Raw genomic sequence first — 55,933 nt, forward strand, 5'->3', positions numbered from 1 at the left:
CGGCCTCCGCGCCCCCCCCCCCTAACGACTCAGTTCAGCGGGGCCCCCCCCCCCCCGGGGGGGCCCCCCCCCGCCGCCGTTCATCGTCCTGCCGGGTCAGCCCGCGGACGCCCGGTCGGGTTCGGCCGGCTGCCCGGCCAACTGCCGTACGTCGGGCCGCGGGCGGGGCCTCGACGAGGCCAGCAGCGAGACCAGCGCCGTCAGGGCCGCCAGTGCGGCGAGCACGGCCACGAGACCGGCGAGCCACTGCGGCGCGAGGGTCAGGTCCAGGGCCCGGGACAGACCCGCCGACCGGACACGGCCCTCCAGGAGCTGGGCGACGGCGAGCGCCGCGGGAACGACGATCCCCAGGGCGAGCACGGGCACCACACTGCGGCGGAGCAGTGCCAGCCCCAGCAGGACGCACAGAACACTGCCGCCGATGACGAACCCGTAGGCGGCGAGGGAAGCGCCGTCGCGGTGCGGCGGGAAGTGGACCAGCCCGCACACCACGAGCATCAGGGCCGCGGCCAGGCGCGGCCAGGCGGGGGAGTCGACGGTCTTCGCGGGCCGGTTCCGGCGCGTCCGGGCCGTCCGGCCGATGGCGACGGTGCCGCCCTCGGCGAGCAGCCGGTCCCCGGAGGGGGGCCCGTCCTTCGAGGCCGCGCGTGCCGCCTCGGCCGCCTTCTTCTCCTCGCGCGTCGGCGGCTTGACCAGCTGACGGCCCTCGCGCACGCCCTGCTCCTGGGCCATGCGGCCGATCAGCTCGACCAGTTCGTCGACCGGCCGGCTGGTGGCGGCGGCCCGCACCGCGGCCTCGCCGCAGTGGGGTTCCAGCGGCGGCCGGTGCAGCAGCGCCATGAGCCTGGTGACGTCCTCCACGGGCCGGCCCTCGGCCGCCGCGCGGATCGCCTCGTCGGCGCTGTCGGCGTTCCTCGGCGGCCGGGTCAGCAGGGCCACCAGCCGGCTCACGTCCTCCACGGACCGGTCGGTGCCGACCGCCCGCAGCGCGTCGACCGTGGCCCTCGCGTACTCCGGTGACTGCTCCAGCAGCTCGATGAGCTCGATCACCTCTTCCAGCGGCCGGTCGGCCACCGCGGCGTGCACCAGTCCGTCGACCGGGTTGATGTACGCGGGATCGGACTCGATCTCACCCTGGTCGGGGTATTTCCTGTCGAACTCGGCGGCCGAGTCGGTGGCCCGCGGGCCGACCTTGGCCACCGGGGCGGGTGTGGCTGCGGGTGCGCCTGCGGAGGCAGCGGCGGGGTACGCGCGACGGGCCTCGTCGGCCGGTTCCGCGTGACGGCGCTCGTCGCGCTCGTTGCGCTCGGCCCGATGATCGCGCTCGTCCCGATGGTCCCGGGCGTCCCTGTCGTCCCGACCGTCCCTGTCACTGCGGTCGTTCCGGTCGGCGTTCCGGTCGGCAGGGGCGTCGGCGTAGCGGCGGGGCGCCCTGCCGGCCGCGGCGGGATACCGCTGGGCGACCTCGTCGACCGGCTCGGGGTACCGGCGGCCGATCTCGTCGGCCGGGTCGGCGTACCGGTGCTCGGGGGCGTCGGCCGGGTCCGCGTACCGCCGCTCGACCTCGTCGAGCGGGTCGGGACAGCGGTGGTCGGTCTCGTCGGCGGGGTCGGCGTACCGGTGCTCGTCGGCATCGGCCGGGTCGGCGTACCGCTGCTCGTCGGCATCGGCCGGGTCGGCGTACCGCTGCTCGACCGCGTCGGCCGGTCCGGCGTACCGGGGGTCGGGCGCGTCGGTGTACCGGCGCTCGGACCTGCGTGCCGGCCTGTCCGGCGGCTCCTCCGGCACGGTGTGCCAGGGGGCGGTGGCCGGTAGCGGCGGGATGGTGGCGTCGACCACGCTCTCGGGTGATATGCCAGGTCGATCGGCGTCGAAAGGCGAACGGGTTGTCATACTCGGCTCCCTACGAAGGGTGCAGTCGCTTCGTGGCCCGGACGTGCGGCCCGAGAGTTGCTGTGCAGCCTTTCTAAGCGCCCCCGTCAAACGCCGCCAACGGGATGAGGCGTACGTGTGACGCGGACCGGAACCGGACCGCTCACGGCGTCAGTCGTCGGGTGTGCCGTACAGCCACAACCGCAGCACCCGGCTGAGCCCCGGCATGATCAGATAGGTGAGCACCGGAAGCAGTACGAGGGGGAAGACGGCGGCGCGCAGCGGCAGGGGCCACGCGGCCGTACCGGGTGCCACCAGCCACTGGATGAGGAACGTCATCGGATAGGCGCCGAGGAACGTCGTCAGGACCATCTTCCAGCGCGGCGGGGCCTTCACGGTGGTGCCGGGGAGCCGGAACCAGCTCTCCATCCCGGTGGTCGACTGGCGTTCGTCACGGACCTCGGTGGCGATGCCCTCGATCCGTGCGTGCCACTCCGCGCGCTCGGGCGAGATCAGCCAGTCGGTGAGCCGCTGCGGATCGGCGAAGCGCAGCACCGCGTGGAACCGGTGCCCGGGTTCGGGGCGCAGCCAGGACACCCCCTGGCTGCCGGGGAACCGCGAGACGCAGTCGGCGACGCCCCGGGTCCACTCCTCGAATTCGGCCTCACGGCCTGGACGTACCTGCCAGGTGAGGACCGTGGTGACGGGTTCGGCGCATGGGACCTGCGGGGTGCTCATGGCCATCTCGGGTTCCATGCGCCGGGCGGGTCATGCACGGACCGGCGAAACGGACCTGCCGGCAAACCGGACCGGTACCGGTGATGCGTACGAGTACCGGTGATGTGGGCTGCCGGGGTTCAGCCGTCCGTGTCGTGCACGCCCGGGGTGACTATCTCGTCCAGCGCCTTGCGTACGGCCTCATACGTGTGTCCGCGCAGCTCGGCGTCGCGTGAGCTGTCCGGATCGGCGGTCCTGAGTTCCTCGCTCCGTGCCTTCCATGTCTGCTCCTCCCGGCCGGCCCAGGAGCGGGCCCGCTGGATACGGCGCAGGAGTTCGTCGGAGTCCACCACGTCAGTCATGAGATATGGGTACCCACGCACGCCCTTTCGACCCGGGCGCCCGGGGACTGCCCGCAGACGCGCGACGGTCAGGGCTCCAGGAGGTCCAGCAGGTCCGCGAGCGGCAGCGGTTTCGCCAGGTGGGCGTCGAATCCGGCATCCCGGGCCAGCGTACGGTCGGTGCCGCGGCTGAAGCCGGAGACCGCGATGAGACGCAGCGAGGCACCCTGCGGGCGCGAGCGCACGGCACGGGCCACCTCGTAGCCGTCCATGTCGGGCAGCCCGAGATCGCACACGACGACGTCGAAGAGGTGACCCTCGGTCGCGGTGACGGCGTCCGCGCCGGTGTGGACGACCGTGACGTGATGGCCGTGACGGTCGAGCAGAGTCCGGTAGGTCGCGGCGAGATCCGTGTTGTCCTCGACGATCAGGACCGCCAGCTGCTTCCGCCCGCGACGGGCCGTCACGGGCCGGGCCGGCGGCGGGGCGCCGTCGGACGCGGCGAGCGGCAGCACGGCGGTGAACGAGGCGCCGGTACCGGGACCGTCACTGTGCGCGGAGATCCGGCCGCCGTGCAGATCGAGGATGGTGCGGACCACCGACAGGCCTAGGCCGAGGCCCTCGGGGGTCTGCGGACCGGCCGGCGCGGCCCGCATGAACACACCGAACAGCTCCTCGGCCTGCCCGGGGTCGAAGCCGATCCCGTCGTCCTGGACGGTGAGCCGCGCCAGGTCCTCCCCGGCCGACAGGTGTATGGCCGTACGGCCGCCCGGCAGCGTGTACTTGAGCGCGTTGGACAGCAGGTTGGTCAGCACCTGGGCCAGCCGCAGCCGGTCGCCGTCGACGAGCACCGGGTGGTCGGGCAGCTGGATCTCCAGCACGCGCCCCTCGTGCCCGAACAGGCCACGGATGTCGGCGCAGGCACTCTCGACGGCCGAGCGCAGGTCCATCCGCTCGGGCACCAGCTCCAGGCGTCCGGTCACCGCGCGGGTGCCGTCCAGCAGGTCGTTGCTCATCCGGGCCAGGATGCCGAGCTGCCGTTCCAGGACGGACAGCGCGGGATGGCCGCCGGGCATGTCGAGCCCCAGCAACTCGGTCGCCGCGGTGGCGGCGGCCAGCGGATTGCGCAGCTCGTGCGAGAGCGTCGCGATGAACCGGTCCTTGGCGCGCTGCTCCTCCCGCAGCCGGTGTCCCACCGCGTCGAGGTCGCCGTTGAGCCGCCGCAGCTGCTCGTTGACCTCGCGGATCTCCCGCGCGCGGACGAACAGGTCGATCTCCATGCCCTCCGCGCGCGTCTGCGCCTCCTCGGCGGCCCGGTCCTTCTCGTGTCCGGCTTGTCGCACCAGTACGAACTCGGTGACGTCCTCGACCCGGTGGATGATGTGCGTCACCCGGCCCTCGGCGTCCAGGACCGGTGTGTTGACCGGGCTCCACCAGCGCTCGACGAACCCGGTCCCGTCGTCGGTGTCCTCGCCCGCCGGGATGTCGTACCGCTGCAGCGCCATGGTGTCGGTCCGTGCCGTGCCCACCACCGTCTCCAGCGACCGGCGCAGATTGGCGACGCCGTCGGCCGCGGGATCGGCCGGGTTGTCGGGGAACATGTCGAAGATGAGGCGCCCGACGATGTCCCGCTCTCTGCCGGTGGCCGAGAGATAGGCGCGGTTGACCTCGACGATGACGAAGTCGGGCGCCAGGATGAGCACCGGGGAGAGCGCGAACTCGAAGAGCTGCCGGAAATCCGGCACAGTGTGGGGGGTGCCCGATGGGTTGCTCGACGGACTGGTCGTGGACACGGCGGCTCTCAGGGGTCGAGGCGGTACCCGTAGCCGCGCACCGTGGTGATCCTCGGGGCGGGCACGGGGAGTCGGGCGAGTTTTCCGCGCAGCCGGTACACGTGCTCGATCACGGTGGCGGACTGCTGCCAGGACGCGCCCCAGATCTGCTCCAGCAACTGCTCGGCGGAGAAGACACGGCCGGGGGAGCGCGCGAGGAGTTCCAGCAGGGCGTACTCCTTGGGGCGGAGGGTCAGCGCGACGCCGGTACCGCTCGCCAGGCACGCGGCCGTGTCGACGCGCAGCGAGCCGACGTCGAGGACGGCGGGGACCTCCGGCGGCCGGCTCCTGCGCAGTACGGCCCCGATCCGCGCCACCAACTCCCGTTGCGAGAACGGCTTGACGAGATAGTCGTCCGCGCCGATCTCCAGCCCGGCCACCCGGTCCGTCTCGTGGCCGCGTCCGCTGACGACGATCACCGGCAGCCGGCTGGTGGCGCGCAGGGCCCGCAGCAGTTCGAGTCCGCTGCCGTCGGGAAGTCCCAGGTCGAGGACGACCAGATCCACACCGCCGTGGTGCATGACGGCCTTGCCGGCCCGGGCGTCCATGGCCCAGGTGACCGTGAAGCCCTCACGCTCCAGATAGGAACGGCACATCAGTGCGAAGTCGGTGTCGTCGTCGATCAGCGCGAGATGTGGACGCAACTGTCACCACCCGGTCCCACTGCCGCCCGCTCGTTGTGTCGCTGGTGAGCGGGCGTTGATGCCCCGACCATGTGGCGAAGGTAGAACAGGAGGCACCCGCGGTTCAAGGGGGAGCCGACACGGGGGGAGTTCCGGCACGGGCTGGTGCGGCGCGGGGAGCGCGCACACCGCCGCACAAGTCCGGGCCGGGACAGGGCCGTCGACGGGGGACGCCGTACGGCCGCCCCCGCGCGGGAATGCAGGAGGCGCGGACGGGAACGGGGCGGAACGGCTTGCACACGGACGACCTGTTGCCCGTCGTCACGGCCTCGTGGCCACCACCCGCCGAACACTCCGGGATGTACGACGGGACCGGTCTTGTCGTCGTGGAACTGCACGGTGACATCGACCTGGCCTGCGCGGCCCGGCTACGCACCTGGCTGGACTCGGTGGTCGCCCTGCGCGCGTCGGCGTACGTCATCGACCTGCGTGCCGTCTCCTTCATGGACAGCACCGGCCTGAACATGGTCGTACGTTTCCGTCGGCGGGCCCTGACCCGGAAGGCGACCGTGGGCGTACTCTGCCGGCCCGACACCCTGCGGCTGGTCCGCGCGCACGGCACGCACGACGTCCTGTGCCCCGTCACCACGTTCTACGAGGCGATGGCCCGGGCCACCGGAACAAGCGTCGGGGAACGGTCGTGACGACCGTTCCCCGAACGACGGCACTACGGCGCGTCAGCGCCCGAAGTGGTGACGGCCACCGTACTGGGAGCCGTGGTTCTCACCCTCCCAGTGGGACGCCGCGCAGCCGTTGCCGTAGGAGGCGTGGCCGTCACCGGCGCCCGCGAACACGCCGCACGCGCGGAAGTCGCCCTCGTAGCGGCTGTCGTTGCGGCCATCGTTGTGGCGCTCGTCGTGGTCGTCGGCGATCGCCGCGCCGGCACTGCCCAGGATCGCGGTGGCGGCGAAGACGCCGGCGGCAAGGATGGTACGCACACGCATGGTTGCTCCCTGATGGAGAAGTGATGGACGGACGAGCGGGAGATCCGGCCACGCGATCGCGTACCCTCGCCGCTCTTAGGCCCATGCTCAGGGCCGCACGTGCCGTCCGCGAGCGTTCATCCACCAAACGTGGGCGGGTTAGGGTCGTGACCTTGATCGACGGCACGCACGCAGGGAGAAGAACATGACGGTGGACGTGAGGGACGCGCCCGGGACGCGGCGCTACGAGGCCCGGCTCGACGGAGCGCCCGAGGTCGTGGGACACGCGGAGTACATCCGCACGACGGAGCTGATCGCGTTCGTGCACACCGAGGTGAGCCCGGAGTGCGAGGGCAAGGGCGTCGGCTCCGCGCTGGTCCGGGTCTCCCTGGACGAGGCCCGCGCCGCAGGCCTGCGGGTGCTTGCCACCTGCCCGTTCTACGCCGGCTGGATCGCCCGCCACCCCGAGTACGGCGACCTGCTGTACCAGGCGCGCAGCAAGGTCAGCGACTGACGCGGGCCGGAGTGAGGACCTGCTACGCCTGGGCCGACGGCTGCCAGCCCAGTGCCGGACCGAGGCCGGTGGCGATGTCGGTGAGGATCTGTACGTAGTCCGCGTGCTCGAAGGTGAACGGCAGCGCGAACGCGACCTCGTCGATCTCCCTGAACGCGGCCTGGGCGTACAGCCGTTCGGCGATCTCGGCGGAGGTCCCGACGAGGTCGGGCGCGAACATCAGGCGTGCGGGACCGTGGGTCGTCGCCGTGCGCGGAGTGCGCTTCTCGACGTACGCCTCGTACTTCGCGCGCTGCTCGGCGGTGGCACTGTCGGTGGGGATGACGACGAGCCCCTGGGAGACGCGGGCGCGCTCACCGTCGGGGTGACGGGCGCGGAAGGCCCGTACGTGGGACAGCTGGATCTCGGCGAAGTCCTCGGACTCCTCCGCCTTCACGACACTGCTGGTCAGGAAGTTCATGCCGTGCTCACCCGCCCACTGCGCCGACCGCAGGCTGCCGCCGCCGTACCAGAGCCGGCCGCCCAGCCCGGCGGCATGCGGCTGGACGCGGTCCGAGAACACCTCGAACCCCTCGACGCCGCTGAAGTCGGTGGCCGGTTTGCCGCGTACGAAGTCCAGCAGCCGGGACACCCGGTCGTAGCCGAAGTCCTCGGTGTCGGCCGTGTCCGGATACAGCGCGTCCTTGACCTGGTCGAAGTGCATCGGCGGGCCGACACTGACCCCCGGATTGAGGCGGCCCCCGGACAGGAGGTCGACCGTCGCCAGGTCCTCGGCGAGCCGCAGCGGGTTCTCCCAGCCCAGCGGGATGACCGCTGTGCCCAGCTCGATCCGGCTGGTGCGCTGCGAGGCCGCCGCGAGGACGGCGACGGGGGAGGAGATCCCGTACTGGAGGTGCCGGTGGCGCAGCCACGCGCTGTCGAAGCCCAGCCGCTCACCCAGTTCGATGATCTCCAGCGTGGACTCGTGGCCCGCGCGGGGATCGGCCCCGTCGAACAGGCCGATGGTCAGGAAGCCCAGCTTCCGCAACGGTTGTGTGGGCAGCGGCACGGGGCTCCTCCGGCGTCCGGCACGAGTTCTACGGGTACTGCACTGCTACGGCCCGGCTGCTACCCCTCGGCCTTCTTGTCCTTGAGGTCCTTGATGCGTGCCGTCTCCTTGCGGACCTCGGCCTGCGTGGCGCGCTCCTTCCGGAGCCACTCCGGGGAGTCCGCCTTCAACGCCTCGATCTCGTCCGTGGTGAGGGCGTCCGTCACCCCGCCGCGGGCGAGCCCGGAGATGGAGACGCCGAGCTTGGCGGCGACCACCGGCCGGGGGTGCGGCCCGGTGCGCCGCAGCTCCTGCAGCCACTCGGGCGGATCGGCCTGGAGCGCGGTGAGCTCGGAGCGCGAGACGACACCTTCCTGGAAGTCGGCGGGTGTGGCCTCTAGGTACACACCCAGCTTCTTCGCCGCGGTCGCGGGCTTCATCGTCTGGGTGTTCTCGTGCGACGTCATAACCGCAAGGGTATCGAGCATGTGAACCAGCGCCGACCACGACGGGTAACCTGGCCAGGTGACACGCTCGGAAGAATCCCCTTCGTTCCGGCTCGCGTATGTCCCGGGAGTGACGCCCAGCAAGTGGGTGCGGATCTGGAACGAGCGGCTGCCCGACGTCCCCCTGACGCTCCACGCGATGTCCGTCGGCGAGGCCTTCGGCGCGCTGCGCGGCGGCGACGCCGACGCGGGCCTGGTCCGGTTGCCGGTCGACGGTACGGACCTCAGCGCGATCCCCCTCTACGCCGAGACGACCGTGGTCGTCGTCCCCAAGGACCACGTCGTGGCCGCGGTGGACGAGGTGAGCGCCGAGGACCTGGCGGACGACATCGTGCTGCACCCCCTCGACGACACCCTCGACTGGGAGCGCCTGCCGGGCCGCCCCGCGATCGAGCGCCCCGCCACGACGGCCGACGCGGTCGACCTGGTGGCGGCGGGAGTGGGGCTCCTCGTCGTCCCGCAGTCGATCGCCCGCCTCCACCACCGCAAGGACCTCACGTACCGGCCGGTGACGGACGCCCCGGAGTCACGGGTCGCCCTGTCGTGGCCGGAGGACCGGACCACCGACCTGGTCGAGGACTTCATCGGCATCGTCCGGGGCCGTACCGTCAACAGCTCCCGAGGCCGCACGCAGCCCGCAGCCGAGCCGAAGGCAGCTCGCACCCCGGCCAAGCCCACCCCCCGACGCAAACCGGCCACGGGCAAAACCAAGGGTGCCAAGACCACGAAGAACACGAAGAGCGCCAAGCGAGGCAAACCCCGAGGCCGCTGAGCCCCGTAAGGGGCGCGGGGAACTGCGCGACCAGCCCCCACCGGCCCGCAGGTTCATACAACCTCGTCGGTGTCTCGTACGAGCCCGGCCACATGGTCGGTGATCGTGTCGAGGATGTCCGCCCACGCCGAATCGTCCCCGAGCACCAGGAAGTTGAGCGTCAGCCCGTCGGTCATGGCCGCCAGATAACGGGCCAGCACCGGCACGGGCACCCGCAGCACGAAGTCCATGTCACGGCTGAGCTGCTCGACCAGCTCCGCATAGGTGTCGGAGTACAGCTCGTACTGCCGCCGCGCCAGATGCTCGAACCCCGGCTGACGCAGGGCGTACTGCGTCAGCTCGTACGTGAGCATGTGCTCGCCCGGGTGCGCGGACACATGGTCCCAGTAGGCCCGGAAGCCGGCCGCGACGGTCTCCCGCAGGGTCGCTCGGGGCCGGATCGCCTCGCGCACCACCGCGACGGAGTGACCGGTGATCGTCTCGATGACGGACTCGATCAGCGCCTGCTTGGAGTCGAAGCAGTAGTGGAAGACGCTCAGTGACACGCCCGCCTCGGCCGCGATGGACCGGGTCGTCGTCCTGGGGACGCCGTCCCGGGTCATCGCGCGGATGGCCGCCTCGGTGAGCTGACGGCGCCGCTCGGCCGACGGCATCCGTGCCATGGAGTTCCTTCCACGCCTGCTCGTTCCAGGTGGGTCACCGGCGGGCGTCAGCTGCTGTGGACACCCACCTCGTACAGGGAGTAACCCCAGTCCGTACCGCGGTCCAGACCGTGGATCCGCACATAGCGGGCCGGTACGCCGGAGAACCTGGCCGTGTCCAGGCCGCCGTCCCCGGCCGTGGTGGACCACACGGACTGCCAGTCCGTGCCGTTGGTGGAGACCTCCACGCGGTACGACTTCGCGTAGGCGCGCTCCCAGTCGAGGGTGACGCGCTTGACCGTGCCGGTGGAGCCGAGGTCGATGCGCAGCCACTGGTCGTCGCTCCAGTCGCTGGCCCAGCGGGTGCCCGTGTCGCCGTCCACGGCCCGGCCCGGCGCGTAACTGGTGAAGACGCTCGACTCCGACGAACTGGCCGACGCGGGCGCGCCCTTGGCGAGGTTCACCCCCGCCTTGTGCTGCTCCGCCGCGCCCCAGGTGTCGAGGTAGGACTCCGCGCCCCGGAACAGATCGTCCACGACTCCCTGCCCAGCGACCAGCCGGATGTCCTCGATCCAGTCCGGTACGAGACCGTAGTGGGCGGCCCCGTCGGTGTTGATGTCCCAGGTGCGCTGCCCGGTGGTCTGCCGGTCGATCACGGCGGTGCCGTCGGTGCTGCGGAACGGGTACGTGACGGGGTTCGGGGCGTCCGCGCCGCGCGGGGCGGGCCAGCCGCCGACACCGTTCATGTCGGTGCCGTAGCCGTAGCCCACGCCGTACTTGTCGCGCAGGGCCTTCGTCCGCGCGGCCTCCGCGCCGAACTGCTCCGAGCCGTGCATGTACTGGGCGATGAACCCGCCGAGCCGGTAGACCCGCTCGGTCCAGTTCAGGTCCATCCAGCTGTGCGAGGAGATCACGCCGGGGTACGACTCGGCCTCGAAGATGTCGAGGGCGCGGCCGGTGGCCTTGACGCCCATGTGGTCGATCTCCAGCATCATCTTGCGCTTCATCAGCCCGCGCACGGCGTACTCGCCGAGATCCGTGAGCCCCCGCTTGTTGCATTGGGCGTCCTCGTCGTACGACGGTACGTCGACGCCCGCGGGCAGTTCCTTCTCGGCGCCCGGCGCCGCCGCGCCCCCGATGGGGTTGTCGTGCTGCGGGCCCGTGCACTTCTCCGTCTGCCAGAAGGTGCCCGTCGACAGGAACTGGCCGACGTTGATCGCCGTACCGAGGCCGCCCTCGTCGAACCTGACTCCGCACAGGGCGTTGTCGAACTTGTGGCACAGGAACATGCTGCGCACGCCGAGGTCGTACAGCTCGTCGAGGCCTGCGTCGATGTCGGCCTTGTCGCACTGCGCGATGTCCAGGATCTGCTTGCAGCCGAACGGCTCGGACGTCTCCACGCCCAGGACGACGGCGAGTTTGCCCTGCTGGGCGACCTCACGGGCCTGCGCGCTGTCGGTGACGATCCTGAACCAGCCCTTGCCCGGGCCGCCGTACATGGCGTCGATGTGGTCCTGCATGTCGTACGTCAGCTTCGCCTGCAGCCGGATCGAGGTCATCTCGTCGCAGCTGCGGTCCTTGAAGGGGTAGACCGAGCAGATCACGCCGTTGGTGACGAGGTCGTTGACGAGTACGCGCTGGCCGCCGCGCCAGGCCCGCTCGACCCAGGCGTAGTAGTTCTGCTGGTGGGTCAGCGAGTCATGGGCGGGCCAGTCCTTGAACGTGGGCCAGCCGTCCGGGTCGTGCTTGCCGTCACCGCCATTGGTGATGAAGTCGAAGATGGCCAGCGAGCCGTCGGGGTAGTGCTCGGGACAGTCCTTGAGGGCGTCGGCGACCCCCGCCTTCGAGAAGGGCTTGCCGCAGATGAGCCGCCCGCCGAAGGCCTCGTTGGCCATGATGTGGTTGTGCGCGTCGACGAACCCGCGTACCTCGCCCTGGGAGTTCGTGCCCTTGAAGGGCTCCCCGGTGACGTTGATCTGGGAGTCGGGCGCGGGCCGCGCGGTCGGGTTCCACCAGTCCGTCCCGGCGGCGGAACTGGGCGTGGGCCCGAGTGCCATGGCCATCACGACGAACAGCAGCGACAGGACCGTGAGAGGCCGGCGCCGGTGGAGAGGCTGTCGGGTCATGAACATCACCCACGTCTTCGGTCGACGGCACGCTGCTTGTCATGACTCCTGCAAACGCGTGGGACGAGAATCCCGACTGCGCCGAGGAGAGTCAAGGGTCCGGGACGCTTGACCTGATGGACGGCAGGGCGGCGACCCGAAAGGGGCGCGGGGAACTTCGCGACCAGCCCCCACCGACCCGCACGTACGGACCTCTTGACGACTCCTTGGTCTAGTCCTACCTTCCCAACCAGCCGTTCAAAAACATGCCCATTGTTCATGTGAGTGAATGTGAGCGGCTGGTGAACCCCCCACCCGAGGAGCCGACATGCTCACGCGCATCAGAGCGCTCACCGTGACAGGCGCGGTATGCGCCTCCCTCCTGGCCGCCACCCCCACCGCCTTCGCCGAAGTGGAGCCGGGCGGCTGGACATCCGTCTCTCCCACCTACACCGTCCAGGAACGCGGCTGCGGACAGGTCGACGGCCTGACCTTCCAGCTCACCTGCTCCACGGCCAGTGGGGACCAGCGGGCCGAGCGGCGGTACGCCACCTACACCGGCGGCACCCGCCAGTTCGAGGGCTACTTCCGGATCAGCAGCCTCAGCGGCACCCGCATCAGCCTCAAGCAGACCTTCAACGAGTCGGCGGCAGGCCCGTACTTCATGCTCGCCGCCGAACGCGGCGGACGCCTGTACGCGGTCCACGGCGGCGACACCCTCTCCAACGCCGGCACGGTCGGCGCCACCGTCCGGGTCAACACCGTCCACCAGGTGGGCACTTCGCACCGCACCTACATCAACGGCTCGCTCAAGCACACCTACGCGAGCCCCGGTGGCAGCTTCTACGACAAGTTCGGCGCCTACCGCACCAGCAGCGGCAACGGCCCGGCCACCGTCGTGTGGAGCAACGTCCACTTCTGGCGCAAGTAGCAGCGAGCACATGAGAGTTCCCGTACGCGGCGCGGCGCCGGCAGCCCTGGTCCTGGGCCTCGCCCTTGCCCTCGGCCCGGCGCTGTCGGCCTGCGACACACCCCGCACACCCCGCACGGCGGCCGCAGGCCCGGACGTCGTGCTCCGCGCCGAACGCGCCTCGCCCACGGACATCGACCTGCACTGGCGGGGCGGCGGTCCGGGTACGTCGGGCCACCTCCTCGAATTCGCGACGGACGCGGCAGGCCCGTACACCGTGCTGCAGTATCTGCCGCCCCGGGTGACGAGCTACCGGCACCCCGATCTGATGCCCCGCACCACCTTCCACTACCGGCTGCGGGCCTTCGCCGGCCCCGCCTCGAAGCCGGTCGGCGTCACCCTGCCCCCGGGCGAGTTGACGGCGGCGGACGAGGATTCCGGCCACGACTGGCTGCCCGCCCGCAAGGACCCGGAGCGCACTGCCCCGGGTCGGCCACTACGGTCCACGGGTGCCGGAGCGCCCACCGGGTTCAAGGCCGTGGTCAAGCACGCGAACGGCATTCTGTTCACATGGATGGACAACGCGTCGGACGAGGAGGGGTTCCTGCTGGAGTCCCGTATCCCCAGGAGCTCCGGCGGGGACTCCGACGAGGACTCCGGCGGGCACTCCGGGTTCGCGCCCGTCGCCGTCTTCGAACCCGACGTCAATTCCGCGGGACTGATCACCCTGCCCAGCGAGAAACAGGGGTCCTACCGGGTCCGGGCGTTCACGCTCGGCGCGCCGTCGAACGTGGTCCGGCTGACCACCGGCGCCTCCGCTGATCATTGACACGCCTGACAGGGGCGGGAGCGGGATGGTAGAAGCAGGACATGACCACTTGTTCCACCCGTACTTCCTCCCTCCGTACAACTTCCCCGGTCGGTGCGCGATGACCGCGGGCATCGACACCCCGGACCGCAGGGGCCGTACCGGACTCGACCGGGTCGGCCTCGGCCTGACGGGCAACCCACGGGTCAAGGTGCGGGACGTGACCCTGCTGTCCTGCCACTGGTACGTGGAACGCACCACGACGTTCGACCTCCAGCTCGCCGACGGCACCTGGTCCACCCAGGAACGCGAGACGCACGACCGCGGCAACGGCGCCACGATCCTGCTGTACGACACAGAACGCGAGACCGTGCTGCTGACCCGGCAGTTCCGCTATCCCGTCTACGTCAACGGACACCCCGACGGCATGCTCGTCGAGACACCGGGCGGTCTGCTCGACGATGACGACGAGCACCCCGAGGTCGCCGTACGACGCGAGGTCATCGAGGAGACCGGACACACGGTCGGCGAGGTCGAGCGGGTCTTCGACGTCTATATGAGCCCGGGCTCGGTCACCGAACGCGTCACCTTCTACGCCGCCTCCTACGGGCCGTCCACCCGCACCCACGAGGGCGGCGGACTGGACGAGGAGGGCGAGGACATCGAGACCGTCGAACTGCCCTTCAGGGAGGCCCTGGGCATGATCCGTACGGGCGGGATCGCCGACGCCAAGACCATCATGCTGTTGCAGTGGGCGGCGCTGGAGGGACCGTTCAGCAAGTGAGTCCCGCCGTATCGCAGGCGCACGCGGCGGTCAGCGCAGCAGCAGTTGGACGAGGGCGACCGTGCCGACCGTCACGATGAGGACGCGCAGGACCAACGGGCTGAAGCGGCGGCCGACCGCGGCGCCGAGCTGGCCGCCGATCGCCGAGCCGACGGCGATCAGCGCGACGGCCGTCCAGTCGAAGTCCGCGACGAAGAGGAAGAAGGTCGCGGCGACGGTGTTGACGACGGCTACGAGGACGTTCTTGACGGCGGTGAGGCGTTGCATCGTCTCGTCCAGGAGCACCCCCATCAGAGACATGTAGATGATCCCCTGCGCCGCCGCGAAGTACCCGCCGTAGACGCTCGCGAGAGTCAGCCCGACGAACAGCAGCGGCCCGCCGTCACGGTGGACCGGCCCGTCCTTGAGGGGCGCGGGGAACCGCGCGTCCGGCCCCGGCGCACCCGCGGACGACGAACGATCCCTCGCGCGGCGGCGCAGCCGCTTGGTGATCAGCGGTTGAAAGGCGACCAGGACGAGGGCAAGACCCACCACGACCGGCACGATCTTCTCGAACGCCGTCGCGGGCAGGGCCAGCAGCAGCACGGCCCCCGTGAAGCCGCCCAGCAGCGCACCGACGCTCAGCCGCAGGATGCGCCGCCGCTGACCGCGCAGCTCCTTGCGGTAGCCGAACGCTCCGCTGATCGCGCCGGGGACCAGGCCGAGCGCGTTCGAGACGGTCGCGGTGACAGGCGGCAGACCGGTGGCGAGCAGCACGGGAAAGGTGATCAGGGTCCCGGAACCGACCACCGTGTTGACCCCGCCGGCAGCCACGCCCGCCGCGAACACCGCGACGGCCTCCCACGGCGTCACGCGACGCCCCGTCGCTCACTGATGGTCATGGAGCCGACCGTAGACGGCCGACGGTTCGGCGGGCGCCGCACCATGGTCGGCGGCGCCGTTCCGCTGCCGGGGAGCGGGTCACTCGAACCGTGAGACGTCGCCGGCTCCCTTGCGGACGATCTCGGCCTCGCCGCTGGAGAAGTCGATGACCGTGGTCGGCTCTGTGCCGCAGTCGCCGGAGTCGATCACCGCGTCTACGGAGTGGTCGAGGCGCTCCTTGATCTCCCAGCCCTGGGTCATCGGCTCCTCCTCGTCGGGCAGGAGGAGGGTGCTGGACAGCAGCGGCTCACCGAGCTCGGCGAGCAGCGCCTGAGCCACCACGTGGTCGGGGATGCGGACCCCGACGGTCTTCTTCTTCGGGTGCAGCAGCTTGCGCGGGACCTCCCTGGTCGCGGGGAGGATGAAGGTGTAACTGCCGGGCGTCGAAGCCTTGATGGCACGGAACACGTCGTTGTCGACCTGCACGAACTGGCCGAGCTGCGCGAAGTTCTGGCACACCAGCGTGAAGTGGTGACGGTCGTCGAGCCGGCGGATGGAGCGGATCCGGTCGATACCGTCACGACTGCCCAGCTGGCACCCCAGCGCGAAGCAGGAGTCCGTGGGATAGACGACGAGCGCACCCGCACGAATGGAGTCGGCGACCTGGGTGATGGTGCGCGCCTGAGGATTCTCGGGATGAACATCGAAGTACTTTGCCACGCTGAGAGCTTATGCCCCTCGGGCCTCCGGCCCGTCAGGGGCGCGGGGCTGTGACACCTGCGGCTGCGCCGCGGGGCGCGGGTGACCCCCACCGGCCGGCACCGGGCATCGAACCGCACCCGGCGCCGGCGAGGGGCGCCTGATCAGTCCCGCAGCCGGTCGAGCTGCCGGATCTTGTTCGTCGCGTCGAGCGCAGCGACCTTGTAGGACTCGGCGAGCGTCGGATAGTTGAAGACCGCGTCGACCAGATAGTCGACCGTCCCGCCGCACCCCATCACCGACTGCCCGATGTGGATCAGCTCCGTCGCACCCGTACCGAAGCAGTGCACGCCCAGCAGTTTCCGGTCGTCGGGGGAGACGAGCAGCTTGAGCATGCCGTGCGAGTCGCCGATGATCTGGCCCCGGGCCAGTTCGCGGTAGCGGGAGATGCCGACCTCGAACGGCACGCGTTCCTCGGTGAGCTGGTCCTCGGTCTTCCCGATGAAACTGATCTCCGGGATCGTGTAGATGCCGATCGGCTGGAGGTCGTGCATCCGGGCCACCGGCTCGCCGCACGCGTGGTACGCCGCCGTACGCCCCTGTTCCATCGAGGTCGCGGCCAGAGCCGGGAAGCCGATGACGTCACCGACCGCGTAGATGTGCGGCACCTCGGTGCGGTAGTGCTCGTCCACCTTGATCCGGCCGCGCTTGTCGGCCGACAGGCCGGCCTTGTCGAGGTCGAGGTCGTCGGTGAGGCCCTGCCGGCCCGCGGAGTACATCACCGCGTCCGCGGGGATCTTCTTGCCGCTCTCCAGGACGGTGAGCGTGCCCCGCGCGTGGCGCTCGACCGCGGCGACGGTCTCGCCGAAGCGGAAGGTGACGGCCAGGTCCCTGAGGTGGTACTTCAGCGACTCGATCACCTCGACGTCGCAGAAGTCGAGCATCCCGGGGCGCTGTTCGACCACGGTGATCTTGCTGCCGAGGGCGGCGAACATGGAGGCGTACTCCATGCCGATCACGCCGGCCCCGACGATGACCATGGAACGGGGTACCCGCTCCAGGTTGAGAACGTTGTCGGAGTCCAGGACCGTCAGCTCGTCGAACTCGACGGTCGCGGGCCTGGCCGGCCTGGTGCCGGTCGCGATGACGATGTTGTCCGCGGTCAGCAGCTTCTCGTTGCCGTTCACTTCGCGCAGGGCGACGGTGTGGTCGTCCACGAAGCGGCCGGTGCCGGCGAACAGGGAGACGTGGTTGCGGGACAGCTGGCTGCGGATGACGTCGACCTCGCGGCCCACCACGTGCTGGGTGCGCGCGGTCAGGTCGGCGACGGTGATGTCCTCCTTCAGCCGGTAGCTCTGGCCGTACAGGTCGCGTTGGGTGAGACCGGTGAGATAGAGGACCGCCTCGCGCAAGGTCTTCGAGGGGATGGTTCCGGTGTGGATGGAGACCCCTCCGACCATGTCGGGGCGGTCTACGACGGCGACCCGGCGGCCGAGCTTTGCCGCGGCGATGGCGGCCTTCTGGCCGCCCGGGCCGGATCCGATGACGAGGAAGTCGAAGTCGCGCACCACCAGAGTCTGTCAGCCGCGGCTGTCCCCCGAAAGGGTGAGTTGCCCTCCGGGCGGGGGAGGGGGTGTGCGGTTGTGTCTGTACCGCGGGCCGGTGGGGGTTGCTCGCGCCGTTCCCCGCGCCCCTTAGGGGATGGGGAGGGGTGCGGTTGTGTGGTGGGGTGCGAGCCGGTGGGGGTGGTCCGCGCAGTTCCCCGCGCCCCTAAAGGGGCAGGGTGGTGCGGTGGGGTGTGCGCTGCGGGCCGGTGGGGGTGGTCCGCGCAGTTCCCCGCGCCCCTAGCGGGACAGGGGCGCGGGGAACGGCGCGAGCAACCCCCACCGGCCCGCAGCAAACGCACAACCCTGCCCCACTAGGGGCGCGGGGAACGGCGCGGCCGGCCCCCACCGGCCCGCACCCGACACACCACCCCCACCCGCCGGACGGCTCAGCGTACGGATCGGGCGACCCGGAAGCCCACGTCGTCGACCTGGTAGCCCGGATGGCTGCGGCGCCGCGCGCCGGCGCGGACACTCCAGTGTTCGTCGAACCATCCGCCCCCGCGCAACACCCGGTACCCCCCGTACACCTCCGCGTCGTAGACGTCCCAGCACCAGTCCCACACGTTGCCCAGCATGTCGTGCAGACCCCACTGGTTGGGCCGCTTGCCGCCCACGTCGTGGACGCGTTCCTGGGAGTTGTCGCGGTACCAGGCGATCTCGTCGAGCGGCCCGTACCGCGGCCCGGGCGTACCCGCACGGCAGCCGTGCTCCCACTCCGCCTCCGTGGGCAGCCGGTAGCCGTCCGCGGCCCTGTCCCAGTCGATCTCCGACTCGACGCCCCCGCCGTCCGAACGGATGGCGTAGGCCGGTGTCAGCCCCTCCCGCAGCGACAGGGCGTTGCAGAAGCGGACCGCGTCCCACCACGAGACCCCCTCGACGGGTAACTGCTCCCCGTCGGCGCTGCTCGGCCACATGCCCGCGACCCGCGCGTACAGCGCCTGCGTGACCGGGAAGGCCCCGAGCCGGTAGGGCGCGAGCTCGACCGACCAACTGCGCCGTGTCCGCCGGTCCGACAGTGTGACCTGTCCCGGCGGGACAGCGATCATCTCGTTCACCTGGCGTGTGTCCATGAGCAGGCAATCCTACTGATGATCCGGTGGCCCCACGGCGCGTGTCGGCACGTACCGCGGGACTATGCCAGACTCAGTTCCCCGGACTCACCCAGGTGCCGTGCTCGGCGGAACGGGCCATGGCGTCCAGGGCAGTTGCGCTGTGCACGGCGTCCTCCAGCGTGGCCCCGTACGGCGTGCCCTCGGTGATGGAGCGCAGGAAGTTGTGCGCCTCGATGACCTTCAGGTCGTCGTAGCCCATGCTGTTGGCCGAGCCCGGCTGGAACGCCGCGTACTCGCCGTGTCCCGGGCCGACGTACAGCGTGCTGACCGGCTGGTCCTGGAACGACGTGCCGCGGCTGACACCCAGTTCACCCATACGACGGAAGTCCCACGAGACCGCGCCCTTGGTGCCGTGGATCTCGAAGCCGTAGTTGTTCTGCTCGCCGACCGAGACCCGGCAGGCCTCCAGGACACCACGGGCGCCGGAGGCGAAGCGCAGCAGACAGGACACGTAGTCCTCGTTCTCCACCGGCCCCAACTCGCCGCCGGTGGACCGGATGTGGCCGGCGGTGGCACCCGTGGGCCGGGCCCGCTCGGGGACGAAGACGGCCGTGTCGGCGGTCAGCGACGCGATCTCGCCCAGCAGGAAGCGGGCCAGGTCCACGCCGTGCGAAGCGAGGTCGCCGAGGACTCCGCTGCCGCCGCGCTCACGCTCGTAACGCCAGGTCAGGGCGCCCTCGGGATGGGCCGCGTAGTCGCTGAAGAGGCGGATGCGGACGTGCGTGACGGTGCCGATCTCGCCCGCGGCGACGAGTTCGCGGGCGGCGGCGACGGCGGGCGCGTTGCGGTAGTTGAAGCCGACCGTGCCCTGGACGCCCGTCTTGGCGACGGCGCCCGCGACGGCCCGCGCGTCGTCGGCGGTGAGACCGACCGGCTTCTCGATCCAGAGGTGCTTGCCCGCCTCGGCCATGGCGACGCCGATCTCGCGGTGCAGGAAGTTCGGCGCGGCGACGCTCACCGCCTGGACCCGGGGATCGGCGGCGATCTCACGCCAGTCCCGGGCCGCCGTGGCGAAGCCGTACTGGGCGGCGGCCTCCTCGGCCCGGCCGGGCACCTCGTCGGCGACCGCGATCAGTTCCGGTCGTACGGACAGTCCCGGGAAGTGGTGCGGCACGCGCGCGTACGCCTGGGTGTGCACCCGCCCCATCCAGCCGAACCCCACGACGGCGACGCCGAGCGTACTCCCCATGACTGTTCCTCTTCGGATCGGTTGTGCACTGCCTGCTGTGCACTGTTTTGGGTGTGGACTGCTTTTGGATCGGTCCAGGACCGTTTCCGATCACACTGGAGTTCGTCACAGCAGGTGTCAACCCCTTTGACTTTCCGGCGGTGCCTGTGGAACGGTCCAATTCATGAGACCGCCGACGATCCGTGATGTGGCCGAACGGGCCGGAGTGTCGAAGTCCCTGGTCTCCCTCGTGCTGCGCGGCTCCGACCGGGTGCGCCCCGAGAAGCGGACGGCCGTCCTGGCCGCCGTGGAGGAGCTCGGCTACCGGCCCAACGCCGCCGCGCGCAGCCTCAGCGAGCGGCGCGCCCGTCCGCAGGCCCTCGACCATGCCCGGTCAGGGGGCACCCCCATGGTGGGCGTGCTCCTGAACGACATGCGCAACCCCTGGTTCGTGGAACTGCTGGACGGCCTCAACTCCCTGCTGGACGCCCACGGCCTGCACATGCTGCTGGCCGACGGCCATCTGAACCGGCGGCTCGGCGAGGACCTCACCCGGATGTTCACCGACCTGCGGGTCGACGGACTCATCGCCGTCGGCACACTGCCCGGCCCGGAGATGCTGCGTGCGGCGGCCGGGCGGCTGCCGACCGTCGTCGCGGGCGCACGTGAGCCGGTGCTGCCCCGCGCGGACATCGTCGCCAACGACGACGAGTACGGCGCCCGCCTCGCCACCGAACACCTCATCGGGCTCGGCCACCGGCACATCGCCCACATCGCCGGGCAGGGGATGGTCGGTGAACTGCGCCGCCGCAGCTTCGAAGCCGTCATGCGCGAACACGGGCTGGGCGACACGGCCGTCGTGGCACAGGGCGACCTCACCGAGGAGGGCGGCTACCGGGCCACGGTCCGGCTGCTCAGCGCGGAACGGCGGCCGACCGCCGTGTTCGCCTTCAACGACATCGCCTGCGTCGGCGCGCTGTCCGCCGCCGAGGAACTGGGCCTCCAGGTGCCCCGCGACCTCTCGCTCGTGGGGTACGACAACACCTACCTCGCCCGGCTGCGCCACCTCTGGCTCACCACCGTGGACAGCGCGGGCCACGACGTCGGCCGCCGCGCCGCGCAGTGCCTGCTCGACCGGATCGCCGACCCGGCCCGCCCGGGCCAGGTCGTCCTCAGCCCGCCCGTCCTCGAAGTGCGGGGCACGACCGCGGCGCCCTCCTGAGGTCCGCGCCGACCCGCCGGGGTGGACGAGCGGCGGGTCGTCAGCCGGCAGGTGTGTCGCACTGCGTGCCCGGCGGGCAGAACCAGCGCAGCGCCGTGTCCACGAGTTCCCGCTCGTCGTCCGGCCCGTCGGCGTCCGAGCCGTACGCGACCAACGCGTACCGTTCGCCGTCCGCGGCCTCGAAGCGGTGGTCGATCACGTGCCGGGTTCCGCCGCCCTGCTCGCCCGCGATCTCGTCCGCCCGGTACTCGTGCTCGGCGGCCTGTCCCTCACCGCCGGGTACCTCTTCGAGGGAGACCGCCTCGTACCCGTCGAGCTTCTGCGCCTCCACCTGCGCGACCTGCAAGGACTCGTACGGGGAGGTCTCCATCAGCTGGAACACCTGGAGCCGCCGGGTGCCGTCCGGGCTGCGGTAGTCGACCACGTCGATGCCGAACTGCGACGACCTGCTGTCGCGCTCCCAGCCCGTCGGAAGCGCCACCCGGAACCCCTCGTCGTCCTGCCAGGGCTCATAGCCCGCGGGCAGGGCGGCGGAGGGCTGTGCCGACGGCGAGCCGCCCCCGGAGCCGTTCTCGGACCCGTCGCCGGACCCGTCCGAGGAGCCCTTCTTGGTGTCCGACCGGGCGGCGGTGAAGTTCCGGTAGGGCTCCGGCTCGTCCTTCCAGGCCAGGGCCCAGACGCCGAAGGTGAGACCGGCCACCGCGAGGACGATCGCCGTCTTCCGCCGGACGACCTTCTGCCGTCGTACGTCGAGGTACTGGTCGGGGTGGAAGAGGCGTTCGCGCCGGGACCCGCCCCACTCCTGCCGCTCGGTGTCGAACACCCGCATGCCGCGGGTCCTGCCTGTCACCGTCGGGCCCGTCATCCGAGCAACTGGGCGATGCCCTGGACGACGGCGGTGGCCGAGGCGACCGCCCCCGCGGCCGCGGCCTGCGAGCCGAGCCAGCCCCGTACGCTCACCAGCAGCCGGGTGAGGCGCTCCGGGGGAGCCGCTCCGGAGCGGACGATCTCGCTCTCCGCGTCCGCCAGTTCGCCGTCGAGGGACATGTCCTCGGCGCTGCGCTCCCGGACGGGCAGGGCCGCGCGGAGGGCGCGAACCGCCTGCAGCAGTTCCTCGTGCGGCAGGACGGCCTCGGCCGCGGTGTGGTTGACGGACGTCGCGTGCCCGTGGCTGCCGGTGGCGATCGAACCGCCGCTCATGGAGCCGATGTTCACACCGCCGGATCCGCTGTCCTGCGCGGGCCGGCCGCCGGTGGGCTGTCCTGTGTCGTTCATGTGCTGGTTCCTCGGGGCCGGTGTACGGGTTCGGGATTCGGTGGCTAGGCGCCGGTGCGCGGCGGTGTGCCGTTCGCCGCAGCGGTGGTGTTGCTGTGCGCGGTCGCGTGGCCGTGCCGGCCCGTGGCGACGGCGCCGCCGGACATCTCCTGGACGAAGACGCTTCCGCCACTGAGCTGGTAGACGTGCTGCTCGAACTGGTCGGTGCGGTAGCCGTGGGACTGCAGCGCCTCGCGCATGCCGTTCACGATGCGTTCCTGGACCGTCTTGATGTACCGGGTGACGTCCATCTCCTGATACGGCGAAAGGCCGTTCGTGCTGGCCAGTTGGCGCAGCGAGACACGCGGCACGTCGGGGTCCGTCTCCCGGTCGGACCAACCGGTGCCGATCTCCCTGGTGAGGGTCCGCAGCGCGCCGAGAGCGGTGCTCACACCGGTCGCGGGCCCGTGTCCGAGGGCGCGTACGGCACCGGCCGCCCAGGTCTCGGGCAGCCGGTCCACGAGGGTGTCCACGCTCCTGAAGTCCTTGCGGACCGGCCCGAGCACGTACGGGACGACCTCCATAACGAGCATGCCGCCCTGGGTGTGCACCCGGACCAGGACGGTCACCACGACCTGCTCGTGCCAGGCGCCGATGCGGACGCGGAGGAAGACGCGCCGCCCCTCGCCGCCCTCGTCCACGGCCTCCGCGAGATGGGCGGCGACCTGGGCGGGGTCGTAGACGGTCCGGCCGTCACCGTCGCGCTGTCCGTCCGCCTGTACGGCGTGCACGTCGTCGCTGCCGCCGAGGCGCAGCAGTTCGTCGCGGCCGACACCGCCCGGCACATAGACGAAGCGGTCGACCTCCAGCTCGCGCAGCCGGTCCTTCCCGGTGAGCGCGGCGGCCTCGCGCAGCCGCACCAGCTGCGGCTCGATCATGGCGAGCGCGCCCTCGGCGGTGAGCGGGCCGTGGTTCTGGTGCGGAATGAGCGGGCCGTCGGGGGAGGGGGAGCCGGTGTCCGGTGCGTCGGACCCGTTCGGCGGAGCGGAGCGCTTGCGCAGTTCCATCGCGAAGGACCAGTCCTGGCGGCGCGCGCCCATCCCGACGAAGGGACTGTCCGGCTCGTACAGGGTCAGTGCGGCCGTCTGCTCGCGGCGGATGCTGCCGACCAGGTCCTCGTACAACGGGCCCGCGGGCAGCTCCGGTTGAGGCGTCGTCCGGAAGGTCCAGCGGGACAGCCAGCGGCACAGGGCCCTGCGCTGGGTGGTCTCGTGCCACCAGGCGATCAGGGCGATGAGCAGCGGGAAGAGCAGCGGGTAGGGCGTCTGTACGTCACCGTCCAGGACCCCGGCCACGAACCAGCACCAGTAGAAGGCGGCGAACAGCGCGGCGCACAGGGTCACCGCGACGCCGAACCCGGCGGCGGCCTTCGCCACCGGAGCGGGGAGGCCCGCCTGGCGGCCGTCGGCGCCCTGCGCGCGCACGGAGTGGGCGAACCAGAGGCCGAGGGCGACGAGTGCGTAGAACTGCGACCACGGCATGGGCATTCCGGCGGTCAGCCTGTCGTCGCCCGCGTAGAACGCGGTGAACACGTCACCGATGCCGACCTCGGCCCCGATGCCCCAGCGGTCGGAGACGCTGTCCCAGAACATCACCACGTCGGACAGCAGGAAACCCAGCCAGGCGGCCAGCATCAGCCCCGCGGTACGGGACTCCTGCCGTGTGATCCGCACGGCGTGCGCCAGCACGGGAAGCACGTCGACCCCCAGCGGCGGGGCCACGGGACGCTCCTGGTGGACCACCAGTTCGTCGATGACCCGCCGTCGGAAGGCGGCGTCCTGATACGTGCCGGCGCACAGCAGCCGGGTCGCCTCCGTGCGGTCGTACGGATGTTCCGGGAGGCTCACTCCGGCCACGTCGCTCCTCTGTCCCTGACGCGCCCTGATGTGCGGGCGCATGCGCAGGGAAGGGAAGTTAGTGGACGCGGAGCCCGGCTCGTGCGGTCCGTCCGGATGTGCCCTTCGTTAGGATGAAAGGCATCTTTTCGGCTGGACAGGGCGCGCCGGGCGTGCGGCAGGCAGGGTCAGAGCACGGCGGCGACCTCGAAGCCGGCTCCCGCGATGGCCGCGCAGACCTTCGAGCCGTCGAACGCCTCACCCGTCACGGTCACCGACCCGGTGTCGAGGTCGACGTGCACGCCGTTCACCCCGAGTACTCCGCCGACCTCGGACCCGAGCTTGTCGGCGCAGCGGCCGCAGGTCATCCCCATGACGTGGTAACGCTGTTCGGTCATCGATCCCTCGTCTCTTCCCGGTGTGCACGCACCTGCCGCCCCTGCTGTGGGAGCGGTTCCGGGAAGTCATACGCGCCCGCCGACAGGGGCGTTCAGCATGATCCCCGCCCGGCGCCGGCGTGCTCGCGCCTAACCCAGTGCGGCGGTGTCGGGCAGGGCACGGTCGAGGATCGCGGTCAGGTCCGAACCGGTGGGAAGGGTGCCGAAGGAGTGTCCCCAGTCGCCGCCGAGCCGGGTCGCGCAGAAGGCGTCGGCGACCGCTGCCGGTGCGTGCCGGACCAGGAGGGAGCCCTGCAGTGCCAGCGCCATCAGCTCCACCAGCCGGCGGGCGCCCGTCTCGGGGTCGCGCAGGTCGCGCAGTCGGTCCTTGAGCCGGACGACGGCCGCGTCCAGCCGGGCGTCGGCGCCGCGTGCCAGGGCCAGCTCCGCGAACAGCGCCTCGCCGGTCTCGGGCGCCCGGCCGAGGGCCCGCAGCACATCGAGGGCGTTGACGTTCCCCGACCCCTCCCAGATGGAGAGCAGCGGGGCCTCGCGGTAGTGGCGGGGCATGCCCGACTCCTCCACATAGCCGTTGCCGCCCAGGCACTCCAGCGCCTCGGCCGTGAACGCCGGGCCGCGCTTGGTCACCCAGTACTTGCCGACGGCGGTCGCGATCCGGCGGAAGGCCGCCTCCTGGGCGTCGCCGCGGATCGCCCGGTCGGCGGCGCCGGCGAGCCGCAGTGTGAGTGTCGTGGCGGCCTCCGACTCCAGCGCGAGGTCGGCCAGTACGTTGCGCATGAGCGGCTGGTCGATCAGCGGCGCACCGAACGCACTCCGGTGCCTGGTGTGGTGGCCGGCCTCCACGAGGGTCTTGCGCATCAGCGTCGCGCTCATCATCACGCAGTCGAGCCGGGTGCAGTTGACCATCTCGATGATCGTCTTGACGCCCTGCCCCTCGGGGCCGACGAGCCAGGCGACGGTGTTGTCGAACTCCGGTTCCGAGGACGCGTTCGAGCGGTTGCCCAGCTTGTCCTTGAGCCGCTGGATGCGGAAGGTGTTGCGGCTGCCGTCGGGCAGGATCCGCGGCACGAGGAAACAGGACAGACCGCCCGGTGCCTGGGCGAGGACCAGGAACACGTCGCACATCGGGGCGGACGTGAACCACTTGTGGCCGCGCAGGGTGTGGACACCGGGCTCCGCGGTCGGCGTGGCGGCCGTCGTATTGGTGCGGACGTCCGAGCCGCCCTGCTTCTCGGTCATGCCCATGCCCGCCAGCAGTCCGCGCTTCTCCGCCGGGACACGCAGCCCCGGTTCGTAGACGCGGCTCACCAGCAGGGGCTCGTACACCGCGGCCAGTTCGGGCTGTTTGCGCAGGGCGGGTACGGCCGCGTAGGTCATCGAGGTGGGGCAGCCGTGTCCCGCGTCGGTGTGCCCCCATGCCAGTCCGCCGGCCGTGCGGACCACATGGGCGCCGGGCCGGTCGTCGGCCCAGGGCGCGGCGGCCAGTCCCTCGGCCACCGCGGTGCCCAGCAGCCGGTGCCAGGCGGGATGGAACTCGACCTCGTCGATCCGGTTGCCGAAACGGTCGTGCGTACGCAGTTCCGGCTCATGGCGGTCGGCCGACTCGCCCCACTCCTGGGCCTCCTCGCCGCCCGCCATACGGCCCAGCCTGCGGATGTCCTCCTCGGCCCAGCCCGCACCCTCGCGGCGGAGCCCTTCCAGCAGGGCCGCGTCGTCGGCCGCGTCGTACGGAGCCAGCGAGGGGGCCTGGTTGGTGACGTCGTGCGTGGCGGACTGTTCCGGCGCGAGTATCGGGACCATGTTCGCAGTGTTGCACTATGTCTGCGGTCGCAGCAATGGTGTAACACCCTCGCTGCCCGGCCGCCGTCGCGACCAGGTTCACCCCACCGGGCACAATGCCGTCCATGCGGATGAACGAGCCCCGGTCACCGGCCGACCCCGGACTGCGCCCGCTGTCCGCACGATCGGTCGTCCTGAGCCTCCTGCTGGGCGTCCACCCTCCCGAGCTTCCGGTGCGGGACCTGATCCGCAGCGTGGAGCCCTTCGGTATCGCGGACTCCACACTGCGGGCCGCCCTCAGCCGGATGGTGACGGCGGGCGACCTGCGGCGCGCCGACGGCGTCTACCGGCTCAGCGAACGGCTGCTGGAACGGCAGCGCCGCCAGGACGAGGCCGTGCACCCCAGGACCCGGGACTGGGACGGTACGTGGGAGACGGTCGTCGTCACCGCCACCGGCCGTGGTCCGGCCGAACGGGCCGAACTGCGCGCCGAGTTGTCCGGCCTGCGCCTGGCGGAACTGCGGGAGGGGGTGTGGCTGCGGCCGGCCAACCTCCGGCGGGCGTGGCCCGAAAGCCTGACCGACCTCACCGAGCGGTTCACCGCCCGGCCGGAGCGGCCTTCGCTCACGCTGGCCGCGAGTCTCTGGCCGCTCGACGGCTGGGCCGACACCGCCGACTCCCTGCTGGCGCACGTGGCCCGTACCGCAGCCCCGGCCGACCGGTTCGCCGCGTTCGCCGCCGTCGTACGGCATCTGGTCACCGACCCCGTACTGCCCGGCGAACTCCTCCCGGCGAACTGGCCGGCCCCCGCCCTGCGCGCGGTCTACACCGACTACCGCGCGGAGGTGCTGGCGGCGCTGTGAGGCGACGGGGCACGTGGCCGTTCACCGGGTGAGGTGCCTGCCGGAGCGTCTGGCTCGACGTCCGCCGGGACGTCTCCCGCGTTCACGGCTCCGATTCCCGGGACGCCGAGCGGCGTGCGGCGAGTTCGGCGACCGCCGCGGACAACTGCTGCCGCAGGGCCTCGGGCAGTGGCTCGCCCGTGACGGCGGCCACCGTGCCCTCGGCGAGGTGGAACAGCTTGATGTTGGCGTTCTGGGAGACCGTGACGAGTACGCTCCACGCCTCCTCGGGATCCAGCCCGAAGGACGCCATCAGGATCCCGCGGGCCAGGTCGATGACCGGCCGTGTCCGCATGGCCCGTCTCAGCTGGAGAACCTCGACGCGCAGACTCTGCTCGGCGTCGGTGGCGTCGATGATGTCGACGGTCTCCGTGGCGTCACCGGACAACGAACTCTCCTCCCGTGTGCTGTGCTTCGTGCCACAGCGCCGGGCAGGCGTCCCTGTCGATCTCGCCGGCCGCCACGCCGGCCGTCCGCTCACCCGCGCGGTGCGTCTCGCTCTTCACGGGTGTGGGGGTGTGCTCGCGCGCGTGGCCGGACGGTCCTCCGTGGGAGGCCGTGTACGAACCGCCGACCTGGGCATGAAGCGTTGGTTCCGACATGGCAGCCGCTCCCGGGGCATCCACCGTCACTATCTCCTCCAGATTCCGCCCCCAAACCTTCACACGTCAAGTGATGCATGAAAATTCTTTCACCCTTTGGTTTGCGTGAATGGCAGGTCGTATGCTGGCGGCCATGGGTGAAGTACCTGAGACACATATCGGCTGGACGTTCCTCACCAACCACGCCCGGGTGCTGGCCGCGATCGCCGAGAACCAGAGCACCCGCATCCGGGACATCGCGGCGCGCTGCCGGCTGACCGAGCGTGCCGTCCAGAAGATCATTTCCGATCTGGAGCAGGGTGGCTATCTCACCCACACCCGGCAGGGGCGCAGCAACGAATACCGCATCGAGCCGGGGACGATCCTGCGCCACCCGGCCGACGCCGGCCTGTCGGTCGCGGACCTGCTGTCGCTGCTGGACCAGCACGACGCCGAGCGCGACGCGAGACCCCCGTCGCTGCCGGCGGACCCGGCCCACGAGCAGGACCCCCGAACCGGCCACTGACGCCGGTTCCACCCGTACGGGGGACCGGCGGGCGCGGCGGGGACGCGACCCGGACACCGCCCGGACGCGGCCGGGTTTCCGGGTACCGCTGCTGGGGACCCGGCACCGGTGGACGACAAACGGCAGCAACATGACGCAGACCCGGCCCTCAGGGGGACCGGGGTGCGGAAGGAATGTGAGGGGTCGTGACCGCGTACGGCAGCACACAGGACATCGTCCGTCGCCCGGAGACCGGGTGGGCGCAGGCCCGCCGCCGCCGGGTGGGAGGCGTGCGCTTCTGCCTTCCGGCGACAGCGGACAGGGACACCCGCCGCACTTCCGCGGAGCCGGAGGGGAACATCGTCAGGGGCGAGGACTGAGCGGGGCGAGTGCCGGACCCAGCGGGGCAGGGCACCACGCACCACCTGAGAGCCCGCGTTCCGGCGGCCGTCCCGGGCGCCGCCCGGGGGCCTGGTGATCGACTGGTGAGGTCGGGAGCCCGGGGCTAACGTCGGTACAGCGGTCGTCCGGAACCGGACATCGCCAGAACACAGGCCGATCCCATGACGGGCTCACACGCGACACCTTCCGACACTGCCAAGTCCCCGGAGCGGGGCCACGGCAGCGGAATCGCACTCCTCGTCATCGCCTCGTGCCAGTTGATGGTGGTCCTCGACATCACCATCGTGAACATCGCCCTCCCGCACATCCAGAGTTCGCTCGGCTTCTCGACCGAGAACCTGTCGTGGGTGGTGAACGCCTACACGCTGACGTTCGGCGGGCTGCTCCTGCTCGGCGGCCGGCTCGGCGACATCCTCGGCCGCCGCAGGGTCTTCGTCTTCGGCGTACTGCTCTTCGTGCTCGCCTCCCTGCTCGGCGGACTGTCCCAGGAGTCCTGGCAGTTGCTCGCGGCACGCTCCCTGCAGGGCGTCGGCGGCGCCATCGCCTCCCCGACGGCCCTCTCGCTGATCACCACCACGTTCCGCGAAGGCCCCGAGCGCAACAGGGCGTTCGGAGTGTTCGCCGCGGTCTCGGCCGGCGGCAGCGCGATCGGCCTGCTCGCGGGCGGCCTGCTCGTGGAGTGGCTGGACTGGCGTTGGGTCCTGTTCGTCAACATCCCCATCGGCCTGCTCATCGCGCTCGCGACGCCCCGCTACATCCGGGAGTCCGAACGGATGCCGGGCCACTTCGACGTCCTCGGCGCGCTCACCTCCACCGTGGGCATGGTGCTGCTCGTCTACGGCTTCATCCGCGCCTCGGAGGAGGGCTGGAGCGACGGCCTGACCGTGGGGGCCTTCGTCGCGGCCGTGGTGTTCCTCGCCGCGTTCATCTTCGTCGAGAGCCGGTCCAGGCAGCCCATCACGCCGCTGTGGATGTTCCGCGACCGCAACCGCGCCGGTGTCTACGCGATCATGCTGAGCCTGGCCGCGGCGATGTTCGGCATGTTCTTCTTCCTGACGCTCTTCGTGCAGAACGTCCTCGGCTTCAGCCCGCTGCGGGCCGGCCTCGCCTTCCTGCCGGTCAGCGCCGTCATCGCGGTGGGCGCCGCGATCGCCTCGCAGCTGCTGCCCAGATGGGGTCCCAAGCCGTTCATGACCGTGGGCTCCGTCCTGTCGGCCGTCGGCCTCGCCTGGCTGACCCTGACCGAGGTCGACAGCACCTACGCGGGCAGCATCCTCGGGCCCATGCTGGTCTTCGGCTTCGGCATGGGGCTGAACTTCGTGTCGCTGACGCTCATGGCGGTGTCGGGCGTGGCGCCGCAGGAGGCCGGAGCGGCCTCCGGAATCCTCAACGCCACCCAGCAGGTGGGCGGTTCGCTCGGCCTGTCCGTCCTGGTCACTGTCTTCGGCACGGCCAGTCGCAACGAGGCCGCCGACCAGGTCCGCGCGTTCATGGCCCAGGCGACCCCCGCCCAGCGCCTGCGGTTCCGCAGGACCGGCGAACTCCCGTCGCCGTGGGGCGACCAGGTGCTGACGTCCGGCATCTCGCACGCCTTCGTCATCGCCGCGATCTTCGCCCTCTTCGCGGCCCTGGTCGCGCTGTTCGTCATCCAGGTACGCCCCGACGACCTGGCGCGCCTCCAGGGAAACGGCAAGCCGTGAGCGGTCGTTCGGCACACCGCTCGGTGGACGGTTCCGCACGGGAGAGGGCTCGTCTCAGGAGAGCGGCTGTTCCGTCCAGATGACCTTGCCCGCGGGGGTGTAGCGGGTGCCCCAGCGCTCGGTGAGCTGGGCGACGAGGAACAGGCCCCGGCCGCCCTCGTCCGTCGAGGCCGCGTACCGCAGATGCGGTGAGGTGTTGCTGCCGTCGAAGACCTCGCAGATCAGGCTGCGGTCGAGCAGCATACGGACCTCGATGGGGCCGTTGCCGTACCGGATCGCGTTGGTGACCAGTTCGCTGAGGATCAGCTCCGTCGTGAACGCCAGGTCGTCCAGGTCCCACTCCGTCAGCTGCCGGGTGACCGAGGCGCGTATCTCGCCGACGGCCGCCGGGTCGGACGGCACCCGCCACTCGGCGATGCGGTCGGCACCGAGCGCGCGGGTGCCCGCGACGATCAGCGCGATGTCGTCGCTGGGGCGGGGCGGCAGCAGGGCGTCCAGGACGGCCTGGCAGGTGTCCTCGGGGGAGCGTTCTGCCCCGGTCAGGGCGGTCCGCAGGAGTTCGAGACCGACGTCGATGTCCCGTTCCCGGTCCTCGACGAGCCCGTCCGTGTAGAGGACGAGCCTGCTGCCCTCCTCCAGTTTCAGTTCGGCCGTCTCGAAGGGGAGACCGCCGAGACCGAGCGGCGGCCCGGCGGGCACCTCGGGGAAGTCGACACTGCCGTCCGGGCGGACCACCGCGGGCGGCGGGTGGCCGGCCCGGGCCACGATGCACTGCCGGGTGGTCGGGTCGTAGACGGCGTACAGGCAGGTGGCACCGGTGATCGCGGCGCTGCCGTCCTCCGTCGCCTCGTCCTGGTCGATCCGGCCGACGAGTTCGTCGAGGAGCCCCAGCAGCTCGTCGGGCGGCAGATCGAGCGCGGAGAAGTTGTGCACCGCCGTGCGGAGCCGCCCCATGGTGGCCGCAGCGTGCAGGCCGTGGCCCACCACGTCGCCGACGACCAGCGCGACCCGGGCCCCCGACAGCGGCAGCACGTCGAACCAGTCGCCGCCCACCCCCGCCTGCGCGGGAAGGTAGCGGTAGGAGATGTCCAGGGCGCTCTGCTCGGGCAGATTGCGGGGCAGCAGGCTGCGCTGGAGGGTCTCGGCCATGGTGTGCTCGCGGGTGTAGCGGCGCGCGTTGTCGATGGAGACCGCGGCCCGCGCGACCAGCTCCTCGGCGAGGGCCAGCTCCTCCTCGTCGAACGGCTCGGGCTTCTCGGAGCGCCAGAAGTTCGCGACCCCCATCACCAGGTTCCCCGCCCGCAGGGGGACCGTGATCAGCGAGTGGATCCCGTACTCCACGATCTGCGCGGTGCGCTCCTGGTCCTGGGCGAGCCAGCCGTGCGCCTCCTTCAGCGCGGGCGCGACCACGGCCTCCCCGGTGCCGAGGCTCTGCGCCTGCGGGGTGGAGGCGATGAACCCGATCCGCTCGCCCACCGCGTACAGGGGAGCGTCCTTGCGGATACCGCTCAGCGCCGTACGGCGCAGTGAGGTGCCCGCGTCCGGTTCCTCGCCGCTCAGTACCGCCGCGGCCAGATCCACCGTGACGAAGTCCGCGAACCGTGGGACGGCGACCTCGGCCAGTTCCTCGGCGGTCCGGGTCACGTCCAGGGTCGTACCGATGCCCACCCCGGCGTCGTACAGGAGCTTGAGGTGTTCCCGGGCCACCTCGGCCCTGCCGGACAGGGCGCGCAGCTCGGTCGAGTCGCGGAGCGTGGCGACACTGCCCGCCGGGCCGCCCTTGAGGTCCGTGGGCCGCTGGTTGATGGCCAGCAGCCGGTCTCCGACCAGGCGCACCTCGTCGGTGACGACGTGTCCCGAGGCCAGCAGGGCGCCGGTGCCGGCGTCCAGGCCGAGTTCGAGGACATGGCGGCCCTCGGCGTCCTCCGGGAGGTCCAGCAGGCGGTGTGCCTCGTCGTTGGCGAGCAGCAGCGTGCCCTCGCCGCCGACGATGAGCACTCCCTCCCGGACGGCGTGCAGCACCGCGTCGTGGTGCTCGTACATCCGGGTCATCTCGAACGGTCCGAGGCCGTGGGTCTGGCGCAGCAGCCGTCTGCTCACCAGCGCCGTGCCGCCCAGGGCCAGTGCCAGGGCCGCCGCCGCGGCGGTCAGCAGCAGGGGCATCTGGCGGTCCCCGACCCCTCCCACGTTCTCGGTCGTGATGCCCGCCGAGACCAGGCCCACGACCGTGCCGTCGTCGGCCTTGATCGGCACCACGGCCTGCACCAGCGGCCCGAGGGTGCCGGTGATCTCCTCGGTGAAGGATGTGCCCGCCAGCGCGGGAGCGAGGGTTCCGACGAACTTCTTGCCGATCCGGTCCGGCTTGGGGTGGGTGTAGCGGATGCCGTCGGTGTTCATCACCACGACGAAGTCGACCTTGGACCCCACGCGGGCCGCCTCGGCGCGCGGCTGGAGCACGGCCGTGGGATCGGGGGCGCTCAGCGCCTCGCGGGTGCCCGGAGCGTTGGCGAACGTCTCGGCGACGGCCAGGGAGCGGTTCCGCGCCTCGGTCGTGCTGTCGTGGCGCACCTGCAGGACCAGGGCGCCGGCCGCGGCCACGACCAGCAGCAGCACGATCGCCACCTGCAGCAGGAAGACCTGGCTTGCGACGCTGCGTCCGCCCAGCCCCGACCGCGCGCCCGCGGATCCGGGCGGGTGCCCGGCGTCCTGCGCTCCCTGCCGACCGGCCGGCCGGTGGGGTACCTGTGGTGTCCGCCGCCCGTGTGTTCGGCCGGGGCGGTCACGCCTGCGTCGCGCGCGCAGGCCGCTGGGGCGGGAGGTCGACCGGGCCCAGGATCGACCCAAGAATCGGACCATATGCTCATGTCTACACTGCCGGGGGCCAGGAGGCGAGGGGCGCCCCTGGTGTGGCGCGTGAAGGTCCGGCCCAGGTGGCCCAGACCTCTGGCGCAAACGGGGCACTCAGGGCAGCGGCTCGGCGGAGGGTGCGAGCGGTGACTGATGGCCGCCGCTGGCGAGCATCCGCACCTCTCCCGTCCGGCTGATCTCGGCGCGCAGGATGCCGGTGGGGTCGCAGTAGACCGGGTTGCCGCCCGGCCCGAGGGAGGTGGTCCGTTCCACGACCACCTCGTCCGTGACGGCCTCGCCGCCCGATCGCCCATGGGTGAAGGTCAGCCGGTAGCGGTCCGGGGTTTGCATGACGGCCTCCGTGCACGCGCTAGCCGCAAATCGGGGTAAATGCGTCCACTTCCATCATGCGTCCGGACGCCGCCGACGGCAGAGTGCCCGCGACCCGGGCTGCTCGCCCCCGTTCGCAGGGGTGCGAGGAGCCGCGCGATCAGCCCCCGCCGGGCCGCAGGCGAAAGGCTTCGCCGAGCCGTTCCGCGTCGGGCGGCGATCGTGCTGCTCGGCATCGCCGTGTCGGACGACGGCCGCGCTGTTGCGCACCTGGCGGCACCGCCCACCCGCAGCGGCCCGTGAGCCTGCCCGATCGCACCCGTTCACACCCGTTCGACGGGCACGGCAGTGGGAGCGGGCGCAGACCCGGCCGTGCCAACAGGGGCGTACGCCGCGCAAGGTGATGGCATATTTCTTCCGTGGCCGACGGAAAAGCGGGCCACGAGCGGCGACTCGACCGGAGCAAACCGGTGGAAACGCCCTCAGTCGCGCCCTCGCGGAGCGCATCAGAATGCCCTTCCCCAACCAGACCGCAGGAAAACGTGATTGCCCGGACACGGGTCTCGCAAACGTCTGGTTCATGAGAGGTTTCTATGAATCCGAGATGTGTCTGAACACTCGGAGCTTCATCTCCGTATGAAGCGGGGGATTGCCATGCCCGTCGGCAACGAAGCGTAGGAGTAGATCCTTGGGACGCAACACGCGCAGACGCCCAACAGGCGCACGACGCGCGACCATCGGGGCGGTCGCGCTGATGCTGGGAGGAGGCGGACTGGTAGCGGCGAACGTCTACGCCACTGCCTCCGAGAGCACCTCGGGCCAGACCGACCAGGTCCTTGCCTCGGGTGCCGCCACGATCGACTGCCCGGATGTGGGCAGTGAGCTGGCCGCGGTGCCGGACGGGTCCAAGACGGAGGTCGACAAGCAACTCGCCCTCCTGGACAAGCAGATCGCCGAGGCCTATCAGCGGCTGCAGAGCTCCGCTGACGCGATCAAGCAGGATGCGGCCTTCGCGCAGAACTCGATCATGAATCCGCTCAAGGACAAGCGAGCGGCGACCATCGAGCGCATCGTGGCGGCCATCGACGCCGTGGGCGACCGCCCCGAAGGGCTGGACGCCTTCGCGCCCTGCATACTTCGCGCCTCCGGCAACCAGGACAAGCCGGAGAACGGCCAGGACGGCCAGGAGAACGGTGACGCTCAGGGCGACAACGCCGAGGACGGCGCGGGCCAGGACGGCCAGGACCAGAATCAGGGCGACGGCCAGGGCCAGGAGCAGGGCGGCGAGCAGGGGCAGGGCGAACAGCCTCCCGGCAACGGCGGCCAGGCCGGAAACGGCCCCGTGGCAGCCGACTTCGTGGACATCTCCACCGTCCAGCCGAACGTGTCGAAGCCGGCCGCCCAGGGCAACGCCTCCAAGGGCTCGTTCGTCACCAAGTGCGGTACGAACGAGAACGGGCTGTTCAACTCCGACAACGTGATCGTGGCTCCCGGTGTCAGCAACGGCGCCCACCACTTCCACGACTACGTCGGCAACCAGTCCAACGACGCCTTCGCGAGCGACGAGGACCTGGCGAACGCCGAGACGTCCTGCGAGGACCAGGGCGACAAGTCCTCGTACTTCTGGCCCGTGCTGCGTCTGCAGAACGGCGCCGACGAGAAGGACGCCGCCTCTCCGGGCGGTGGCATCGAGGGCAACGCCGGCGAGATCATCAAGCCCAAGGCGGCCACGATGTCGTTCGAGGGCAGCCCGCGCGGCGAGGTCACGGCCATGCCGAAGCTGCTCCGCATCATCACCGGCGACGCCAAGGCGTTCGTCAACGGCCCCACCAACGCCAACGCGTCGTGGAGCTGCACAGGCTTCGAGGACCGGCAGCTGAAGGACAAGTACCCCCTCTGCCCCCAGGGCAGTGACGTGGTCCGCACCTTCAGGTTCCAGAGCTGCTGGGACGGCCGGAACATCGACAGCGCCAACCACCGCACGCACGTGGCGTTCGCGGCCGCCGACGGCAGCTGCGCGAACGACTTCAAGGCCATTCCGCAGCTGGTGCAGCGCATCGTCTACGACGTCGACGCGCCGAGCGTGGCCGACGGCGGCAAGTCGAAGCCGTTCTTCGCGGTGGACTCCTTCCCCGAGCAGCTGCACAAGCCGGTCACCGACCACGGCGACTTCATCAACGTCTTCGACGAGGCGCTGATGAAGGACATGGTGGACTGCATCAACGAGGGCCGTAAGTGCGACGGCGCCGACGACGGCGGCAATGGTGGCGGCGGTAACGGCGGTGGCGGTGGCGGTGGCGGCGGTAATGGTGGTGGCGGTGGCGGCGAGGAGCCGACCGACCCGCCGGCGACCACTCCCGCCCCCGACCCGACCGAGGGCAACGAGCAGCCGGGCGACGACGAGCCCGGCAACGAGCAGCCCGGTACCGAGCAGCCTGGTACCGAGCAGCCCGGCGACGACGAGCCCGGGGACAACGGTCAGAGCGAGACCCCCGCGGACAACGGCGGCAAGAACACCGCCAAGCCCTCGGCCGGAAACACCGAGGCCGCGGGCGGCGCCGACAAGGGCAAGGACGACCAGGTCAAGGGCGACCAGGGCAAGGGGAACGCCGAGCCCAAGGCGGACACGTCACCGTCGGCGACCCAGAGCGAGGCCGCCGGCTCCACGGGCGGCGCGGACGCAGGCAGTGCCGTACCCGGCCCCGAACCCGAGGACGCGGGCGGCGTGGCCGCCCCGCAGACGGTGACGGGCGGACTCGCGGAAACCGGTACGAGCCTGTGGCCGGCGGCGGCCGGAGGACTGCTGGTGATCGCCGGCTTCGTGCTCCTGCGCCGGATCAGCAGCAGGTCGAGGTAGCGGCACTGCCGTACACACCTCACGGAGGGCGGTCGGACCTGCGCAGGCAGGCCCGGCCGCCCTTCCCGCATGCGGGCCGTGACCAGCAGGAGGCCCCGGCTGGACGGGGGAGACCAACCGGGGCCGTGTGCGGTGTCCGCGGAGGGCGGTCGCCTCTCGGCGAACGGCTCCATGGGGCTTCAGCCGAACGATCTTCCCCATGGGCTTTGGGTGAGGCCCGGGGACACTGTCCCCTCCGCGGCCACGTAGAGAAGAACGGCGGACCGCTCCCGCTTGTTCCGCGCCCGGAGCCGTGCGCTCCGTGAGCTGCGGCACAACGCGGTGACGAGTGACTGGATCAAGACCGTCCTGAAGGGCGCGGAAGCGTGGACTTCACGGGTTCGGGGAAGGGGCGGCGCTCGCCACGTATCGCGTCCGGCCGGAGAACACCCCCTGCGAGCAGGGACGATGCCGGCCGGGGAGGGCGACCGTGCCGGGCGGGCCGGCGGGCGTGGCGGTCGGCCGGCGTTCCGCCGCCGGACCGGAGGGGGCTGTGAGCGCAAGGGATGCGCCAGGACCAGACCAGTGCATGTCGGGTTTGTTCGGTATTTCAGATCGCTGCCTTCCGCGTACTTCTTCCCGATCGGTGTGGCCGACTCGGCTTTGGTTTGACATATTTGCCTACCTAGCTGGGCGCGCTGGAGCCCGTGCTGAGGTTCGCGGGGAGAGCAGTGCGCACAGGCAAAGCCAGAGAGATGCGGAATCTGATCGGTCAGCTGGTCGACGGGCTGACACTGCCCGTGCCCACGGATCCCGACGTCCTGTTCGCCGCGCTGGTCACGACCGTGAGCGAGCTGAGAGGCCGTGAGGTCCGGCTCGTGAAGGAGGAGTTCCCGCACCAGACCGCGAGCGGTCTGTGGCTCGACCTCCCCGCCTACGACCTCATCGTGGTGGACAAGCGGGCGACGCCGCTGCACCAGCTGGCGATCTTCTTCCACGAGGTGTGGCACATGCTCAAGGGGGACTGCGGCAACCACGTCGTGGGCAAGGCGGTGGCGGCCCACATGGTCTCGACCGGCACCGAACTCCCCGAACTGCAGGAGCCGGTACGCAAGGTGGCCGCCCGCACCGAGTTCGACCGGCGCGAGGAGGCGGACGCCGAGCGGTTCGGACTGCTGGCGGTCACCCGCTTCCGTATCTGGCTGGAGGGCGAACCCGACAGTGCGGCCATGGACCGGGGCAAGATCGCAGGCCGGATCGGGGCGTCGCTGGGACAGCGCCGGCCACAGGTCTGAGCGGTGGACTCCTCGGACTACTACATACCGGCCGTCGCCACGCTGATCGGCCTGGCCGTCAAACTGCCGGGCCTGATCAAGGACTGGCGCGACCCGCTCGTCCGGTCCGTCTGCCTCGTGATCGCTCTCGGCGGCGCGGGCTTCTTCTTCGCCGCGCCTCCCACGATCACCGCCGTCAACGACGCCACCGGCACGGCCAACTTCTCCAGCCCGCTGGTGTACTGCATCATCAGCGCCTTCAGCGCAGCCTGTCTGCTGCTCATCGTCCACTGGCGCGGGGGCCCGCCCGAGCACGTACGCAGTGTCGCGCGGCGCTGGCAGGCCGGGTACGCGCTGGTCGTCGTCACGCTGGTCGTCCTCTTCGCCCTCGGCGACGCCCCGGTGGACCGGCACACGGACTTCGACACCTACTACGCGACGACCCCGTTCATCCGCGAGATGATCGTGCTCTACCTGGTCGCCCACATGACGGCCGCGCTCGTCACGACGGTGCTGTGCTGGCGCTGGGCGCTCCAGGTGAGCGGCTGGCTGCGGGCCGGTCTGTGGATCCTCGTCCTCGGCTGGCTGCTGAACCTGGCCTTCAGCGGCCTCAAACTGGCCGCGGTGGCCGCACGCTGGGCCGGTCAGGACTGGGGAGCCCTCAGTACGACCCTGGCGCCGCTGCTCTCCGCGCTGTCCGCGCCGTGCGCCACCGTCGGATTCCTGATGCCCCTCGTGGGTCCCTGGGCGGTCTCCAACTGGCGGGCGGCGAAGACCCATCGCAAGCTCCGCTCCCTGTGGCGCGAACTCGGACGCGCCTCGCCCCGTACACCGCTCGCCGGCCCCATCCCGTGGTACTCCTCGCCCCAGGTCCGCCTCACCCAGCGCGAGGCGGGCATCCAGGACGGGCTGAGCCTCGTGGCGCCGTGGTTCGACACCGGGGTCCGTACGCGCGCGCGGGCCGCGGCGGTCGCCGCGGGCCACACCGACGACGAGGCCGCCCGGATCGGCCATGCGGCGATGGTCGCCGCCGCGGTCCGCGCGGCCGTCCGGGGCCTGCCCGCCGGCTCCCGCGTCCTGCCCGACCACTCCGAGATCAGCGAGGTGCGCACCGCGCCCGTCGGCGTGTCGGTCGCGCTGCGGTCGTCCCCGATCGTCGCGGCGGCCCGGGAGAGCGGTACCGCCGTCCCGGCCGCGGACGGCGAGAAGTCCCCCACATGAACCTCTCGAACCTCTCGGACCACTCGAACCCCGTGATCGACAACCACCTCCGCACCGCCTTCCGTTGCCGCGGAAGGGTGGTGAAGTCGTGGACGTCGTCTTCTACATCCCCGGCGTGATCCTTCTCGTCACGGCCGTCCTCAACCTGCCGGCCATGCGGGGAGCCTGGCGCGACCCCCTGATGGCCGCGAGCATCTCGGTCCTGCTCATCGGCGCGCTCGTGTGCATGCTGTCCGCGCCGCCCACCATCGTCGTCGTCAACGGCCTCACCGGCATCGCCAACTTCTCCGCGCCGCTGGTCTATTCGGGGATGTCCGCGCTCAGCGCCTGCTACCTCGTCCTGATGATCGCCTGGAGGGGCGGAGAGCCCGGGCGCGTCGCCCGCGCGTCCCGTCTCGTGGTGGGCGTCTACGGGCTGGTGATCATCGGGATCGTCACGCTCTTCGCCCTGGCCGACGTACCCGTGGAACGGACCCGGGACCTGGACACGTACTACGCCAGGACGCCGTACATGCGCGAGATGATCCTGCTGTACCTGGTGGCCCACACCGCGGCGACCGCCGCCCTCGCGGGCATGTGCCTGGCCTGGCTGCGGAAGGTGCGGGACCTCACCCGCAAGGGCCTGACACTGATCGTCGTCGGCGTGCTCTTCGACCTGTCGTACCAGATCGCCAAGTACCTTGCCATCGGTGCCCGTTGGGGCGGCCTCGACTGGGACTTCCTTTCCACGAGCCTCTCGCCGCCCCTCGTGGCGGTCGCGGGTGTCACCGTCGCCGCCGGTTTCGCGCTGCCGCGCGTCGGCCCCTCCACCGCGGACAACTTCCGTGCCTGGCGGCGGTGCCGGCTCCTGCGGCCGCTCTGGCTCGAACTGCGCGACCTGCGGGCACCGGTGGCCGACACCCACTGGTGGGATCTTCCCGTGGTACGCCTGGTCCAGCAGGAGATCACGATCCTGGACGGAGTCCTGGTCTGCTCGCCCTACCTCGACAACGAGGTCCACAGGGCGGTGGCGCTGGACCACGCGGAGATCGTGGCCGAGGCGGCCATGCTCGCGGCGGCCAGGGTGCATGTCTCCGTGGGCCCCGACGCCGAACTCCCCTCGGACGTGGGCCGGTTGCGGTCCGTGGCGCAGCCCCAGCTGATGGTGCAGCTGGCCCGGGCCCTGTCGTCCTCGCCCGTCGTCGCCGAGGCCCGGCTACGGGCGGCGCGGCAGTGGACGGCCTGGCACACGGCACGCCACGGCCACGACGGTCACGCGCACGACCCTGCCGGTGACCGCGACCGCGACCGTGCCCGCTATCACGACCACGACCGCGACAGGGCCTGACGGGTCCGAGGCGGTGGGCCGGACCGCTCATGGTTCGATCAACGGGCGGCCGGACCGGGGGAGATCCCGGTTCCCGCGCTCCGCACAGCGATCACCCGTACCCGCGCGCCCCGCGTGCCGCAGTCATGCGCCGACGCCGGTCAACAGAGAGGGCCCACACCCATGTCCGACACGAAGTCCACCCCCCGGCGCCGCGCGATCGTCGTCGGAGGGGGCATGACGGGCATGCTCGCCGCGTCGGTGCTCGCCGGCCACGCGGACGTCACGATCATCGAACGGGACCTGCTGCCGGACGGCCCACGGCCACGCAAGGGCCTGCCACAGGCCCGGCACGCACACGTCCTGTGGTCCGGTGGGGTCAAGGCACTTGAGGAGCTGCTGCCGGGAGTCGTCGACCGGCTCGTCGACCGTGGCGCCCGCAGGACACCCGTCATGGCCGACCTGGTGTCCAAGGCCCCCTCGGGGCAGTGGTTCCGCCGCTTCACCCACGGCAGCCACGTCAACCTTCTGTGCAGCCGCGATCTGCTGGACGCGGTGATCCGCGACCGCGTGCTGGCGGACGACCGCGTCACCCTGCGCCAGGAGACCGAACTGCTGTCCCTGGAAGGCGGCGCCCGCCGGGTGTCCGGCGTACGAATACGGTCGGCGGACACCGAGAGCACGCTCCGGGCCGATCTGGTGATCGACGCCAGCGGCCGGGGCAGCCGGGCCCCCCGGTGGCTGCGGGACCTGGGGCTCCCGCCGGTGCCGGAACGCACGGTCGACGCCGGTTTCGGTTACGCCAGCCGGATCTACCGTGCCCCCGGCACGACCGCCGACGGCTTCCCGATCGTCAACGTCCAGGCCGACCCCCGCCGACACCCCGGCAGGGGCGGCATCATCACCCCCATCGAGGGCGGCCGTTGGCTGGTCACGCTCGCCGGAACCAGGGGAGGCCGGCCGAGCGCCGACAACGAGCAGTTCGTGCCCTTCGCGCTCGGTCTGCCGCACCCCGTCATCGGTGAACTCCTCGCCGACGCCGAGCCCGAGACGGACGTCGTCACCACCCGCAGCACGGCCAACCGGCGGCGCTACTACGAGAAGGCCGCGCGCTGGCCCGACGGCTTCGCCGTGCTCGGTGAGGCGGTCGCCGGTTATAACCCCGTCTACGGCCACGGGCTCAGCGCCGCCGCGCAGAGCGTCGTCGCCCTGCGCCACATCCTGGAACGCCAGGACCTCGGCGCGCCCGGCACGGCCCGGCGCATCCAGAAGAGCGCGGCGCGTCCCGTCGACAACGCCTGGAGCCTGGCCGTGGGCCAGGACGTGTTCTACCCGGGGGCCGGCGACGAGCCGCCCACCCGGCTCGAAAGGGCCCTGGCCGCCTTCGTGGACAGGGCGGTCGACGCCGGATCGCGGAACCCTCGCGCCCTGCGCATCCTGCTGGACGTGATGAGCATGGAGAAGCCGCCGTCCCGGCTCCTCATGCCCGACATGCTCGCCCTGGTCTGCCTCGGCCGTAAGAAACCGCACCTCGCGGGCCCGCCGCTGACGGACCACGAGCGCGGGGCCGCCACCGCCTCCTGAGCCCCGTCTCCTGGACCCGGCCTCTTGAATCCCGTCCCCTGAACCCCGCCTCCTGGACCCCACGCCCGTCCGACGTCACTCCCTTGACTGGTGACGACCCCTCTGGGAGGATCGTCACCAGTCAGACAGGTGACGCCGCATGGGTGGCGTCGAGCGGTTCTGGGACGCGGGAGGCCGGGATGGCGCAGGACGAGAAGGTTCGGGTTCCGGATGTCGCCGAGGCGGCACGCCGTGCGCGCTTCGGTTCACTGCCGGAGCGGGTCCGTCTCGCGGACACCGTCGAGGAGAAGCCGGCCACGGTCGTGGATCCCGCACGGAACGCGTACAACGACGACGAGTGGCTCGTACGGACATGCATCTGAGGTCCGCGCGTCCATGAGCGCCGGGGCGTCCGTGGGCGCGGGCGCGGACGGCGGTGGGCGTGAGCCTCAGCGGGCGTGGGTGCCGGTCTGTGCGGCAGGCACCCGCGCCTCCTTCTTGCGTGCGCGGTACGCCGCCGCCTTGAGCTTGTTCCCGCAGGACTCCATGCCGCACCACTGCCGGCGCATCCCGCGGGACCGGTCGATGTAGACGCGGGTGCACTCGGGATTGCCGCACTCCTTGAGCAGCGGTACGTCCGGGCCGCTGAGCACCTCGACGGCGTGCCGCGCCACCGTGGACAGTGCTTCCTCCGGTGTGGCGTCCGTCCGCCGCCCCTCCGCGGTGAGCTGCGGTGTCGCCGGGGGCCTGCGCGCCGCGCCGTTCACCGTGGCGAGCGCCTCGCCGTCGTACGGCTCTCCGAGGCGCCGGGCGGTGACCAGCCCGTAGACGGCCTCCCGGACGGCGACCGCCCGCGCGAGGTCGGTGTCCCCGCCGGGGGAGACGGTGTCGACGATCCCCGCCTCCAGATACCAGGCGTCCAGCCGCTCCGGTGACGTGAACATCTCGAAGCGCAGGGTGCGGCGGGCGCGGAGGGTCGCGGCGAAGTCCAGGGCCGGGTTTCCGCACACGAAGACATGATCCACATTCACGTCACCATCCTGACAGGTGACGATTGCGGCTGCAAGGTCCGCTCGCGGGGTGCGCCCGCAGGTCCGGCCACAGGAGCCGGCCGTGCGGTCAGGACCCGGCTGTGCGGTCCGGAGGAGCCGGCCGTGCGGTCCGGGCGTGTGGTCCCACCGGGCCCGGCGCGACCCTTGACTTCCCAAGACCCCCGCGCCACATTCCTGACTCCGCATCAGAACCGGGGGCGCCGGACGCCCGTCGCCCCCCGGGGCACAGCACGCTCTCTCCCACCTCACACCACCCCATCCCCTCACATCCCCTTCCTTCGTCGTCCGGTTGGAGCGCCCTGTCATGGCCACAAGCGCGGACCCCGCAAGACGCACGAACGACCCTTGCACCTCCTCTCCCTCCGGCCCGTCGAGGCGTCGGGTGCTCGGTGCGGCGACCGGCACGGGCCTCGCGCTCGCCGCCGGGCTCCCCGGTACGGCCCGGGCGGCCGACCTCCCCCTGCTCGGCACGTACGACGTCGTCGTGATCGGGTCGGGCGCGGCGGGGATGACCGCCGCGCTGACGGCCGCGAAACAGGGGCTGAGCTGCGTCGTCGTGGAGAAGGCGGCCACCTTCGGCGGTTCCGCGGCCCGCTCGGGCGCCGGGATCTGGATTCCGAACAACCCGGTGATCCTGGCCGCGGGCGTCCCCGACACCCCGGCCAAGGCGGCGAGCTATCTGGCGGCCGTGGTCGGCCCCGACGTCTCCGCGGACCGCAGACAGGCCTTCCTCGGGCAGGGGCCCGCCATGATCTCCTTCGTCATGGCCAACAGTCCGTTGCGGTTCCGCTTCATGGAGGGCTACAGCGACTACTACCCGGAACTGCCCGGCGGTCTGCCGGGCGGCCGTTCCATCGAACCCGCCCAGCTCGACGGGAACATCCTCGGGGCCGAACTCGCCCGGCTGAACCCCCCGTACCTCCCGGTGCCCAGCGGCATGGTCGTCTTCAGCGCCGACTACAAATGGCTCGCCCTCTCCGCGGTCAGCACGAAGGGTGCCGCCGTCGCCACCGAGTGCCTGGCCCGCGGGACCAGGGCCGCGCTCCTCGGCCAGAAGCCCCTCACCATGGGCCAGTCACTGGCGGCCGGGCTGCGCGCCGGACTGCTCGCGGCCCAGGTGCCGGTGTGGCTGAACACCACGCTCACCGAGCTGTACACGGAGAACGGCAGCACCGCGGGAGCCGTGGTGACCAGGAACGGCGCGCCCGGTCTGGTCAGGGCCCGCCGTGGAGTCGTCGTCGGCTCGGGCGGCTTCGAGCACAACGCGGCCATGCGCGCCCAGTACCAGCGCCAGCCCATCGGCACCGAGTGGACGGTCGGCGCGAAGGAGAACACGGGTGACGGCATCCGGGCGGGCCAGCAGGCCGGCGGTGCCCTCGACCTGATGGACGACGCGTGGTGGGGCCCGGCCATTCCGCTGCCCGGCCAGCCGTACTTCTGCCTCGCCGAACGCACCCTGCCCGGCGGACTCCTCGTCAACGCCGCCGGAGCGCGCTTCGTGAACGAGGCGGCCCCCTACAGCGATGTCGTGCACACCATGTACGACAAGAACGCGAGCGCCCCGCACATCCCGGCCTGGCTGATCGTCGACCAGAACTACCGCAACCGCTACCTCTTCAGGGACATCGCCCCGACCTTCGTCCTCCCCGACGCGTGGTACGAGTCCGGTGCCGCCCACAAGGCGTGGACGCTGGATGCCCTGGCTCAGGGGATCGGCGTGCCGCCCGCCGCCCTGCGGGCCACCGTCAACCGCTTCAACAGCCTCGCGCAGAGCGGCACCGACCCGGACTTCCACCGCGGCGACAGCGTCTACGACCACTACTACACCGACCCCGCGATCCTCCCGAACTCCTGCCTGGCGCCGCTGTGGCTGGCCCCCTACTACGCCTTCAAGATCGTCCCGGGCGACCTGGGCACCAAGGGCGGCCTGCGCACGGACGCCCGCGCGCGCGTACTGCGCCCGGACGGATCCGTCGTCCCCGGCCTGTACGCCGCCGGGAACGCCAGCGCGGCGGTCATGGGACACAGTTACGCGGGCGCGGGCTCGACGATCGGACCGGCGATGACGTTCGGCTACATCGCCGCCCGGGACATCGCGGCGGTCGCCGCCGGGGCCTGAAGCCGGGCGGGAGGCCGGTGCCCGCCGACAGAATGCCGTCCATGACAACAGGGTTGTGGGAGCGCTCCCGTCGGAGCCAGGATGCTCGCCATGCGCCCACAGCCGAGCATCCGCCCCTACCGACCCGCCGACCGTGCCGCCGTCGCCGACATCTGTGTGCGAACCGCCCTGGAGGGAGGGGATTCGCGGGAGCGTTACCCCGACGAGGAGCTGATGCCGTCCATCTTCGCCGCGCCCTACTGCCACCTGGAGCCGGAACTCGCCTTCGTCCTGGACGACGGATCGGGTCGCGCGGTCGGTTACGTCGTCGGCGCGGCCGACACGGAACAGTTCGTCAAGGACTTCCGCGCGACCTGGATCCCGCGGGTTGCCGGACGTTATCCGGAGCCCACCGCTGACCCCCGGACACCCGGCGAGGAGATGATCGTCCTCCTGCACACTCCCGAGCGGATGATCCTGCCCGACCTGGCCGCGTATCCCGCGCATCTGCACATAGACCTCCTGCCGGACTGGCAGCGGCGGGGCTTCGGGCGGGGACTGATGAGGACGTTCCTCGCCGCCCTGCACGACCGTGGCGTCCCGGCGGTCCATCTGGGCATGGTCACCGCCAATGCCGCCGCGCGCGCCTTCTACGACCGTCTCGGCTTCCACGAGATCCCCGTACCCGACCCCGGTCCCCTCACCTACCTCGGCAGGCCGACGGCCGCGGGCACTCCGTGAGGGCACGGCCGCCCGGGGGAAGGCCTGTCGTACCCGTCCTCTAAGCTCCCGCGCATGAGCAACGGGGACTCCGGCAGACGGGTCATCGACGGGCGGTTCCGGCTGGAGGCACGGCTCGGCGGCGGTGGGATGGGCACGGTCTGGCGGGCCACGGACCTGGCCCTGCACCGGAACGTGGCCGTCAAGGAGGTCAGGCCCCCGGACATCGACCTCGCCGAGTACGACCCGGAGGGCGCGCGGCTGCTGCGGGAACGGGTGCTGCGCGAGGCCAGGGCACTCGCGAGGATCGACCACCCGAACGTCGTGACGATCCATCACATCGTCGACGGCGGCGAGGGAACGTATCCGTGGATCGTGATGGAACTGGTCGGCGGCGGCTCGCTCGCCGACCGTCTTGAGCGGGGCCCGACGGACCCCGTGGAGACGGCGCGGATCGGGCGGGAGGTACTGGCCGCGCTGCGGGCCGCGCACGACGCCGGCATCCAGCACCGGGACGTCAAGCCCGCCAACGTCCTGCTGCGCCCGGACGGCCGCCCCGTGCTCACGGACTTCGGGATCGCGGCGATCCGTGAGTCGACGGCCCTGACCGCCACCGGCTCGATCATCGGCACGCCCGACTACATGGCACCCGAGCGCATCGCGGGCGACGACGGCGGGCCGGCGTCGGACCTGTGGTCGCTGGCGATGATGCTGTACGCCGCCGTCGAGGGCCACCATCCGCTGCGCAGGGGCACGACGATGGCCACTCTCGCGGCCGTCCTGTACGAGGACGTTCCGCCGCCCCGCAAGGCGGGCCCGCTGACGGACGCGTTGATGTGCGTGCTGGTGCGGGACCCGCAGGCACGCCCGGACGCCGGGACGTTCGACCGCATGCTGACAGTTGTGAGCGCGGGCGCGGGTATGGGCCCGGGAGTGGCCGACGCCATGAGCGAGGGTGCGGCCGACGCCGTACCCGAGGACCGTACGGAACCCACTTCCTACCGGCTCACCCCTCCGCAGGACGCCGTGCCCCGGCCGACCGGCCCGGCGCCCGCACGACCCGCGCGGCGGGGACGCCGGGCCGCGGTCGCCCTGTCCGCCGTCGGAACGGTGCTGGTGGGCGTGCTGGCGTGGACACTGCTGCCCGACGGAGAGGGCTCGGGATCGTCGGCCTCGGGCGATTCCACGAGCGGAGCGACGGCGAACCCGTCGGCCGACTCCTCGTCGAAGGACAGGACCGGTACGGCCGACAAGAGCCCCACGCCCCGGCGCACGGAACAGAAGACGCCCACCGACCTGCTGACGCCGGACGGCATCCGTACCGCGTTCGAGGCACTGGAGAAGGAGACGGGCCGCGACCGGTACGGCACCCTGACGGTCTATCCCGACTACGTCTCCGCGCAGGTGATGGTCGAGGGCAGCCGGACCAGTTACGAGCAGTACACCTACTACGTGGGCCGGGGCGTCCAGGAGAGCCCGATCAAGGCGCAGCTGGCCGGTGGGGCCCAGCCGATGACCCTGGACGGCCTCGACTGGGACAGGCTCCCCGCCCTGCTCGCCGAGGCGGAGAAGAAGCTGAACGTCGACGACGCGACGACCCGCTACCTCGTGGTCAAGTCACCGAACAATGTGTTCGACCGGGACGCGGAGATGTTCGTCTACCTCGCCGACGAGCTCAACAGGAGCGGCTATCTGCAGGCCGACGCCCGCGGCAGGGTGACCAGGGTGACACCCGCCGACTGACGGCGCTCAGTTCTCGGCCGGCACCGGGGGAGCGGAGTGCCGCGAGGTCAGCGCGGCCAGCTCCTCCGCGGTGCGCGGGCCGGTGGACGGCGAGGTCGACAGGCCCTGCGTACGCAGCAGTTCGGCCACCGCGATCCCCCAGGGCAGCCGTAGTCCCGCCTGCTCCAGGAGATCCGTACGGGCCAGGGTCGCGTCCGCGGGACCGGTGACCGCTCCGGACGGGGTGAGGAGTGCCGCGTCGTCGGCCCAGCGCAGGGCGAGGTCCACGTCGTGCGTCGCCATCACCACGGTGGTGCCGCTCGCCCGCAGCCCGTCGAGGGTCGCGATCAGCCGCTCCTGGCCGTCCGGGTCCAGCCCGGCCGTCGGTTCGTCGAGGATCAGGACGCGCGGCCGCATCGCCACGGCACCCGCGATCGCCGTCCGCTTGCGCTGACCGTAGGAGAGCAGATGGGTCGGGCGCTCGGCCAGGGCCGAGATGTCCAGCGCGGCGAGCGCCTCGTCCACCCGGGCCCGTACCTCGGTGTCGGACAGGCCGAGGTTCAGCGGTCCGAACGACACGTCCTGGAAGACGGACGCGGCGAACAACTGGTCGTCCGGGTCCTGGACCACCAGCTGGACGGTCGTGCGCAGCAGGGTCAGGCCCTTGCGGTCGTACCGGACCGGCCTGTCCTCCACGGTCAACTGACCGCTGTGCGGGCGCAGTCCGCCGCTGAGCAGCCGCATCAGGGTGGTCTTGCCACTGCCGTTGCGGCCGAGCAGGGCGAGCGCCCGCCCGGCGCGCACCTCGAAGTCGAGGCCGCTGAGCACGGTGGGGCCGTCCTCGTACGCGTAGGACGCGTCCCGCAGGGCGACCAGCACGGGCTCGCTCATCGCAGCGGCCTTTCCAGTACGAAGGTGAGTGCGGCCACCGCCGCGAGCAGCGCGACACTGGCGAGGGTGAAGCGCGCGGAGATCCGGGCCTCCGGGACCAGGACGCGCAGGGTGCCGTCGTAGCCGCGGCCCGCGAGTCCGGCCTGCAGCCGGGTCGCCCGGTCGAAGGCCCGCACGAAGGCCGTGGCACCGAGCCCGGCCAGCGAACGCCAGGTGGCGGCCCGCGTGGTGTGCCCGAGCCGGGCGGCCTGCGCCTCCCTGATCCGGCGCACCGAGTCGAGGAGCAGGAAGCTCATCCGGTACGTCACCAGGGCCACGTCGACGACCGGCGCGGGCACCCCGGCGTTGACCAGCCGTGGCAGCAGGTCGGACAGGGGAGTGGTGAACGCGAACAGGAGCACGCCGAGGGAGGCGGCCGAGGTACGCAGCAGGAGTTCCCCGGCGCGTACCGGACCACCCTCCGCCAGGGTCACGAACCCGTCCGGGCCGCCGACCTGGAGCAGCAGGGGCAGCGCACCGGTCACGCAGAAGCCCAGCGGCACCCGGTAGGCGCGCCAGAGCCGCCGGGCGGGTACCGAGGCCGGGCCCAGCAGCACGGTGAGGGCGGTCACCAGGACCAGGGCGGCGCCCGGCCAGGGCGGGAGGGAGATCGCGAGGACGGTCAGGCCGAGACCGAGCACGGCCTTGTCCACGGGATGGCGGCGGCGCCAGCGACTGCTGTGCGCCGCCGCGTCGATCGGCAGCACGAAGGTTCAGGCCCGTTCGTTCGGTCGGCTCGGTCCGGCCGCGGACGCACCGGCATCGCCGGGCGCCTTGTCCGTCGGTCCCTGGTCGTCCTCCCGCTGTGCCAGGACCCGCAGTTCGCCCTGGCGCCTGCCCCGGCGCAGGCCGAAGTAGTAGGCGAGGACGCCCGCGCCGAGGGCGGCCTGGAGGGCGAACAGCGCCGACTCGATCTCACCGGAGGGCGGCTCGTACAGGGGGGAGAACCACGGCTCGTAGTCCGGCTCGATCTCGGTGATCGCGGTCTCCGCCTCCGCGTCGGCGCCCGTGAACGGCTCCTTCTTGTGGTCGCCCATGCCGAAGACCAGCGGCAGGACGGCGAGCGCGGCCACCACGAACAGCAGCAGGGCGTTGATCTTCGCGTTACGGCTCATCGGGCCACCGTCCCGGTCGTCTCGGGCGTCTCGTCGGTCTCGGGAGTCTCGTTCGGGCCGGACTTCCCGGTCCGGGTCCGCCTGCCGGTCAGGAACACACCGAGCCGGGTCAGTTCACCCCTGCTCGACTGCACCAGCAGCCGCATCACGAGCACGGTGAGCAGGCCCTCGCTGACCGCGAGCGGGATCTGGGTGACGGCGAAGATCGAGCCGAACTTGCCGAGCGCGCCCAGGAATCCACTGCTCGGGTCGGGGAACGCGAGCGCCAGCTGCACGCTGGTGACGCAGTAGGTGGACAGGTCGGCGACGAACGCGGCGAAGAACACCGCGACCATCAGCGGCGCGTCGAACCGCCGGAACAGCCGGTAGACCGCGTAGCCGGCCCACGGGCCGACGATCGCCATCGAGAAGACGTTGGCGCCCAGCGTGGTCAGTCCGCCGTGCGCGAGCAGCAGCGCCTGGAAGAGCAGGGTGATGGTGCCCAGGACCGCCATGATCGGTGGCCGGAACAGGATGGCGCCGAGGCCGGTGCCGGTGGGATGTGAACAACTGCCGGTCACCGACGGCAGTTTCAGTGCGGAGAGAACGAAGGTGAAGGCCCCCGACGCGCCGATGAGGAGCGTGCTCTCGGGATGTTCTCTGACCTCACGGGTGAGCGACCGGACTCCGTGGACGACGAACGGCGCCGACGCGACGCCCCAGGCGACCGCGTGCGCCGGAGGAAGGAAACCCTCGGCTATGTGCATGGCTCAGCAGACCCTCTCCAGCACCTCGTGGATGGTTGACGTGCCTTGGCCGGTCTCCTGGCTTACGGGTAACACCACCCGTGCTCCGCCTTCCCGGGTCCGAGGACCCAGTGGCTGCCCGTGAGGGCCGGAGCCGGACTTCCCGATCACAGTGGCGAGGGCCGCACCGGCATCACACCGATTTCCCGAGCACCAAGGCGTCGTGACAGTAGTGCGCGTACAGGGGTGGTGACAAGCGGCCCTCGGGGGGCGTGAGAGTGGTCACGCGGCGCGCGCCGGTCCTCCCGGTGGGAACGGAGCGCCTGTTCAGCCGCCCTGCACATGGGTCAGGAGTTCCCGCAGCTGCCCGGTCGCGGGGTGGCCGGGGCCGAGCTCGCTGTCGGCCAGGGCTCGCGTGAACAGCTCGGCACTGCGCGCGGGGTTTCCCACCGTGTGGTGGACATGGGCGAGTTCGCAGCGGGAGAGCAGGGTGTCGGGGTGGTCGGCGCCCAGGACGCGTTCACGGTCGGCGAGCGTGCGCTCATGGAGCGGGACGGCGAGCACGGGGTTCCCCGTCAGCACGTGGGCGCGGGCGAGATTGTCCCGGCACTGCAGGGTGAGCAGGTCGGTGGGTCCCAGGACGCGTTCGCGGGCCGCCAGCGCGCTCTCGTAGAGCGGGACGGCACGGTCCGGGGCGCCCTCCGCCTCGTACGCGCCCGCGAGGTTGTTCCGGCAGGTCAGCGTGTGGGGATCGGCGGCGCCCAGGACGCGCTCGCTGTCGGCCAGGTTCCGCTCGGACAGTGAAACGGCCTGCTTGAGGTGTCCTGCCTGCAGACAGGCGCCCGCGAGGTTGTTGCGGGAGCGCAGGGTGTCCGGATGGTCGGGCCCGAGGTCCTGTTCGTGCTCGGCCACCTGACGCTCGATGAGGGCCACCAGGTCGTCCCCGGCCGGGTCAGGGGTGTCCGCGGACCGTCCGCTGTCCGGCCGGGGCATCGGGAGTCCGGCGAAGGACCGTTCCTCCGAGGCCTGTCGCAGTTCCTCGCGCAGCGACCTCATGGTCCCGGCGCACCCCGTGCACGACTGTCCCGCCATCCTTGACGCCCCCTCTTCCGCCACCTGTTCCCAGCGTACGTACGGCAGGTGTCCCGCGGGCTCCCGGAACAGGCCACACCGCTGCCGGGTGCCGCCTTCTGCGGCGCCGGTCCACAGGAGATGCTGCGGGGGTGTCGATTCGGCTCACCCCGGTTCGTCGGGGAGGTACAGGGTCTCAGGAACACCGGGAGGAACCATGAAGTACATGCTGCTGGTCTGCGGCGACGACACCGCCGACGCCTCGGGGATGGCCCCCGTCGAACCATGGGTGGAGGAGCTGAGCGTGCGCCGCGGTGTACGGCTGCACGGCCACCGGCTGCGGCCCCCGGCCGACGCGGTGACCGTGCGCGTCCGCGAGGGCGAAGTGCTGCGCACCGACGGTCCGTTCGCGGAGACGAAGGAGTACGTCGCCGGGTACGACATCCTTGAGTGCGACAGCCTGGAGGAGGCAGTGGAGGCCGCCTCGAAGCACCCGGTGGCGGCCCTCGGGGCCATGGAGGTGCGCGCGTTCTGGGACGACGAGGACGCCGAGGGGGAGATCCGCCGGCTCGACGCGGAACTGACGGCCGCCGGGCGGGAGCGGGACTTCGACCGGGCGATGGCCTGTTACGCACCGGACGTGGAGGTGTTCCACCCGGTGAGCGGTCTGGAGCAGCGCGGGGTCGAGGCGCTCCGCAAGGCCGAGGAGGTGTGGTTCTCGACGCTGTCCGGGCCGGTCGAGCGCGAGGTGCTCGCATTTCGCGTGCGGGTCGACGAGAGCATCGCCTTCAGCCACGCGCTCGTACGGATGCGCGCCACGCTGGCCGGCGGCCACGCGCTGGACACCACGGCACGGGTGACCACCGGCTACCGGCTGACGGGCGACCGCTGGCTGATCGTCCATCAGCACACGTCCGTGCCCTTCGACGCCGGGGTTCCCGCAGCCGCCGGGTCCTGACACGTCCTGGAGGGGGCCTCCCCGCAGGCCCCCTCCGGCACATCCGTTACGCGGCCGAGCATGCGCCAAGTCTTGACGTGCCCCTGGCAAGGTGACTCTATGGGAGCGCTCCCACTTTCCCGCAACCCAAGTTTCTTGGCGCTCACTCCCTGGAGTCGCAGTGAGAAGAACAAGAAGCACGACACGGAAGAACCTCGTCAGCGCGTTCCTCGCCGGGCTGGCCGCCCTGCTCGGGCTCGTCGTTCTCGGCGCGCTCGTACCGACCGCCGCACACGCGCAATTGCCCGGTGACCCGCCCGGCGCGTCTCCGGGCGCCCTCGCGACCGGCCTCCATATCGACGACGGCCGCCTGCTCGAAGGCAACGGCAACGATTTCGTCATGCGCGGCGTCAACCACGCCCACACCTGGTACCCGGGCGAGACGCAGTCACTGGCCGACATCAAGGCCCTCGGAGCCAACTCCGTCCGCGTCGTCCTCTCCGACGGCCACCGCTGGAGCAAGAACAGCCCCGAGGACGTGGCCGCCGTCATCGCCCAGTGCAAGGCCAACCGGCTGATCTGCGTACTGGAGGTGCACGACACCACCGGCTACGGCGAGGACACCGCGGCCGGCACGCTCGACCACGCGGCCGACTACTGGATCGGCCTCAAGAGCGTGCTCACCGGCCAGGAGAACTACGTCATCGTCAACATCGGCAACGAGCCCTGGGGCAACACCAACCCCGCGGGCTGGACCGATCCCACGGTCGCGGCCGTCAAGAAGCTGCGGGCCGCCGGGTTCGAGCACACCATCATGGTGGACGCACCCAACTGGGGCCAGGACTGGCAAGGAGTCATGCGGGCCAACGCCCAGGCCGTCTACGACGCCGACACCACCGGCAACCTGATCTTCTCGATCCACATGTACAGCGTCTTCGACACCGCGGCGGAGATCACCGACTACCTGAACGCGTTCGTCACCGCCAAACTCCCCATCCTCATCGGCGAGTTCGGCGGTCCGGCCGACCAGTACGGCGACCCGGACGAGGACACCATGATGGCCACGGCGCAGCAGTTGCGCCTCGGTTACCTCGCCTGGTCCTGGAGCGGCAACACCGATCCGATCCTGGACCTCACCATCGGCTTCGACCCCACACAGCTCAGCTCCTGGGGGCAGCGCATCTTCAACGGCGCCAACGGCATCGCCCAGACCTCGAAGGAGGCCACGATCTACGGCGGCGGCACCCCGGGTGACACCCAGGCCCCGACCGCTCCCGGCACCCCGCGCGCCTCTGCCGTGGCGGCCACCTCGGTGACCCTCACCTGGACCGCCGCCACCGACAATGTGGGTGTCGCCGCCTACGACGTCGTGCGGGTCGGTGGCAGCGGCGAGACCACGGTCGCCGCGGCCACCACCAACACCGCCACGGTGAGCGGGCTCACCGCCAACACGGCGTACACCTTCGCCGTCTACGCACGTGACGCGGCCGGGAACCGCTCGGTCCGCTCGGCCACGGTGAGTGTCACCACCGCCGACGGTGGCAGCACGCCCGGCGCGAGCTGCTCCGTCGGCTACCGCGTCAGCAACGAGTGGCCGGGCGGCTTCCAGGGCGAGATCACCATCCGCAACACGGGCACCGCCGCGATCAGTGGCTGGAAGCTGGTCTTCGCCTTCGCCAACGGCCAGACGGTCTCCAACATGTGGGGTGGCACCCCGACCCAGAGCGGCGCGACGGTGAGTGTCGCCAACGCCTCGTACACCGCCACCATCCCCGCGAGCGGTTCGGTCGCCGTCGGCTTCACCGCCAACAAGGGGGCCACGAACACCGCCCCGACCGCGTTCACCCTCAACGGCAGCACCTGCGCCACCGCCTGACCGCCCGTCAACGACCGCTCGTCAACGACCTTCGGGCGACGACCGGCGGCCGTCGAGCGGCAGCCACTGGCCGGCGGGGTCACCGCGCCCCGTCGGCCGGGCGGGCACCGAGTAGTGGTCAGGCAGAGACTTCCGGGGCGGCTGCCTGCTCCGTGGCGGTCTCGGCGGACGCACCCTTGGACGTCGTGTAGAAGACGGACGACCCCTGCTTGCTGCGCTGGACCTGGCCCTTGGCGACGAGCCCTTCCACCGTGGTGCGGACGACCTTGGGCTTGATCTCACGCTCGGGATGGGCCTCCGCCAGCGCCGTGGCGACCTCGGCGGACGAGCGCGGCTCGGACTGACTGCCCAGGTGTTCACGGATGAGCTCGACGAGCGTGGGCTTCGCGGCGACCGCCTTCGCGGCACCGGGCTCGGCCGCGACGGACTTGGCTTCGGTCTTCGGGGCGGCCGTCTTCGAAGTGGCGGTCTTCGAGGCGGTCGACTTCGCGGTCGCGGGCTTTGCGGCGGCCGACTTCGCAACAGCTGTCTTCGAAGCAGTCGTCTTCGAAACAGCGGACTTCGCGGCCGACTTGGTGGTGGCCTTCGTGGCGGTCGGCTTGGCGGCCGATTTCGCGGTGGTGGCCTTCTTGCGTCCACCCGCCGTGGCCGTGGCCTGACGCGGCACCGAAGGCGCGGACACGGAGGCGCGCTTGGCGTTCGCGGCGGCCTTGTCACCACCCAACGCCTGCTGCAGCTCGGCGAGCAGGGCCTGGTCGTGCTGCAGAGCGCTCAACTGCTCCTGCAGCGCCTCCACTTCGGCGCCGATACGTTCCTGCTCCTTGGTGTTGCGTTCGAGGTCCGCAGACACCTGGGCGGCGTACTGGGTCTTGAGCTCCGTGGCGGCCGATTCGACTTCGGACATGGCAGTTACCTTTCCTCGTCATCGTGTGGTGCTGGGGCCGGATGCTACTCGCATCATCAGGCCATGATCCCGAAGTTGTCAGGACCGTCCCCGCAGTTCGACGGCCTCTGACACACTGCCGCGAGCCGCAAAGGCGCAGGCGGCGAGGTGCGCGAGAGACACCTGACCCCGCACGCGAAGCATGTCTCGAATTCAACCTTCAAGGTGACTTTACGAACTGACCGACCGGTGCACCCGACTCGCACACCTTTCGTTACGACCGACACCCTTGACAGGCTGCGTACTGTTTCGCGACGTTTGAGCCTTGCGGACACTTCGGGGCCGGGCGTCGGCCGTCGGCCGAGGAGGTGTCGGGGCGCGGGGGTCGCGTCCAGGGGGAATGGGGGGCGGTCGTCCATGCGGTCAACCGGGGTGGACATAAGAATTCACAGACCCGAGTCCCTGAGCGAGTCGCTGCGCAGGGACTGGCACCGGGCGGCGGACGCGTCACCCGACTACGCCAACCCCTTTCTGTCCCCCGAGTTCGCGGCCGGCATCGGCACCTACCGCGGCGGGGCGCGGGTGGCGGTCCTGCACGAGGGCGGAGAGGCCGTGGGCTTCTTCCCGTACGAGCGCAACTCCTTCGGGGTGGGGCGGGCCATCGGGCTCGGCCTGTCCGACTGCCAGGCGCTCGTGCACCGGCCCGGAGTCACCTGGGACACCCATGAACTGCTGCGCGCCTGTGGGCTGTCCGTCTTCGAGTTCGACCACCTCGTCGAGGAGCAGAAACCATTCACCCGCTATGTCACGGGGACGTTCGCGTCACCGGTGGTCGACCTGAAGGTCGGTGACGGCAGTTATGCGGAGTGGCTGCGCGGCGCGTACCCGGGACTGGCCAAGACGACCC

At 71.3% G+C, this 55,933-nt stretch carries 54 protein-coding genes and 1 riboswitch (1 of these 55 running past the window's edge); of the genes, 23 read left to right on the plus strand and 31 right to left on the minus strand.

The window, feature by feature from the left end; genetic code table 11:
* Positions 1-96: 96 nt before the first annotated feature.
* From ACZ60E_RS00370 to ACZ60E_RS00390, 5 genes are all read right to left on the minus strand, one after another.
* Entirely contained in the window at positions 97-1,839 is a 1,743-nt protein-coding gene (locus ACZ60E_RS00370) for a hypothetical protein (RefSeq protein ID WP_469436481.1), read from the minus strand.
* Between the two features lie 204 nt (positions 1,840-2,043).
* Positions 2,044-2,610 (minus strand): antibiotic biosynthesis monooxygenase, encoded by a 567-nt coding sequence (locus ACZ60E_RS00375; RefSeq protein WP_384803068.1) that lies wholly within the window; start codon positions 2,608-2,610, stop codon positions 2,044-2,046.
* A 119-nt stretch (positions 2,611-2,729) separates the two neighbouring features.
* Complete coding sequence (locus ACZ60E_RS00380; RefSeq protein ID WP_469436483.1) at positions 2,730-2,951, minus strand: hypothetical protein; 222 nt, start codon at positions 2,949-2,951, stop codon at positions 2,730-2,732.
* Positions 2,952-3,019: 68 nt separating this feature from the next.
* Complete coding sequence (locus ACZ60E_RS00385; protein ID WP_469436487.1) at positions 3,020-4,675, minus strand: hybrid sensor histidine kinase/response regulator; 1,656 nt, start codon at positions 4,673-4,675, stop codon at positions 3,020-3,022.
* 56 nt (positions 4,676-4,731) lie between these two features.
* Positions 4,732-5,406 carry a response regulator transcription factor gene (locus ACZ60E_RS00390; RefSeq protein ID WP_453795916.1) on the minus strand — a complete coding sequence of 225 codons (675 nt, stop codon included), beginning with the start codon at positions 5,404-5,406 and terminating at the stop codon, positions 4,732-4,734.
* Positions 5,407-5,678: 272 nt separating this feature from the next.
* Here ACZ60E_RS00390 and ACZ60E_RS00395 point away from each other — a divergent pair, with 272 nt between their 5' ends.
* Positions 5,679-6,089, plus strand: coding sequence for an STAS domain-containing protein (locus ACZ60E_RS00395; protein ID WP_469436491.1), 411 nt, complete (start codon positions 5,679-5,681; stop codon positions 6,087-6,089).
* Positions 6,090-6,122: 33 nt separating this feature from the next.
* Here ACZ60E_RS00395 and ACZ60E_RS00400 read toward each other — a convergent pair whose 3' ends face one another.
* The gene (locus tag ACZ60E_RS00400) at positions 6,123-6,389 is read right to left on the minus strand and encodes a hypothetical protein (protein ID WP_366788219.1); all 267 of its coding nucleotides are present in this window, start codon (positions 6,387-6,389) and stop codon (positions 6,123-6,125) included.
* 184 nt (positions 6,390-6,573) lie between these two features.
* Here ACZ60E_RS00400 and ACZ60E_RS00405 point away from each other — a divergent pair, with 184 nt between their 5' ends.
* On the plus strand, positions 6,574-6,882 hold the full coding sequence (locus ACZ60E_RS00405; protein ID WP_385833620.1) for a GNAT family N-acetyltransferase: 309 nt from the start codon (positions 6,574-6,576) through the stop codon (positions 6,880-6,882).
* Between the two features lie 22 nt (positions 6,883-6,904).
* Here ACZ60E_RS00405 and ACZ60E_RS00410 read toward each other — a convergent pair whose 3' ends face one another.
* Complete coding sequence (locus ACZ60E_RS00410) at positions 6,905-7,930, minus strand: LLM class flavin-dependent oxidoreductase (protein ID WP_469436495.1); 1,026 nt, start codon at positions 7,928-7,930, stop codon at positions 6,905-6,907.
* A 59-nt stretch (positions 7,931-7,989) separates the two neighbouring features.
* The gene (locus ACZ60E_RS00415) at positions 7,990-8,397 is read right to left on the minus strand and encodes a DUF5997 family protein (protein WP_469436498.1); all 408 of its coding nucleotides are present in this window, start codon (positions 8,395-8,397) and stop codon (positions 7,990-7,992) included.
* 37 nt (positions 8,398-8,434) lie between these two features.
* Here ACZ60E_RS00415 and ACZ60E_RS00420 point away from each other — a divergent pair, with 37 nt between their 5' ends.
* Positions 8,435-9,187 carry a LysR substrate-binding domain-containing protein gene (locus tag ACZ60E_RS00420; RefSeq protein ID WP_469436500.1) on the plus strand — a complete coding sequence of 251 codons (753 nt, stop codon included), beginning with the start codon at positions 8,435-8,437 and terminating at the stop codon, positions 9,185-9,187.
* Between the two features lie 53 nt (positions 9,188-9,240).
* On the opposite strand, the gene ACZ60E_RS00425 is transcribed toward ACZ60E_RS00420, so the two are convergent.
* A complete protein-coding gene (locus ACZ60E_RS00425; RefSeq protein WP_384803042.1) occupies positions 9,241-9,849 on the minus strand; it encodes a TetR/AcrR family transcriptional regulator in 609 nt (202 codons plus the stop codon).
* Between the two features lie 47 nt (positions 9,850-9,896).
* Entirely contained in the window at positions 9,897-11,954 is a 2,058-nt protein-coding gene (locus ACZ60E_RS00430; protein WP_384803039.1) for a galactose-binding domain-containing protein, read from the minus strand.
* A 307-nt stretch (positions 11,955-12,261) separates the two neighbouring features.
* Here ACZ60E_RS00430 and ACZ60E_RS00435 point away from each other — a divergent pair, with 307 nt between their 5' ends.
* From ACZ60E_RS00435 to ACZ60E_RS00445, 3 genes are all read left to right on the plus strand, one after another.
* Complete coding sequence (locus tag ACZ60E_RS00435) at positions 12,262-12,864, plus strand: hypothetical protein (protein ID WP_469436502.1); 603 nt, start codon at positions 12,262-12,264, stop codon at positions 12,862-12,864.
* 10 nt (positions 12,865-12,874) lie between these two features.
* The gene (locus ACZ60E_RS00440) at positions 12,875-13,672 is read left to right on the plus strand and encodes a fibronectin type III domain-containing protein (protein WP_469436505.1); all 798 of its coding nucleotides are present in this window, start codon (positions 12,875-12,877) and stop codon (positions 13,670-13,672) included.
* A 100-nt stretch (positions 13,673-13,772) separates the two neighbouring features.
* On the plus strand, positions 13,773-14,435 hold the full coding sequence (locus tag ACZ60E_RS00445; RefSeq protein ID WP_384803029.1) for an NUDIX domain-containing protein: 663 nt from the start codon (positions 13,773-13,775) through the stop codon (positions 14,433-14,435).
* Positions 14,436-14,465: 30 nt separating this feature from the next.
* Here the strand turns inward: ACZ60E_RS00445 and ACZ60E_RS00450 are convergent, their stop codons facing one another.
* The 5 genes from ACZ60E_RS00450 to ACZ60E_RS00470 all read right to left on the minus strand — a co-directional run bounded on the left by ACZ60E_RS00450 (position 14,466) and on the right by ACZ60E_RS00470 (position 19,903).
* Positions 14,466-15,287, minus strand: coding sequence for a sulfite exporter TauE/SafE family protein (locus ACZ60E_RS00450; protein WP_453795924.1), 822 nt, complete (start codon positions 15,285-15,287; stop codon positions 14,466-14,468).
* 108 nt (positions 15,288-15,395) lie between these two features.
* Positions 15,396-16,016, minus strand: coding sequence for an L-threonylcarbamoyladenylate synthase (locus ACZ60E_RS00455; protein ID WP_189768828.1), 621 nt, complete (start codon positions 16,014-16,016; stop codon positions 15,396-15,398).
* Positions 16,017-16,159: 143 nt separating this feature from the next.
* The gene (sthA, locus tag ACZ60E_RS00460; protein ID WP_384803022.1) at positions 16,160-17,563 is read right to left on the minus strand and encodes a Si-specific NAD(P)(+) transhydrogenase; all 1,404 of its coding nucleotides are present in this window, start codon (positions 17,561-17,563) and stop codon (positions 16,160-16,162) included.
* A gap of 425 nt (positions 17,564-17,988) precedes the next feature.
* On the minus strand, positions 17,989-18,672 hold the full coding sequence (locus tag ACZ60E_RS00465; protein ID WP_384803019.1) for a formylglycine-generating enzyme family protein: 684 nt from the start codon (positions 18,670-18,672) through the stop codon (positions 17,989-17,991).
* Positions 18,673-18,745: 73 nt separating this feature from the next.
* Complete coding sequence (locus tag ACZ60E_RS00470) at positions 18,746-19,903, minus strand: Gfo/Idh/MocA family protein (protein ID WP_469436509.1); 1,158 nt, start codon at positions 19,901-19,903, stop codon at positions 18,746-18,748.
* Positions 19,904-20,066: 163 nt separating this feature from the next.
* Between ACZ60E_RS00470 and ACZ60E_RS00475 the strand changes: the two genes are divergently transcribed.
* Positions 20,067-21,104 (plus strand): LacI family DNA-binding transcriptional regulator, encoded by a 1,038-nt coding sequence (locus ACZ60E_RS00475; RefSeq protein WP_384803014.1) that lies wholly within the window; start codon positions 20,067-20,069, stop codon positions 21,102-21,104.
* A gap of 40 nt (positions 21,105-21,144) precedes the next feature.
* Here the strand turns inward: ACZ60E_RS00475 and ACZ60E_RS00480 are convergent, their stop codons facing one another.
* The 5 genes from ACZ60E_RS00480 to ACZ60E_RS00500 form a co-directional block, all read right to left on the minus strand.
* Entirely contained in the window at positions 21,145-21,933 is a 789-nt protein-coding gene (locus tag ACZ60E_RS00480; RefSeq protein WP_469436514.1) for a hypothetical protein, read from the minus strand.
* Between the two features lie 32 nt (positions 21,934-21,965).
* Positions 21,966-22,379 carry a hypothetical protein gene (locus ACZ60E_RS00485; RefSeq protein ID WP_469436516.1) on the minus strand — a complete coding sequence of 138 codons (414 nt, stop codon included), beginning with the start codon at positions 22,377-22,379 and terminating at the stop codon, positions 21,966-21,968.
* A gap of 44 nt (positions 22,380-22,423) precedes the next feature.
* A complete protein-coding gene (locus tag ACZ60E_RS00490; protein ID WP_469436520.1) occupies positions 22,424-24,274 on the minus strand; it encodes a hypothetical protein in 1,851 nt (616 codons plus the stop codon).
* Between the two features lie 167 nt (positions 24,275-24,441).
* Entirely contained in the window at positions 24,442-24,651 is a 210-nt protein-coding gene (locus ACZ60E_RS00495) for a heavy-metal-associated domain-containing protein (protein WP_453792168.1), read from the minus strand.
* A gap of 129 nt (positions 24,652-24,780) precedes the next feature.
* The gene (locus tag ACZ60E_RS00500; protein ID WP_469436522.1) at positions 24,781-26,451 is read right to left on the minus strand and encodes an acyl-CoA dehydrogenase family protein; all 1,671 of its coding nucleotides are present in this window, start codon (positions 26,449-26,451) and stop codon (positions 24,781-24,783) included.
* Between the two features lie 104 nt (positions 26,452-26,555).
* Here ACZ60E_RS00500 and ACZ60E_RS00505 point away from each other — a divergent pair, with 104 nt between their 5' ends.
* Entirely contained in the window at positions 26,556-27,293 is a 738-nt protein-coding gene (locus ACZ60E_RS00505; protein WP_469436525.1) for a PaaX family transcriptional regulator C-terminal domain-containing protein, read from the plus strand.
* Positions 27,294-27,375: 82 nt separating this feature from the next.
* Here the strand turns inward: ACZ60E_RS00505 and ACZ60E_RS00510 are convergent, their stop codons facing one another.
* On the minus strand, positions 27,376-27,720 hold the full coding sequence (locus ACZ60E_RS00510) for an ANTAR domain-containing protein (RefSeq protein ID WP_469436527.1): 345 nt from the start codon (positions 27,718-27,720) through the stop codon (positions 27,376-27,378).
* Complete coding sequence (locus tag ACZ60E_RS00515) at positions 27,710-27,934, minus strand: hypothetical protein (protein WP_469436529.1); 225 nt, start codon at positions 27,932-27,934, stop codon at positions 27,710-27,712. Before ACZ60E_RS00515 ends, ACZ60E_RS00510 begins: the two co-directional genes overlap by 11 nt.
* 133 nt (positions 27,935-28,067) lie before the next feature.
* Between ACZ60E_RS00515 and ACZ60E_RS00520 the strand changes: the two genes are divergently transcribed.
* The 3 genes from ACZ60E_RS00520 to ACZ60E_RS00530 all read left to right on the plus strand — a co-directional run bounded on the left by ACZ60E_RS00520 (position 28,068) and on the right by ACZ60E_RS00530 (position 30,520).
* Positions 28,068-28,439 (plus strand): helix-turn-helix transcriptional regulator, encoded by a 372-nt coding sequence (locus ACZ60E_RS00520; protein ID WP_469436532.1) that lies wholly within the window; start codon positions 28,068-28,070, stop codon positions 28,437-28,439.
* Between the two features lie 185 nt (positions 28,440-28,624).
* Complete coding sequence (locus tag ACZ60E_RS00525; protein ID WP_384802987.1) at positions 28,625-28,798, plus strand: hypothetical protein; 174 nt, start codon at positions 28,625-28,627, stop codon at positions 28,796-28,798.
* A 183-nt stretch (positions 28,799-28,981) separates the two neighbouring features.
* Positions 28,982-30,520, plus strand: coding sequence for an MFS transporter (locus tag ACZ60E_RS00530; RefSeq protein WP_384802984.1), 1,539 nt, complete (start codon positions 28,982-28,984; stop codon positions 30,518-30,520).
* 54 nt (positions 30,521-30,574) lie between these two features.
* Here ACZ60E_RS00530 and ACZ60E_RS00535 read toward each other — a convergent pair whose 3' ends face one another.
* Entirely contained in the window at positions 30,575-33,376 is a 2,802-nt protein-coding gene (locus ACZ60E_RS00535) for a SpoIIE family protein phosphatase (RefSeq protein ID WP_469436537.1), read from the minus strand.
* A 105-nt stretch (positions 33,377-33,481) separates the two neighbouring features.
* Complete coding sequence (locus ACZ60E_RS00540) at positions 33,482-33,718, minus strand: DUF6296 family protein (RefSeq protein WP_385833645.1); 237 nt, start codon at positions 33,716-33,718, stop codon at positions 33,482-33,484.
* Positions 33,719-34,451: 733 nt separating this feature from the next.
* Here ACZ60E_RS00540 and ACZ60E_RS00545 point away from each other — a divergent pair.
* The 6 genes from ACZ60E_RS00545 (at position 34,452) to ACZ60E_RS00570 (ending at position 42,280) form a co-directional block, all read left to right on the plus strand.
* A complete protein-coding gene (locus tag ACZ60E_RS00545; protein WP_469438278.1) occupies positions 34,452-36,554 on the plus strand; it encodes a DUF1996 domain-containing protein in 2,103 nt (700 codons plus the stop codon).
* 734 nt (positions 36,555-37,288) lie between these two features.
* Positions 37,289-37,828 carry a toxin-antitoxin system, toxin component gene (locus ACZ60E_RS00550; protein ID WP_469436542.1) on the plus strand — a complete coding sequence of 180 codons (540 nt, stop codon included), beginning with the start codon at positions 37,289-37,291 and terminating at the stop codon, positions 37,826-37,828.
* A 3-nt stretch (positions 37,829-37,831) separates the two neighbouring features.
* Positions 37,832-39,028, plus strand: coding sequence for an MAB_1171c family putative transporter (locus ACZ60E_RS00555; protein ID WP_453792162.1), 1,197 nt, complete (start codon positions 37,832-37,834; stop codon positions 39,026-39,028).
* 88 nt (positions 39,029-39,116) lie between these two features.
* Positions 39,117-40,355 (plus strand): DUF6545 domain-containing protein, encoded by a 1,239-nt coding sequence (locus ACZ60E_RS00560; RefSeq protein WP_469436544.1) that lies wholly within the window; start codon positions 39,117-39,119, stop codon positions 40,353-40,355.
* Between the two features lie 162 nt (positions 40,356-40,517).
* A complete protein-coding gene (locus ACZ60E_RS00565; RefSeq protein WP_469436546.1) occupies positions 40,518-41,918 on the plus strand; it encodes an FAD-dependent oxidoreductase in 1,401 nt (466 codons plus the stop codon).
* A 179-nt stretch (positions 41,919-42,097) separates the two neighbouring features.
* The gene (locus tag ACZ60E_RS00570; RefSeq protein ID WP_384802965.1) at positions 42,098-42,280 is read left to right on the plus strand and encodes a hypothetical protein; all 183 of its coding nucleotides are present in this window, start codon (positions 42,098-42,100) and stop codon (positions 42,278-42,280) included.
* A 66-nt stretch (positions 42,281-42,346) separates the two neighbouring features.
* On the opposite strand, the gene ACZ60E_RS00575 is transcribed toward ACZ60E_RS00570, so the two are convergent.
* The gene (locus tag ACZ60E_RS00575) at positions 42,347-42,928 is read right to left on the minus strand and encodes a CGNR zinc finger domain-containing protein (protein WP_469436549.1); all 582 of its coding nucleotides are present in this window, start codon (positions 42,926-42,928) and stop codon (positions 42,347-42,349) included.
* 325 nt (positions 42,929-43,253) lie between these two features.
* On the opposite strand from ACZ60E_RS00575, the gene kstD reads away from it, so the two are divergent.
* The 3 genes from kstD (at position 43,254) to ACZ60E_RS00590 (ending at position 47,510) form a co-directional block, all read left to right on the plus strand.
* Positions 43,254-45,068: a 3-oxosteroid 1-dehydrogenase gene (gene kstD, locus ACZ60E_RS00580; protein WP_469436551.1), complete on the plus strand. Its 1,815-nt coding sequence runs from the start codon at positions 43,254-43,256 to the stop codon at positions 45,066-45,068.
* 90 nt (positions 45,069-45,158) lie between these two features.
* A complete protein-coding gene (locus ACZ60E_RS00585; RefSeq protein ID WP_469436553.1) occupies positions 45,159-45,788 on the plus strand; it encodes a GNAT family N-acetyltransferase in 630 nt (209 codons plus the stop codon).
* Between the two features lie 54 nt (positions 45,789-45,842).
* Complete coding sequence (locus tag ACZ60E_RS00590) at positions 45,843-47,510, plus strand: serine/threonine-protein kinase (protein WP_469436556.1); 1,668 nt, start codon at positions 45,843-45,845, stop codon at positions 47,508-47,510.
* A gap of 6 nt (positions 47,511-47,516) precedes the next feature.
* Here the strand turns inward: ACZ60E_RS00590 and ACZ60E_RS00595 are convergent, their stop codons facing one another.
* The 5 genes from ACZ60E_RS00595 to ACZ60E_RS00615 form a co-directional block, all read right to left on the minus strand.
* Positions 47,517-48,380: an energy-coupling factor ABC transporter ATP-binding protein gene (locus ACZ60E_RS00595; RefSeq protein WP_469436558.1), complete on the minus strand. Its 864-nt coding sequence runs from the start codon at positions 48,378-48,380 to the stop codon at positions 47,517-47,519.
* Positions 48,377-49,126 carry a cobalt ECF transporter T component CbiQ gene (cbiQ, locus tag ACZ60E_RS00600; RefSeq protein WP_453792154.1) on the minus strand — a complete coding sequence of 250 codons (750 nt, stop codon included), beginning with the start codon at positions 49,124-49,126 and terminating at the stop codon, positions 48,377-48,379. Before cbiQ ends, ACZ60E_RS00595 begins: the two co-directional genes overlap by 4 nt.
* 6 nt (positions 49,127-49,132) lie before the next feature.
* Positions 49,133-49,534: an energy-coupling factor ABC transporter substrate-binding protein gene (locus ACZ60E_RS00605; protein WP_469436561.1), complete on the minus strand. Its 402-nt coding sequence runs from the start codon at positions 49,532-49,534 to the stop codon at positions 49,133-49,135.
* A complete protein-coding gene (locus ACZ60E_RS00610) occupies positions 49,531-50,280 on the minus strand; it encodes an energy-coupling factor ABC transporter permease (protein WP_469436563.1) in 750 nt (249 codons plus the stop codon). Before ACZ60E_RS00610 ends, ACZ60E_RS00605 begins: the two co-directional genes overlap by 4 nt.
* A gap of 30 nt (positions 50,281-50,310) precedes the next feature.
* A riboswitch (cobalamin riboswitch) is annotated at positions 50,311-50,492 on the minus strand.
* Between the two features lie 94 nt (positions 50,493-50,586).
* On the minus strand, positions 50,587-51,315 hold the full coding sequence (locus tag ACZ60E_RS00615) for a tetratricopeptide repeat protein (RefSeq protein WP_469436565.1): 729 nt from the start codon (positions 51,313-51,315) through the stop codon (positions 50,587-50,589).
* A gap of 232 nt (positions 51,316-51,547) precedes the next feature.
* On the opposite strand from ACZ60E_RS00615, the gene ACZ60E_RS00620 reads away from it, so the two are divergent.
* Positions 51,548-52,288: a nuclear transport factor 2 family protein gene (locus tag ACZ60E_RS00620; RefSeq protein WP_469436568.1), complete on the plus strand. Its 741-nt coding sequence runs from the start codon at positions 51,548-51,550 to the stop codon at positions 52,286-52,288.
* Positions 52,289-52,448: 160 nt separating this feature from the next.
* On the plus strand, positions 52,449-54,143 hold the full coding sequence (locus ACZ60E_RS00625; RefSeq protein ID WP_469436570.1) for a cellulase family glycosylhydrolase: 1,695 nt from the start codon (positions 52,449-52,451) through the stop codon (positions 54,141-54,143).
* A 118-nt stretch (positions 54,144-54,261) separates the two neighbouring features.
* Here the strand turns inward: ACZ60E_RS00625 and ACZ60E_RS00630 are convergent, their stop codons facing one another.
* Positions 54,262-55,047, minus strand: a complete 786-nt coding sequence (locus tag ACZ60E_RS00630; RefSeq protein WP_469436572.1) for a hypothetical protein — start codon at positions 55,045-55,047, stop codon at positions 54,262-54,264.
* 396 nt (positions 55,048-55,443) lie between these two features.
* Between ACZ60E_RS00630 and ACZ60E_RS00635 the strand changes: the two genes are divergently transcribed.
* Positions 55,444-55,933, plus strand: partial view of a GNAT family N-acetyltransferase gene (locus ACZ60E_RS00635; protein ID WP_469436574.1) — the 5' end (the start) only. The gene runs 632 nt beyond the window's last position; 490 of the gene's 1,122 nt are visible here — the first part of the coding sequence; the start codon lies at positions 55,444-55,446; its stop codon lies off the right edge, out of view.

It is taken from the genome of Streptomyces sp. NPDC102514 (assembly GCF_055584525.1).

Coding starts and splice junctions, on each gene's coding strand:
- ACZ60E_RS00465 (WP_384803019.1), bottom strand. CDS start 18,672: ATGGACACACGCCAGGTGAACGAGATGATCGCTGTCCCGCCGGGACAG.
- ACZ60E_RS00535 (WP_469436537.1), bottom strand. CDS start 33,376: ATGGTCCGATTCTTGGGTCGATCCTGGGCCCGGTCGACCTCCCGCCCC.
- ACZ60E_RS00485 (WP_469436516.1), bottom strand. CDS start 22,379: ATGAACGACACAGGACAGCCCACCGGCGGCCGGCCCGCGCAGGACAGC.
- ACZ60E_RS00435 (WP_469436502.1), top strand. CDS start 12,262: ATGCTCACGCGCATCAGAGCGCTCACCGTGACAGGCGCGGTATGCGCC.
- ACZ60E_RS00400 (WP_366788219.1), bottom strand. CDS start 6,389: ATGCGTGTGCGTACCATCCTTGCCGCCGGCGTCTTCGCCGCCACCGCG.
- ACZ60E_RS00620 (WP_469436568.1), top strand. CDS start 51,548: ATGAAGTACATGCTGCTGGTCTGCGGCGACGACACCGCCGACGCCTCG.
- ACZ60E_RS00610 (WP_469436563.1), bottom strand. CDS start 50,280: ATGCACATAGCCGAGGGTTTCCTTCCTCCGGCGCACGCGGTCGCCTGG.
- ACZ60E_RS00405 (WP_385833620.1), top strand. CDS start 6,574: ATGACGGTGGACGTGAGGGACGCGCCCGGGACGCGGCGCTACGAGGCC.
- ACZ60E_RS00440 (WP_469436505.1), top strand. CDS start 12,875: ATGAGAGTTCCCGTACGCGGCGCGGCGCCGGCAGCCCTGGTCCTGGGC.
- ACZ60E_RS00515 (WP_469436529.1), bottom strand. CDS start 27,934: ATGTCGGAACCAACGCTTCATGCCCAGGTCGGCGGTTCGTACACGGCC.
- ACZ60E_RS00590 (WP_469436556.1), top strand. CDS start 45,843: ATGAGCAACGGGGACTCCGGCAGACGGGTCATCGACGGGCGGTTCCGG.
- ACZ60E_RS00380 (WP_469436483.1), bottom strand. CDS start 2,951: ATGACTGACGTGGTGGACTCCGACGAACTCCTGCGCCGTATCCAGCGG.
- ACZ60E_RS00530 (WP_384802984.1), top strand. CDS start 28,982: ATGACGGGCTCACACGCGACACCTTCCGACACTGCCAAGTCCCCGGAG.
- ACZ60E_RS00500 (WP_469436522.1), bottom strand. CDS start 26,451: ATGGTCCCGATACTCGCGCCGGAACAGTCCGCCACGCACGACGTCACC.
- ACZ60E_RS00585 (WP_469436553.1), top strand. CDS start 45,159: ATGCGCCCACAGCCGAGCATCCGCCCCTACCGACCCGCCGACCGTGCC.
- ACZ60E_RS00505 (WP_469436525.1), top strand. CDS start 26,556: ATGCGGATGAACGAGCCCCGGTCACCGGCCGACCCCGGACTGCGCCCG.
- ACZ60E_RS00605 (WP_469436561.1), bottom strand. CDS start 49,534: ATGAGCCGTAACGCGAAGATCAACGCCCTGCTGCTGTTCGTGGTGGCC.
- ACZ60E_RS00470 (WP_469436509.1), bottom strand. CDS start 19,903: ATGGGGAGTACGCTCGGCGTCGCCGTCGTGGGGTTCGGCTGGATGGGG.
- ACZ60E_RS00630 (WP_469436572.1), bottom strand. CDS start 55,047: ATGTCCGAAGTCGAATCGGCCGCCACGGAGCTCAAGACCCAGTACGCC.
- ACZ60E_RS00595 (WP_469436558.1), bottom strand. CDS start 48,380: ATGAGCGAGCCCGTGCTGGTCGCCCTGCGGGACGCGTCCTACGCGTAC.
- ACZ60E_RS00545 (WP_469438278.1), top strand. CDS start 34,452: ATGCTGGGAGGAGGCGGACTGGTAGCGGCGAACGTCTACGCCACTGCC.
- ACZ60E_RS00475 (WP_384803014.1), top strand. CDS start 20,067: ATGAGACCGCCGACGATCCGTGATGTGGCCGAACGGGCCGGAGTGTCG.
- ACZ60E_RS00375 (WP_384803068.1), bottom strand. CDS start 2,610: ATGAGCACCCCGCAGGTCCCATGCGCCGAACCCGTCACCACGGTCCTC.
- ACZ60E_RS00495 (WP_453792168.1), bottom strand. CDS start 24,651: ATGACCGAACAGCGTTACCACGTCATGGGGATGACCTGCGGCCGCTGC.
- ACZ60E_RS00565 (WP_469436546.1), top strand. CDS start 40,518: ATGTCCGACACGAAGTCCACCCCCCGGCGCCGCGCGATCGTCGTCGGA.
- ACZ60E_RS00570 (WP_384802965.1), top strand. CDS start 42,098: ATGGCGCAGGACGAGAAGGTTCGGGTTCCGGATGTCGCCGAGGCGGCA.
- ACZ60E_RS00520 (WP_469436532.1), top strand. CDS start 28,068: ATGGGTGAAGTACCTGAGACACATATCGGCTGGACGTTCCTCACCAAC.
- ACZ60E_RS00415 (WP_469436498.1), bottom strand. CDS start 8,397: ATGCTCGATACCCTTGCGGTTATGACGTCGCACGAGAACACCCAGACG.
- ACZ60E_RS00430 (WP_384803039.1), bottom strand. CDS start 11,954: ATGACCCGACAGCCTCTCCACCGGCGCCGGCCTCTCACGGTCCTGTCG.
- kstD (WP_469436551.1), top strand. CDS start 43,254: ATGGCCACAAGCGCGGACCCCGCAAGACGCACGAACGACCCTTGCACC.
- ACZ60E_RS00445 (WP_384803029.1), top strand. CDS start 13,773: ATGACCGCGGGCATCGACACCCCGGACCGCAGGGGCCGTACCGGACTC.
- ACZ60E_RS00550 (WP_469436542.1), top strand. CDS start 37,289: ATGCGGAATCTGATCGGTCAGCTGGTCGACGGGCTGACACTGCCCGTG.
- ACZ60E_RS00615 (WP_469436565.1), bottom strand. CDS start 51,315: ATGAGGTCGCTGCGCGAGGAACTGCGACAGGCCTCGGAGGAACGGTCC.
- ACZ60E_RS00425 (WP_384803042.1), bottom strand. CDS start 9,849: ATGGCACGGATGCCGTCGGCCGAGCGGCGCCGTCAGCTCACCGAGGCG.
- ACZ60E_RS00540 (WP_385833645.1), bottom strand. CDS start 33,718: ATGCAAACCCCGGACCGCTACCGGCTGACCTTCACCCATGGGCGATCG.
- ACZ60E_RS00480 (WP_469436514.1), bottom strand. CDS start 21,933: ATGCGGGTGTTCGACACCGAGCGGCAGGAGTGGGGCGGGTCCCGGCGC.